This window comes from Natrinema limicola JCM 13563 (assembly GCF_000337475.1).
Lineage (GTDB): Archaea > Halobacteriota > Halobacteria > Halobacteriales > Natrialbaceae > Natrinema > Natrinema limicola.
The window spans coordinates 55,070-111,527 of the sequence record NZ_AOIT01000038.1 but is presented as its reverse complement, the minus strand read 5'-3'; the positions used below and the strand labels follow the sequence as shown (position 1 = coordinate 111,527).

56 protein-coding genes and 5 pseudogenes (2 of these 61 cut by a window edge) are annotated in these 56,458 nt (G+C 63.0%); 31 read left to right on the top strand and 30 right to left on the bottom strand.

Annotated elements, in window-relative coordinates:
- On the bottom strand, positions 1-1,987 hold the 5' portion of the coding sequence (locus C476_RS11060) for a CDC48 family AAA ATPase (RefSeq protein ID WP_008012864.1). Its footprint begins 275 nt before the window's first position; only the first 1,987 of its 2,262 coding nucleotides appear in the window; its start codon is at positions 1,985-1,987; its stop codon lies off the left edge, out of view.
- Positions 1,984-2,232, bottom strand: a complete 249-nt coding sequence (locus tag C476_RS11055; protein WP_008012861.1) for a DUF7127 family protein — start codon at positions 2,230-2,232, stop codon at positions 1,984-1,986. The genes C476_RS11060 and C476_RS11055 overlap by 4 nt, the downstream gene beginning before the upstream one ends.
- Positions 2,233-2,456: 224 nt before the next feature.
- Between C476_RS11055 and C476_RS11050 the strand changes: the two genes are divergently transcribed.
- Positions 2,457-3,245 carry an alpha/beta fold hydrolase gene (locus tag C476_RS11050; RefSeq protein WP_008012860.1) on the top strand — a complete coding sequence of 263 codons (789 nt, stop codon included), beginning with the start codon at positions 2,457-2,459 and terminating at the stop codon, positions 3,243-3,245.
- 205 nt (positions 3,246-3,450) lie between these two features.
- Here the strand turns inward: C476_RS11050 and C476_RS11045 are convergent, their stop codons facing one another.
- Entirely contained in the window at positions 3,451-3,645 is a 195-nt protein-coding gene (locus C476_RS11045; RefSeq protein ID WP_049911755.1) for a DUF7511 domain-containing protein, read from the bottom strand.
- 135 nt (positions 3,646-3,780) lie between these two features.
- Complete coding sequence (gene panB, locus C476_RS11040; protein ID WP_008012856.1) at positions 3,781-4,593, bottom strand: 3-methyl-2-oxobutanoate hydroxymethyltransferase; 813 nt, start codon at positions 4,591-4,593, stop codon at positions 3,781-3,783.
- 103 nt (positions 4,594-4,696) lie between these two features.
- Here panB and C476_RS11035 point away from each other — a divergent pair, with 103 nt between their 5' ends.
- A complete protein-coding gene (locus C476_RS11035) occupies positions 4,697-4,930 on the top strand; it encodes a DUF5822 domain-containing protein (RefSeq protein WP_008012854.1) in 234 nt (77 codons plus the stop codon).
- Between the two features lie 108 nt (positions 4,931-5,038).
- On the opposite strand, the gene C476_RS11030 is transcribed toward C476_RS11035, so the two are convergent.
- From C476_RS11030 to C476_RS11015, 4 genes are all read right to left on the bottom strand, one after another.
- A complete protein-coding gene (locus C476_RS11030) occupies positions 5,039-5,578 on the bottom strand; it encodes an HAD family hydrolase (protein ID WP_008012852.1) in 540 nt (179 codons plus the stop codon).
- Positions 5,579-5,626: 48 nt separating this feature from the next.
- On the bottom strand, positions 5,627-6,547 hold the full coding sequence (locus tag C476_RS11025; RefSeq protein ID WP_008012851.1) for a dihydrodipicolinate synthase family protein: 921 nt from the start codon (positions 6,545-6,547) through the stop codon (positions 5,627-5,629).
- 56 nt (positions 6,548-6,603) lie between these two features.
- The gene (locus tag C476_RS11020; protein ID WP_008012849.1) at positions 6,604-7,284 is read right to left on the bottom strand and encodes a helix-turn-helix domain-containing protein; all 681 of its coding nucleotides are present in this window, start codon (positions 7,282-7,284) and stop codon (positions 6,604-6,606) included.
- A 245-nt stretch (positions 7,285-7,529) separates the two neighbouring features.
- Positions 7,530-8,795, bottom strand: a complete 1,266-nt coding sequence (locus C476_RS11015; protein WP_008012847.1) for an HAD family hydrolase — start codon at positions 8,793-8,795, stop codon at positions 7,530-7,532.
- 162 nt (positions 8,796-8,957) lie between these two features.
- On the opposite strand from C476_RS11015, the gene C476_RS11010 reads away from it, so the two are divergent.
- Positions 8,958-10,082, top strand: coding sequence for a glucose 1-dehydrogenase (locus tag C476_RS11010; protein ID WP_008012846.1), 1,125 nt, complete (start codon positions 8,958-8,960; stop codon positions 10,080-10,082).
- On the top strand, positions 10,079-10,732 hold the full coding sequence (gene gfcR / locus C476_RS11005; protein WP_008012844.1) for a transcriptional regulator GfcR: 654 nt from the start codon (positions 10,079-10,081) through the stop codon (positions 10,730-10,732). Before C476_RS11010 ends, gfcR begins: the two co-directional genes overlap by 4 nt.
- Before the next feature lie 99 nt (positions 10,733-10,831).
- Here the strand turns inward: gfcR and C476_RS11000 are convergent, their stop codons facing one another.
- Positions 10,832-11,794, bottom strand: coding sequence for a transcription initiation factor IIB (locus C476_RS11000; protein ID WP_006184711.1), 963 nt, complete (start codon positions 11,792-11,794; stop codon positions 10,832-10,834).
- A 162-nt stretch (positions 11,795-11,956) separates the two neighbouring features.
- On the opposite strand from C476_RS11000, the gene rnhA reads away from it, so the two are divergent.
- The gene (rnhA, locus tag C476_RS10995; RefSeq protein ID WP_008012831.1) at positions 11,957-12,550 is read left to right on the top strand and encodes a ribonuclease HI; all 594 of its coding nucleotides are present in this window, start codon (positions 11,957-11,959) and stop codon (positions 12,548-12,550) included.
- A gap of 75 nt (positions 12,551-12,625) precedes the next feature.
- A complete protein-coding gene (locus C476_RS10990; RefSeq protein WP_049911751.1) occupies positions 12,626-13,243 on the top strand; it encodes a DUF7108 family protein in 618 nt (205 codons plus the stop codon).
- A 105-nt stretch (positions 13,244-13,348) separates the two neighbouring features.
- Here the strand turns inward: C476_RS10990 and C476_RS10985 are convergent.
- Positions 13,349-13,552, bottom strand: a pseudogene (locus tag C476_RS10985) (PadR family transcriptional regulator); the annotation flags it as partial.
- A gap of 206 nt (positions 13,553-13,758) precedes the next feature.
- Between C476_RS10985 and C476_RS10980 the strand changes: the two are divergent.
- The 6 genes from C476_RS10980 to bluB all read left to right on the top strand — a co-directional run bounded on the left by C476_RS10980 (position 13,759) and on the right by bluB (position 18,308).
- Positions 13,759-14,292, top strand: coding sequence for an inorganic diphosphatase (locus tag C476_RS10980; RefSeq protein ID WP_008012826.1), 534 nt, complete (start codon positions 13,759-13,761; stop codon positions 14,290-14,292).
- Between the two features lie 134 nt (positions 14,293-14,426).
- Positions 14,427-14,561 (top strand): hypothetical protein, encoded by a 135-nt coding sequence (locus C476_RS19670; protein WP_262488506.1) that lies wholly within the window; start codon positions 14,427-14,429, stop codon positions 14,559-14,561.
- Between the two features lie 226 nt (positions 14,562-14,787).
- On the top strand, positions 14,788-16,131 hold the full coding sequence (locus C476_RS10975) for an alkaline phosphatase family protein (protein WP_008012824.1): 1,344 nt from the start codon (positions 14,788-14,790) through the stop codon (positions 16,129-16,131).
- 66 nt (positions 16,132-16,197) lie between these two features.
- Positions 16,198-16,611 (top strand): DUF371 domain-containing protein, encoded by a 414-nt coding sequence (locus C476_RS10970; RefSeq protein ID WP_008012822.1) that lies wholly within the window; start codon positions 16,198-16,200, stop codon positions 16,609-16,611.
- 69 nt (positions 16,612-16,680) lie between these two features.
- Positions 16,681-17,493, top strand: a complete 813-nt coding sequence (locus C476_RS10965) for an endonuclease III domain-containing protein (RefSeq protein WP_008012819.1) — start codon at positions 16,681-16,683, stop codon at positions 17,491-17,493.
- 116 nt (positions 17,494-17,609) lie between these two features.
- Entirely contained in the window at positions 17,610-18,308 is a 699-nt protein-coding gene (bluB, locus tag C476_RS10960) for a 5,6-dimethylbenzimidazole synthase (RefSeq protein ID WP_008012818.1), read from the top strand.
- Positions 18,309-18,632: 324 nt separating this feature from the next.
- Here the strand turns inward: bluB and C476_RS10955 are convergent, their stop codons facing one another.
- Positions 18,633-20,567 (bottom strand): beta-CASP ribonuclease aCPSF1, encoded by a 1,935-nt coding sequence (locus tag C476_RS10955; protein WP_008012815.1) that lies wholly within the window; start codon positions 20,565-20,567, stop codon positions 18,633-18,635.
- A 443-nt stretch (positions 20,568-21,010) separates the two neighbouring features.
- Here C476_RS10955 and C476_RS10950 point away from each other — a divergent pair, with 443 nt between their 5' ends.
- Positions 21,011-21,505, top strand: a complete 495-nt coding sequence (locus C476_RS10950) for a hypothetical protein (RefSeq protein ID WP_008012813.1) — start codon at positions 21,011-21,013, stop codon at positions 21,503-21,505.
- 154 nt (positions 21,506-21,659) lie between these two features.
- Here the strand turns inward: C476_RS10950 and C476_RS10945 are convergent, their stop codons facing one another.
- On the bottom strand, positions 21,660-22,199 hold the full coding sequence (locus C476_RS10945) for a hypothetical protein (protein ID WP_008012811.1): 540 nt from the start codon (positions 22,197-22,199) through the stop codon (positions 21,660-21,662).
- A gap of 160 nt (positions 22,200-22,359) precedes the next feature.
- Here C476_RS10945 and nucS point away from each other — a divergent pair, with 160 nt between their 5' ends.
- Positions 22,360-23,103 (top strand): endonuclease NucS, encoded by a 744-nt coding sequence (nucS, locus tag C476_RS10940; protein ID WP_008012808.1) that lies wholly within the window; start codon positions 22,360-22,362, stop codon positions 23,101-23,103.
- Positions 23,104-23,120: 17 nt separating this feature from the next.
- On the opposite strand, the gene C476_RS10935 is transcribed toward nucS, so the two are convergent.
- The 6 genes from C476_RS10935 to gvpA form a co-directional block, all read right to left on the bottom strand.
- Entirely contained in the window at positions 23,121-23,576 is a 456-nt protein-coding gene (locus C476_RS10935; RefSeq protein ID WP_008012807.1) for a YbhB/YbcL family Raf kinase inhibitor-like protein, read from the bottom strand.
- A gap of 378 nt (positions 23,577-23,954) precedes the next feature.
- Positions 23,955-26,681, bottom strand: coding sequence for a DNA mismatch repair protein MutS (gene mutS / locus C476_RS10930; protein WP_008012803.1), 2,727 nt, complete (start codon positions 26,679-26,681; stop codon positions 23,955-23,957).
- Positions 26,682-26,761: 80 nt separating this feature from the next.
- A complete protein-coding gene (locus C476_RS10925) occupies positions 26,762-27,100 on the bottom strand; it encodes a CHY zinc finger protein (RefSeq protein ID WP_008012800.1) in 339 nt (112 codons plus the stop codon).
- 121 nt (positions 27,101-27,221) lie between these two features.
- The gene (gene gvpO / locus C476_RS19385) at positions 27,222-27,770 is read right to left on the bottom strand and encodes a gas vesicle protein GvpO, halophile-type (RefSeq protein ID WP_008012798.1); all 549 of its coding nucleotides are present in this window, start codon (positions 27,768-27,770) and stop codon (positions 27,222-27,224) included.
- A gap of 36 nt (positions 27,771-27,806) precedes the next feature.
- Positions 27,807-28,829 carry a gas vesicle protein GvpN gene (gvpN, locus tag C476_RS10915; RefSeq protein WP_008012796.1) on the bottom strand — a complete coding sequence of 341 codons (1,023 nt, stop codon included), beginning with the start codon at positions 28,827-28,829 and terminating at the stop codon, positions 27,807-27,809.
- A gap of 6 nt (positions 28,830-28,835) precedes the next feature.
- On the bottom strand, positions 28,836-29,123 hold the full coding sequence (gene gvpA, locus C476_RS10910) for a gas vesicle protein GvpA (protein ID WP_008012794.1): 288 nt from the start codon (positions 29,121-29,123) through the stop codon (positions 28,836-28,838).
- Positions 29,124-29,490: 367 nt separating this feature from the next.
- Between gvpA and C476_RS10905 the strand changes: the two genes are divergently transcribed.
- From C476_RS10905 to gvpM, 8 genes and pseudogenes are all read left to right on the top strand, one after another.
- Positions 29,491-30,111, top strand: coding sequence for a GvpL/GvpF family gas vesicle protein (locus C476_RS10905; RefSeq protein WP_008012791.1), 621 nt, complete (start codon positions 29,491-29,493; stop codon positions 30,109-30,111).
- A gap of 3 nt (positions 30,112-30,114) precedes the next feature.
- Complete coding sequence (gene gvpF / locus C476_RS10900; protein WP_008012790.1) at positions 30,115-30,369, top strand: gas vesicle protein GvpF; 255 nt, start codon at positions 30,115-30,117, stop codon at positions 30,367-30,369.
- Positions 30,369-30,956 (top strand): Hsp20/alpha crystallin family protein, encoded by a 588-nt coding sequence (locus C476_RS10895; RefSeq protein WP_008012788.1) that lies wholly within the window; start codon positions 30,369-30,371, stop codon positions 30,954-30,956. The genes gvpF and C476_RS10895 overlap by 1 nt, the downstream gene beginning before the upstream one ends.
- Positions 30,953-31,867, top strand: a complete 915-nt coding sequence (locus C476_RS10890) for a hypothetical protein (protein WP_008012786.1) — start codon at positions 30,953-30,955, stop codon at positions 31,865-31,867. The genes C476_RS10895 and C476_RS10890 overlap by 4 nt, the downstream gene beginning before the upstream one ends.
- Before the next feature lie 68 nt (positions 31,868-31,935).
- Positions 31,936-32,254: pseudogene (gvpJ, locus tag C476_RS10885) on the top strand (gas vesicle protein GvpJ); the annotation flags it as partial.
- A 100-nt stretch (positions 32,255-32,354) separates the two neighbouring features.
- Positions 32,355-32,699 (top strand): gas vesicle protein K, encoded by a 345-nt coding sequence (locus tag C476_RS10880; RefSeq protein ID WP_008012782.1) that lies wholly within the window; start codon positions 32,355-32,357, stop codon positions 32,697-32,699.
- The gene (gvpL, locus tag C476_RS10875; RefSeq protein WP_008012780.1) at positions 32,696-33,637 is read left to right on the top strand and encodes a gas vesicle protein GvpL; all 942 of its coding nucleotides are present in this window, start codon (positions 32,696-32,698) and stop codon (positions 33,635-33,637) included. Before C476_RS10880 ends, gvpL begins: the two co-directional genes overlap by 4 nt.
- Positions 33,634-33,957, top strand: coding sequence for a gas vesicle protein GvpM (gvpM, locus tag C476_RS10870; protein ID WP_008012779.1), 324 nt, complete (start codon positions 33,634-33,636; stop codon positions 33,955-33,957). Before gvpL ends, gvpM begins: the two co-directional genes overlap by 4 nt.
- A 120-nt stretch (positions 33,958-34,077) precedes the next feature.
- On the opposite strand, the gene C476_RS10865 is transcribed toward gvpM, so the two are convergent.
- From C476_RS10865 to C476_RS10860, 3 genes and pseudogenes are all read right to left on the bottom strand, one after another.
- Positions 34,078-34,293 carry a hypothetical protein gene (locus C476_RS10865; RefSeq protein ID WP_008012777.1) on the bottom strand — a complete coding sequence of 72 codons (216 nt, stop codon included), beginning with the start codon at positions 34,291-34,293 and terminating at the stop codon, positions 34,078-34,080.
- Positions 34,294-34,735: 442 nt separating this feature from the next.
- Positions 34,736-34,866 (bottom strand): annotated as a pseudogene (locus tag C476_RS19380) (Gfo/Idh/MocA family protein); the annotation flags it as partial.
- Positions 34,867-36,034: 1,168 nt separating this feature from the next.
- Positions 36,035-38,290, bottom strand: coding sequence for an NADP-dependent malic enzyme (locus C476_RS10860; RefSeq protein ID WP_008012775.1), 2,256 nt, complete (start codon positions 38,288-38,290; stop codon positions 36,035-36,037).
- A gap of 256 nt (positions 38,291-38,546) precedes the next feature.
- On the opposite strand from C476_RS10860, the gene rdfA reads away from it, so the two are divergent.
- Both rdfA and C476_RS10850 read left to right on the top strand, forming a co-directional pair.
- On the top strand, positions 38,547-39,170 hold the full coding sequence (rdfA, locus tag C476_RS10855) for a rod-determining factor RdfA (protein WP_008012773.1): 624 nt from the start codon (positions 38,547-38,549) through the stop codon (positions 39,168-39,170).
- 64 nt (positions 39,171-39,234) lie between these two features.
- Positions 39,235-41,140, top strand: a pseudogene (locus C476_RS10850) (archaea-specific SMC-related protein).
- A gap of 30 nt (positions 41,141-41,170) precedes the next feature.
- Here the strand turns inward: C476_RS10850 and C476_RS10845 are convergent.
- The 5 genes from C476_RS10845 to C476_RS10825 all read right to left on the bottom strand — a co-directional run bounded on the left by C476_RS10845 (position 41,171) and on the right by C476_RS10825 (position 43,987).
- The gene (locus C476_RS10845; protein WP_008012770.1) at positions 41,171-41,731 is read right to left on the bottom strand and encodes a hypothetical protein; all 561 of its coding nucleotides are present in this window, start codon (positions 41,729-41,731) and stop codon (positions 41,171-41,173) included.
- 86 nt (positions 41,732-41,817) lie between these two features.
- Positions 41,818-42,447, bottom strand: a complete 630-nt coding sequence (locus tag C476_RS10840) for a metal-dependent hydrolase (protein ID WP_008012768.1) — start codon at positions 42,445-42,447, stop codon at positions 41,818-41,820.
- 150 nt (positions 42,448-42,597) lie between these two features.
- Positions 42,598-43,020, bottom strand: coding sequence for a CBS domain-containing protein (locus C476_RS10835; RefSeq protein WP_008012765.1), 423 nt, complete (start codon positions 43,018-43,020; stop codon positions 42,598-42,600).
- Between the two features lie 185 nt (positions 43,021-43,205).
- Positions 43,206-43,625 (bottom strand): hypothetical protein, encoded by a 420-nt coding sequence (locus tag C476_RS10830; RefSeq protein WP_008012763.1) that lies wholly within the window; start codon positions 43,623-43,625, stop codon positions 43,206-43,208.
- A 116-nt stretch (positions 43,626-43,741) separates the two neighbouring features.
- On the bottom strand, positions 43,742-43,987 hold the full coding sequence (locus tag C476_RS10825) for a sulfurtransferase TusA family protein (RefSeq protein WP_008012761.1): 246 nt from the start codon (positions 43,985-43,987) through the stop codon (positions 43,742-43,744).
- Positions 43,988-44,215: 228 nt separating this feature from the next.
- Between C476_RS10825 and C476_RS10820 the strand changes: the two are divergent.
- A pseudogene (locus C476_RS10820) lies at positions 44,216-45,494 on the top strand (MBL fold metallo-hydrolase).
- 132 nt (positions 45,495-45,626) lie between these two features.
- On the opposite strand, the gene C476_RS10815 reads toward C476_RS10820, so the two are convergent.
- A complete protein-coding gene (locus tag C476_RS10815) occupies positions 45,627-46,682 on the bottom strand; it encodes a CNNM domain-containing protein (protein WP_008012759.1) in 1,056 nt (351 codons plus the stop codon).
- 156 nt (positions 46,683-46,838) lie between these two features.
- Here C476_RS10815 and C476_RS10810 point away from each other — a divergent pair, with 156 nt between their 5' ends.
- A complete protein-coding gene (locus C476_RS10810) occupies positions 46,839-49,412 on the top strand; it encodes a calcium-translocating P-type ATPase, PMCA-type (RefSeq protein ID WP_008012756.1) in 2,574 nt (857 codons plus the stop codon).
- Between the two features lie 123 nt (positions 49,413-49,535).
- Positions 49,536-50,975, top strand: a complete 1,440-nt coding sequence (locus C476_RS10805; RefSeq protein ID WP_008012755.1) for a TIGR00341 family protein — start codon at positions 49,536-49,538, stop codon at positions 50,973-50,975.
- Here C476_RS10805 and C476_RS10800 read toward each other — a convergent pair.
- Entirely contained in the window at positions 50,947-51,528 is a 582-nt protein-coding gene (locus C476_RS10800) for an HdeD family acid-resistance protein (RefSeq protein WP_008012753.1), read from the bottom strand. The genes C476_RS10805 and C476_RS10800 overlap by 29 nt on opposite strands.
- 164 nt (positions 51,529-51,692) lie before the next feature.
- On the opposite strand from C476_RS10800, the gene C476_RS10795 reads away from it, so the two are divergent.
- Positions 51,693-51,986: a DUF211 domain-containing protein gene (locus tag C476_RS10795; RefSeq protein ID WP_008012751.1), complete on the top strand. Its 294-nt coding sequence runs from the start codon at positions 51,693-51,695 to the stop codon at positions 51,984-51,986.
- A gap of 12 nt (positions 51,987-51,998) precedes the next feature.
- Positions 51,999-52,568 (top strand): VIT1/CCC1 transporter family protein, encoded by a 570-nt coding sequence (locus C476_RS10790; protein WP_008012749.1) that lies wholly within the window; start codon positions 51,999-52,001, stop codon positions 52,566-52,568.
- Positions 52,569-52,592: 24 nt separating this feature from the next.
- Here C476_RS10790 and C476_RS10785 read toward each other — a convergent pair whose 3' ends face one another.
- On the bottom strand, positions 52,593-53,138 hold the full coding sequence (locus tag C476_RS10785; protein ID WP_049911744.1) for a DUF1684 domain-containing protein: 546 nt from the start codon (positions 53,136-53,138) through the stop codon (positions 52,593-52,595).
- 250 nt (positions 53,139-53,388) lie between these two features.
- Here C476_RS10785 and C476_RS10780 point away from each other — a divergent pair, with 250 nt between their 5' ends.
- Positions 53,389-54,225, top strand: a complete 837-nt coding sequence (locus tag C476_RS10780; protein ID WP_008012745.1) for an alpha/beta fold hydrolase — start codon at positions 53,389-53,391, stop codon at positions 54,223-54,225.
- A 303-nt stretch (positions 54,226-54,528) separates the two neighbouring features.
- A complete protein-coding gene (locus tag C476_RS10775; RefSeq protein WP_008012744.1) occupies positions 54,529-56,196 on the top strand; it encodes an MFS transporter in 1,668 nt (555 codons plus the stop codon).
- A gap of 155 nt (positions 56,197-56,351) precedes the next feature.
- On the opposite strand, the gene C476_RS18375 is transcribed toward C476_RS10775, so the two are convergent.
- A protein-coding gene (locus C476_RS18375; RefSeq protein WP_152418200.1) for a hypothetical protein crosses the window boundary here: on the bottom strand, positions 56,352-56,458 show its final stretch. 397 nt of this gene lie beyond the right edge of the window; only the last 107 of its 504 coding nucleotides appear in the window; the start codon falls outside the window, past its right edge; its stop codon occupies positions 56,352-56,354.

Genomic DNA, 56,458 nt, shown 5'->3' with positions numbered 1-56,458 from the left:
TCGCGAGCCACTCGAGGTCGACCGCGTCGGCCAGCGGTTTGCCGCGGGTGTGGACCTCGAAGATCTTCTTCCGGCCGTCCTCGTCGGGGACCGGCACGTGGACGTGACGGTCGAGTCGGCCGGGCCGGAGCAGGGCACTGTCGATCAGGTCGGGTCGGTTGGTCGTCGCAATGACGACGACGTCCTCGAGTTCCTCGAGCCCATCGAGTTCGGTCAGCAGCTGGGAGACGACGCGTTCGCCGACGCCGGAGTCACCCTGGCGCTGGCCGCGTTCGCCCGCAATCGAGTCGATCTCGTCGAAGAAGATCACGGTCGGTGCGTTCGACCGCGCCTTCTCGAAGACCTCGCGGACGCCCTTTTCGGACTCGCCGACGTACTTGTTGAGCAGTTCGGGGCCCTTGATCGAGATGAAGTTCGACTGGGCCTCGTTGGCGACGGCCTTTGCGAGCAGGGTCTTCCCGGTGCCCGGTGGACCGTACATGAGCACGCCCTTGGCGGCTTGCATGTCCAGCTGCTCGAAGACCTCGGGGTAGTCGAGTGGCCACTGGATCGTCTCGCGCAGGCGCTCTTTGGTATCGCCCAGTCCACCGACGTCGTTCCACGTGACGTCGGGGACCTCGACGAAGACCTCGCGCATCGCGGAGGGCTGGATGCCCTTGAGTGCCTCCTTGAAATCATCCTCGCCGACCTCCAGCGACTCGAGGACGTCGGCGTCGATCTCCTCGCTCTCGAGGTCGAGCTCGGGTCGGATACGCCGGAGCGCGTTCATCGCGCTTTCGCGGGCCAGACTCTCCAAGTCGGCCCCGACGAAGCCGTGGGTGTTCTCGGCGTAGTGCTCGAGATCGATGGACTCGTCTAAGGGCATCCCGCGGGTGTGGACCTGCAGGATCTCCTTGCGGCCCTCCTTGTCCGGGACGCCGATCTCGATCTCGCGGTCGAAGCGCCCGCCACGCCGAAGTGCGGGGTCGAGCGCGTCGACGCGGTTGGTCGCGCCGATGACGGTGACACGGCCCCGTTCCTCGAGGCCGTCCATCAGGCTGAGCAGCTGGGCGACGACGCGGCGTTCGACGTCACCGCCTGCCTCTTCGCGCTTGGCGGCGATCGAGTCGAGTTCGTCGATGAAGATGATCGCGGGGGCGTTCTCTTCTGCCTCCTCGAAGACCTCGCGCAGCTGCTCTTCAGACTCACCGTAGTACTTCGACATGATCTCCGGCCCGGAGATCGTCTCGAAGTGGGCGTCGATCTCGTTGGCGACGGCTTTCGCCATCAGGGTCTTCCCGGTGCCCGGCGGGCCGTGCAGGAGGACGCCCTTCGGCGGCTCGATACCGAGTTGCTGGAACAGCTCGGGATGGCGCATCGGCAGCTCGATCATCTCGCGGACCTGATCGAGTTCCTCGTCTAAGCCGCCGATGTCCTCGTAAGTGACGTTCGGGACGCCTTCGGCCGACGGGCCGCCGCCGGCGCTGACCTGTTCGGCCGGCGTCTCGGAGATCTCGATGCTCGTCGAGTCCGTGATGACGACGGTGCCCGACGGCGAGGAGCTCGCGATCTTCAGCGGCACCGACTGGCCGGAACTGGCCATCGGCCCGAACGACAGCGAGAACGGTACCGTCTGGCCCTCGGTGACGGCCTGGCCGGACAGCTTGTCGCGGACGAGCGGGCCGATGTCCCCTCGAATGCGGAGGTTCTGTGGCAGTGCAACGGTGACCGATTTGGCGGGTTTGACGTCGGCGGGTTCGACGCTGACGGTGTCGTCGATCCCGACGTCGGCCTCCTGTCGGAGACGGCCGTCGATCCGGACGATCCCGCGTCCCTCGTCTTCGGGGTAGCCGGGCCAGACGCGCGCGACGGCCTGCCCGTCACCGTTGCCCGAGATGACGATATAGTCGCCGTTCTCGAGGTCGAGTTCGTTCATCGAGACGCGGTCGATCGCAGCCAGTCCACGGCCCGCGTCTTTCTGTTTGAGTGGTTTGACGGTGAGTTTCATCGTTCGTCCTCCAGTTCGACAGTGAGCACGCCATTTTTGATAAACGTGTGCGCGTCTTCGACGCTGTCGGGAAGATCAATCTCGTACTGGTCGTCAGCGATGACGATGATGACGGTATCATCGACGACGTCGACCGAGGCCTCAGTCGCCTCGGTACCGAAGTCGACGGCCATCACCGTGGCATCGTCGTACTCGTACCGACGGGCTAACTGCCCCTCTTCGCGGGTGAATTGGTCGAGATTCATGCTTTAACTAACCCAAGGTAAGCTCTAGAGACATATAAATATTTCGCCGACAATCGCAAGACGGGAGCGAACCGCCTGAAGAGTACTCTGTTTGTGGTTCACAGCACGACGCGGCGGTTCCAGTCGACTCGACATAGCTGTTGGTGAGACAAAACTTCACTGCTGGCGAACTCCAGTGAGCGGTGGCTCGAGCCTTTATACCCGTTCCGCACGTTTCGTCGCGTATGGAAACGGTATTACACAACGGTCGGGAGACGGCGTACGAGGTCGTCGACCGAGGCGGTGATGGGCCGCCTCTCTGTTTCGTTCACGGGAGTGGGGGGTCACACGCGGTCTGGAACGGCCAGCACGCACTCGCCGATCGCTATCCGATCGTCACGCTCGATCTAAGCGGCCACGGTGACTCGGACGATGTCGATGCGAGCGCCGGCTATACGGCACTGTCGGCATACGCCGACGACGTACTGGCTGTCGTCGACGAGACCGATGCGTCGGTCCTCGTCGGGAACTCGCTCGGCGGTGCGATCGTCTTACAGATCTTGCTCGAGCGAGAGTTCGATCCTGCGGCGACTGTGCTGACCGGAACGGGTGCTCGTCTCGGTGTGCTCGAGGACCTGCTGACGTGGCTGAAATCCGACTTCGAACGGGCCGTCGAATTCCTCCACGGTTCGGATCGGCTCTTTCACGATCCCGACCCGAAACTGCTCGAGCGATCGATGGAGCAGATGTACGACACCGGACAAGAGATTACAAAACGGGACTTCCTAACGAGCCACGAGTTCGACGTTCGCGGGCGACTCGACGAGATCGACACCCCATCGCTTGCCGTGTACGGTGAGTACGACCAGTTGACACCGCCATGGTTCCACGAGTACCTCGCCGACGAAATCGACGAGGGCGAACTCGCCGAGATAGACGACGCGGCACATTTGGCGATGGCCGAACAGCCGGCAGCGTTCAACGAGACCATCGACGAGTTTCTGACCGCACACGTCGACTATAGTAGCCACTGAACGTCACTGCACACCCGAGCGCACGACGGGAGCGCGGTTCGGAGCGCACACCGCGAGCGAGAATCGCGGACTGTGCAATCGGTGTGTAAATCGTTACAGCAGACCGTATCAGTTGTTACTATAGCTGGTGGGAAACGGGACACGGAACGGGGGCACGCGGCGTCCGCTGTGCCACGGACGAAGGTCACCCGTCCCGCTCCGCGAGCTACCGCTGTTCCTCGAGGGAGACGAACGAATCGGCGGTCGCGGTGATCCACTGTGTCGAGGCTGCGTTTGTATCAGGGTTCTGTGGGAACATCGTACAGACTGCGACGTCGTCCCGTTCGATAGTAATGTGCTGGAGCCGCGACGTGTGCTCGGTGGTCGATTCGGGCGTCACCCCCATCGATGAGTCGTTCATGGGTATGATCCTCGCGTTGTAGGTTCGTCTCCACTGTCCGAACATATAACCACTGCCCCTATATCGATACCACTCCTATATGCTATATAATCTCGTATTATTATGTCGGCAATCTCAGGACGGTGGCCGCCGCGTTCAGTAGAGGTCCTCGAGGTCGGCCTCTTCGTGACTGTGTTCTTCGGCAGGGAACTCGCCGGACTCGACGGCCGAGACGTAGTCGTCGACGGCCGATTCCATCTCCGCGCGGACGTTCCCGAACTGTTTCGAAAACGAGGGGGCCCACTCGCTCAGGCCGACGACATCGTCGACGACGAGTACCTGCCCGTCACAGTCCGGCCCGGCACCGATCCCGATCGTCGGAATCTCGAGAGCCTGTGTCACGTCGGCCGCGAGGTTCGCAGGGACGTGTTCTAAAACGAGTGAGAACGCACCGGCGTCCGCGTGGGCCTTGGCTAGCTCGAGAATGCGTTCGGCGGCTTTCTGGTCGGTTCCCTGTCGCGGATAGCCGCCGTACTGGTTGACGTGCTGGGGTGTCAGTCCGAGGTGGGCCATCACGGGAATGCCAACCTGGACCAGTTTCTCGGTCAACTCGACGGTGTGGGGACCACACTCGAGTTTGACTGCCTGGGCGTCGGCCTCTTTCAACATTCGTCCGGCGTTCTCGATGCTGGCTGCCTCGTCGACGCCAATCGAGAGGAAGGGCATGTCGGCGACGACGAGCGCATCGTCGGTCGCACGCGCGACCGCGGCGGTGTGGCGAGCCATGTCGTCGACGGTGACCGGCAGCGTCGTCTCGTAGCCCAGACTCGTGTTGCCGAGGCTGTCGCCGACGAGGATGATATCGGTGCCGGCCTCGTCGATGATCGCCGCCGTCGGCGCGTCGTAGGCCGTCAACATCGTGATCGGCTCGTCGCCCGCCTTCGTTTTGAGATCCCGCACGGTAGGCATACCCATAGGTTCGTGTCCGATGATTAAACGTCGTTGTTCTCGCGTCGGCGTCGCGTGGGCCACACCCGCGGCGCTTAAGAGGACCGGGTTTCCATACTCGAGCGTGCCTGAACGCGTCGAAACGACCACTCCAGACGGCGTCGACTACGGCTGGGTCATGCAGACGACCTTCGTTATCACGATCTTGATTGGCGCGCCGATCGTCGTTGCGATCTCGACGACCGCAACCCTGCCGACGTGGACCGACCGCGCCGAGTTCGCGATCCGGGTCGGGGCCCCCGTCTGGCTTGTCACGTCGCTCATCGTGTTTGCCTACGCGAAACGAAAGCAGACGTAGTCGACCTGAATACTCGACCTGCCCCTCATACGGGCTTCTGTCAGTGGGTGCCGGTGGGATCGCAGGGCGATCGCGATCCCACCGGGGAACTCGTGACAGCAGACCGCCTCACACGCCCGATGGACCCGCACCGACGTATTCGAAGTCGACGCCTGCTCGTTCTGCGGTCCGCTGGTCCCGCGCGGAGTCGCCGACGAAGAGCGCTCGGTCAGGATCGGCGTCGAGTCGGCGGACGGTCGCGAGCAACGGTTCTGGGTCCGGCTTCCACGTCGCGACCGTATCACGGCCGACCACGGCATCGACCGCCGGCGTGAGCGCGTGTTCCTCGAGTGCGATTCGACAGGCCTGCTCGCAGTTGAGCGAACAGACACCCGCCGGCAGCGACCGCTCGAGAAGCTCGTCCGCGTGGGCGAGTCTGGTCGACGTTCGCGCCCCGTCGTGTTCGTGGGCCGCGATGGCGGACTCGACGTCTGTTGCCAGCCCGACGTCGCTGGCCGCCTCGAGCATTCCCCAGAGCCCGTCGCCCGGCGGCTCGACGTCCGCACGGTGATAGGTCTCACGAACGTCGACGGCGACGGCGTCCCAGTCGACATCGAGCTCGACGAGCGTTCCGTCCAGGTCGTAGACGACGGCGTCGTATCCAGTCACGAACGACAGTAGGCACGGGAGGTGAATATACTGTTCGCCGACAGCCGTCTAATTCAGTCCCTCGAGGTCCAGTTCTTGGAGTTGCTCGCGCATCTCTTGTGCGGGCTCGTCATCTTTGAGCCGCAGCGGACTCCGCAACGGGCCGGCGTCGAAGTCGCGCATCCGGAGCGCGGTCTTGACGCCGGACATATACGCGCCGCCGATCTTCAGCGCATCCCGAACCTGGAAGATCGTACTCTGGAGGTCACGCGCGCGATCCTCGTCGCCCGCGTCGTAGGCTTCATAGCAGTCGACGACGAGTTCCGGAAAGACGTTCGCGACGGCGCTGACCGCGCCCGAACAGCCGACTTCGAGTCCAGTAAAGACCAGCGAGTCCGAGCCGGCGAGGAAGGTCAGCTCGGGAGTGGCGTCGACTGCCTGAGCGAGCCACGGCACGTCCTTGCTCGAGTCTTTGACGCCGGCGACGCCGTCGAGGTCCGCGAGGGCGGCGAGCGTCTCGAGAGACAGTTCGTTGCCGGTCTTGCTGGGAATGTGGTAGATGTAGACCGGGACGGAGACGGCCTCGGCGACCCGCCGGTAGTGCTCTATGGTCCCCTCGTGGTCCAGTGGGTAGTAGTACGGCGTGACGACGACGATCCCGTCCGCGCCGACGGAGTCGGCGTGTTCGGCGTGGGCGACGGTCCGGTAGGTACTCGGTGCGCCGACGCCGACGATAACCGGGACTTCGTCGCCGACTTCGTCGACGACGGCCTCGACGACCCGGTCGCGTTCCGGCCCCGAAAGCAGCGGAAACTCGCCGTTCGTTCCGAGCGGAAAGACACCGTGAGCGCCGCGGTCGACGACGAATCGGGCGTGGGCAGCCGTCCCCTCGTAGTCGACGGATTCGTCGGCGTCGAACGCGGTGACAGTCGGTGGCACGACGCCGTGCAGTGACAGCGGATCGGCAGCGCCGGGATCGTGGTGTGACATACCGCCCTCTCCGTCGAGCACGGCCAAAAAACGCCCGCCGGCTATTCCATTCGCCGTTAGTCCGGCGTCGCCATCTCGCTTGCCGACTCGTCTATCTGTTCGCCCGCGAGGACGCGATTCGCTCGTCGCAGCCGCTCGGAGAGCGCCTGATGGGAGATGTCGAGTTCGTTCGCGAGTTCCTCGAGCGAGATCTCACGCGGCACGTCGTAGTAGCCCTGCCGATAGGCTTCGGCGATCGCCTCCTGTTGGGGCTCGGTCAGCGCCGCCGTCGTCTCGAACTGCTCGTCCTGCCCGGCTTCGACCATGCGTCTGACGTCGATACTGACGCCGTGGTCTTCGATCGCTGTGACGGCCGCTGCCAGCTCCTCACGATGGGGAAAGAGCAACCGGAGCGTCCACTGCTCGTCGCGGACGTATGCGTCGAGGACCGTCCCGTCATGGTTGTAGACACGCCGACAGACCGACGCAGCGGTCTCGGCGTACTTGAGCCGGTAGAACAGGTCGCCATCGGCGGTGCGCTCGAGCAACTGCCGATACTCGGCGACGGTTGGGTCCGACTCGAGGGCCGACTCGAGGTCGTCGGGATCGACGTTCGAGAACCAGACGAGCGGGGCGGTCCGGGTCGGCCCCTCCGCGACGACGCTTTCGACGCGAAGCTCGAGGGCCGGTCGGTGGTCGACGGTCTGTGCGAGTGCGAACTCGGCCGTCGAAAGCGAGAGTTCTGCGATCGTCGTCATCAGTCACACACCTCTGAGCGGTGTCGAAGCGGTCGCCGAACGACGCCGTTGTTACGGTCGCGCTGGGACAATAGAGGGCTCGAATCGAATTGATGGACCGGCCTTTGTGTGCCGGCAGTTTAAGAAGCACGTCACGGTTCGTGACAGTCCTCAGGCCGTTATGACTACTTCCACGACTGTTGTCGTGGGCGTTCTCCTCGAATCTGTGTTAAACGGGGATGCGACGATCGCAAGCAGCGTCGTCGCTACCCGAGGCGAGCCAGTCGATTCAGTGCGTACACCGTCCGGAGCACGTCGACGCTTTTCCCGCGGTCGAAGACGAGCTCGTCCGTCTCGAGGACGTGCTGGAGGGTGTCCTGCGAAGCGTGTTCCGGAGCGGCCGCAATGCCGGCGTCGTTCTCCGCCACCCACTTCATTACGCGGAGATCGCTCTTGGAGTCGCCCATTACGAGCGCGAACGGGTCGTCGACCCCGAGGACGTCCAGTGCGCGCTCGACGCCGACGACCTTGTTCAACTCGAGGCTGCCGATTTCGGCCGCGTCGGCCTCGTAGTAGGCGACGTCGATCCGCTCTAAGACGGCCGTGAGCGCGTCGGGCACCGTGTCGGCGTCGAGGTCGGGGTAGGAACCCTCGCTCTCGAGGACCGCCCTGAGCTCGGGGTCCTGTGCGGCGTAGAAGGCGCGGGTCCAGTCGGTGATCGTCTCGTCGTCGAGCGCCGACTCGCCGTCGCCGTTCTCGAGGGTGTCCCCGACGGCGTCGGCGAGCAGATCGATGAGATAGACCAGGGCCTCGTCGATGATCTCGCGGGCGTCCGCCGAGCCGGTCTCGTAGTTGGGCTTCATCGTGACGTTGAACTCGTTGCCCTGCAGGTGACAGCCCCGGCGGAGCTCCTCGGGCGCTTCGGGCAGCACGCGCGATCGGACCTCGTCGAAGACGGTTCGGATCTCCTCCTCTAAGTCCTCGTAAAGCAGCTGTTTCGTGTCCGCACCGTGGCCTGGCGTGAACACGCCCGTCCCCGCCTCGTAGACGATCGAGAGGTCTCCCGAGTGGACGATCTCACTGCCCAGTCCCTGGATCGCAAATCCCTTGACGTTCTCTAAGGTCTGGCCCGTACAGATGACGATCGGGACGCCGGTCTCGTGGAACTCGGTCAGCAGGTGCAGCGTCTCGCGGGGGATTTCGTTGTCGGTCCCGCCCGCAGAGCGCAACGTCTCGTCGACGTCGAGGACGAGGACGTTGACCGCCCGGTCGTACTTCGCCTCGAGATCGAGCGCAGTGAAGGCCTGATCGCGGGTCGCGCGGGCGGCGATCTCCGCGAACGTCTCGCCGGCCGCAAACGACGACCGGATCTCGTCTTTGCGCTCCTCGAGTTCCTCGGTCGCGCCCTGCCAGTGCTCGAGGGCGACTCGAGAGTCGACGGCCGGGAAGACGTCGACGAACTCCTGGAACTCCCGTAAGGTCTTCGTGTCGTACTCGTCGTAGAGCTGGTAGACGAGATCGTATCGCTCCATGGAGGCTACAGGCATGGGCAGTCGGATAATCGTTTCCGCTGGCGGTCGCGTCGGGACGCTGAATCGGCGCTCGTCCATGCCTGACTGTCAGGATCGTCCATACTTCATCAATTAACTCGAGTGGGAATAAATATTTATCCTCACGGTTCCTACTGTGTGTGTATGAAAGCCATCGCAGTCCAGCCCGGAGCGGGCGTCCCCGACGTCGTCGAGCGGCCCGTTCCAGAACCAGCCCCCGGCGAGGCGCTCGTGCGGATCCACCGCGTGGGTGTCGACGGAACCGATTACGAGGTCATCGAGGGGAGCCACGGCGGGGCCCCCGAGGGCGACGACCGGCTCGTCCTCGGCCACGAGGCCGTCGGCGTCGTCGACGACCCGAACGACACCGGACTCGAGGCAGGCCAGTACGTCGTTCCGACGGTTCGCCGGCCACCGCCGGGGACCGAGACCAACGAGTATTTCGAGCGCGGCGAGCCCGACATGGCTCCCGAGGGCGCGTACGTCGAACGCGGGATCGTCGGCGCACACGGGTTCATGGCCGAGTACATCACGAGCCCGGCTGAATTTCTGGTTCCGGTCCCGGCCGACCTCGCTCCGTGGGGTTTTCTCGTCGAACCGCTTAGTATTACAGAAAAGGCGCTCGAGCACGCCCGCGCGAGCCGGTCGGCCTTCGACTGGCAACCTAACGCCGCCCTCGTCCTCGGCACCGGCTCGCTGGGACTGTTGACCGTTGCGATGGTCGCGGCGGCGGACGACTTCGATCGGGTCTACTGTCTCGGCCGGAAAGACCGGCCACATCCGGTGATCGACATCATCGAGCGACTCGGCGCGACCTATATTGACTCTCGGGAGACGCCGGTCGACGAGATCCCAACCGCCTACGAGCCGATGGATCTCGTCTACGAGGCCACCGGCTACGCCAAACATGCATTCGAGTCCATCGACGCACTCGCCCCCAACGGCGTCGCCGCCCTGCTTGGCGTTCCCGGCGACTGGACGTTCGAGGTCGACGGCGGCCACCTGCATCGCGAACTCGTGCTTCACAACAAGGCCGTCGTCGGCACCGTCAACTCCAACCGCAGCCACTTCGAGGCCGCCATCGACACGCTCTCAGACCTTCCTGACTGGGTCCTCGAGGGGATCGTGACCGGTATCTACGGTCTCGAGTCAGTCGATCAGGCGTTCCCACACGCGACGGCACACGCCGCGACTGCCGATGACGAGTCGGCAGGAACCCCGGATGACGACACGACTATAAAAACAGCGGTCGAATTCACGGCTATATGAAAAACGTCGACGACCTCATCGAGAGCGCGGCTGAGCTCGCGGCTCGCGGGCTCTCGAAAGGCGAAATTGCGGACGAACTGAACGTCTCGCGTGAGACCGCAAGCTGGCTCGTCGAACGCAGCGGCACGACACCCCAGCAGACCGAGGAGCCGGCCCAGCCGCCGGCAAACGGCGTAAGTGGCCCACAGGACATCCACGTCGATTGGTCGGCAATCGGCCGGGACAGCAAGCGGATGAACCACATCGCCTCGGCGATGGCCGATATGCTGGCCAAACACGGGGAAGACGTCGACCTGACGATCGGCATCGAAAAGGCCGGCGGCCCCATCGCGACGCTGGTCGCGCGCGAACTCGAGACCGATCTCGGCACCTACACCCCGGCGAAACACCAGTGGGAGGAAGGCGACATCGAGGAACTCGGCGGCACGTTTAGCCGAAATTTCGCCGGCATCCGCGACCGCGAGTGTTACATCGTCGACGACATCGTCACCAGCGGCACCACCATGCGCGAGACCATCGAGGCCATCCGCGCCGAAGGCGGGAAACCGCTCGCCTGTGTCGTCCTCGCCGACAAACAGGGCGTCGAAGAGCTCGAGGGCGTCCCCGTCTACTCGCTGTTGCAGGTCATCAGCGTCGGCAAAGACGACTAGTCCGCCGGGTTCGACAATCGGCCACTGTGACGATGATCGACGGCGCGGCCGCTCCAATCGGAGTGGCGTGATAAAATCGGAAGTGGAGACGACGCTCGGCTAGCCGTGAATACCCATCGCTTCGATCTGTTCTTGATACCGATTCCGGATCGTCACCTCGGTCACCTGTGCGACATCGGCGACCTCACGCTGGGTCTTCTTCTCGTTGCACAGCAGCGATGCAGCGTAGATCGCAGCCGCGGCGTAGCCCGTTGGTGACTTGCCCGACAGCAACCCTTCCTCGGCCGTCTTCTCGATGATCTCGTTGGCCTTGGTCTGGACCTCTTCGGACAGTTCGAGTTCAGAACAGAAGCGAGGGACGTATTTTTTCGGGTCGACGGGACGCATCTCGAGGCCGAGTTCCTGCGAGATGTATCGATACGTGCGACCGATCTCTTTGCGTTCGACGCGGGAGACTTCCGAGATTTCCTCTAAGCTTCGCGGGATTCCTTCTTTGCGACAGGCAGCATACAGCGCCGACGTCGCGACGCCTTCGATCGAGCGCCCGCGGATGAGGTCTTCTTTGAGCGCGCGTCGATAGATGACCGACGCGACCTCGCGGACCGAGCGTGGCACCCCCAGTGCGGAGGCCATCCGGTCGATTTCACTGAGCGCGAACTGGAGATTGCGCTCGCCGGCGTCTTTGGTTCGAATCCGTTCCTGCCATTTGCGCAGCCGGTGCATCTGGCTGCGCTTTTTCGAGGAGATCGAGCGGCCGTAGGCGTCCTTGTCTTTCCAGTCGATGGTCGTCGTCAGCCCCTTGTCGTGCATCGTCTGGGTCGTCGGCGCGCCGACGCGGGACTTTTCCTGCCGTTCCTGGTGATTGAACGCCCGCCACTCCGGGCCGGGGTCGATCTGTTCCTCCTCCACGACGAGCCCACAGTCTTCACAGATGAGCTCTCCCCGGTCGGAGTCCTTGACGAGATTGTCCGATTCACACTCGGGGCAGGCACGTACCCCTTCCTGATCCTCGGTCTCGTCCGTCTCGCGCGTTCGCTCCCGCTGGCGGGTGGACCGTGTCATCGCACTTTTATAGTAGTATCACCACAGTATATAAATGTTTGGTAGGGATTTTCTTAGTCTGACCCGTACTGCCCGAAAACAGACAGTACAAGCGTTTATGGGCAGGGTTTACGATTCGGAACCGGAAAACCTTTATCCCATTCTGGCCGATTCCGGACACGAATGCCGGTTATCGAATGTGACGTCGAGACGGCCCGCGAGCGACTCGAGGACGCAGGTGTTTCTGTCGAGTCTGGTAACACGGACCACGAGCGCTGGCGAGCCAGCCGGGGTGGAGCGACGGCCGTCGCCTACGACGACAAGATCGTGATTCAGGGATCGGATCCGCGAGACCTCGAGGCCCTGATCCGCGAGGGCGGTGGGCGCGCTCACGTCTATTTCGACGGCGGCTCACGAGGCAATCCTGGTCCGGCCGCGATCGGCTGGGTGATCGTCACGGGCGATGGCATCGTCGCTGAAGGCGGCGAGACGATCGGGACGGCGACGAACAACCAAGCCGAGTACGAGGCCCTGATCGCCGGGCTCGAGGCCGCCCGCGACTACGGCTACGACGAGGTCCACGTTCGCGGCGACTCCGAGCTCATCGTCAAGCAGGTCCGCGGCGAGTACGACACCAACAACCCCGACCTCCGGGAAAAGCGCGTGACCGTCCACGAACTGCTGGCCGCGTTCGATGAGTGGACCCTCGAGTACGTCCCGCGAGACGTCAACGAGCGCGCGGACGGGCTCGTCAACGAGGCACTGGATCAGGCCTAACGCCGACCGCTCAGACTGACGGACGACACGGCTGGACCGGCAAGCGGAAAACCGCTCGCGTTCGTACGTGCACCTATGAGCGATCCGAACGCGATAGATGTCGATGGAGAGAGTGACACGGGCACGACCGACGACGCTGAACTCCCTCGCGGCGTCGTCGACGAAGCCGAACGACTGACTCGGCTGACGCGCAACGCGGTCGACGACAACGAGGCCGCGGCCTACGAACAGCGGCGCGACGACCTCCTCGAGGAACACGATTTCACCTCGCGCATCCGCGACGATGACGGCGATGACGTCCTCGTCCTCCACCCCGAGGAGTGGCACGAGGACGGTGTCATCCGGACCGACCGCATCGAAGACATCGACCGCGCGGTCGAAATCCCGCTCGAGGGGACGGGCGATCCGGACGAGTGGGACGACGTCGACGCCCATAACCGCGACCTCGCCGCGACGGTCAGGGACACCCACGGTGACGTTCACGGCGATAACGCGGCAATCCTGGCCGATTTCGCGGGCAACCACTACGCGAAGGCGATCGAATCACTGACGGGTGACGAGCTCGCGGAGTTTCGCACGGACTACTTCGTCAGGAACGCCTGGCCATCGGACGACCAACAGGAAGTGATCGAGGAATCGATCGAACTGATCTTCGAGACTGCTGACGAGCGAGTCCCGAACTACCAGTTCTAGTAGCTGTTTTCGACGATGTCGCGGATCTCGTCGGCGCGGTCGTCGCCCGTGACGACCTTCGAGCTGTCTCTTATACACATCTCTNAGAGATGTGTATAAGAGACAGACCAGTCCCAGGTCGACGAGTTCGTCGAGGTTAGGGTAGAGCCGTCCGTGGTTTACTTCCGTCCCGTAGTAGTCCTCGAGTTCGCGCTTGATCGCGAGGCCGTACATCGGCTCCTTCGCGAGGATGACGAGGATGTTGTTCTGGAAGGCGGTGAGTTCGCGTGCAATACTCTGTTCGCCGGTGATTGATTGTGCCTCTGACATACTTGTGCAATTGTCACCAGACTATTTAAGACTTGTCAACTATCACTTCGTATCAGCCGATCCGACACCCGATGACCGACCGATACGAGGCCGAAGACGGGTGTAACGGGCCTTCGTGGTGTCTGTCGAGTATCTGGCAACCGTCACTCGAATACTGACAGTCGATTACGAAAGTACTTTTTGATCGACTACAGATGTTCCGATACATGGTCAACCTCTGGGAAGACCTCGAGACTGGACCGAACGCACCCGAAGAGATCTACGCCGTCGTGGAATGTCTCAAAGGCGAGCGAAACAAATACGAGTACGACAAGGACGTGCCGGGCGTCGTCCTCGACCGCGTGCTCCACAGCAACGTCCACTATCCGAGCGACTACGGCTTCATCCCGCAGTCCTATTACGACGACGAGGACCCCTTCGACGTGCTCGTTCTCGTCGAGGACCAGACGTTCCCCGGCTGTGTCATCGAAGCCCGTCCCGTCGCGCTGATGAAGATGGACGACGACGGCGAGCAGGACGACAAGGTCATCGCCGTCCCGAGTGAGGACCCACGTTACGATCACATTCAGGATCTCGACGACATCCCACAGCAGCAACTCGACGAGATCGACGAGTTCTTCGAGACCTACAAGAACTTAGAGGAAGGCAAGGAAGTCGAGACGCAGGGCTGGGAGGACAAGCAGGCTGCCTACGACGCGATCGAACACGCCCAGGACCTCTACGAAGAGAACTTCCAGTAACGACCGCGACCGGTCGTTTTTCGTTTCTGTCGTCGGCTCCACCGGCTGATTCCCCAGAGTTATCGCCGGCCGGTTGCCGGATGCGTTATGAGCATGGGTAATTTTATGCCCGTCTCGCCCGTACATCTCACTGTATGGCAGCATCCAACCCCGCCCCACGTTCGGGATCGTCAGCCGACGACGCAGCCACGTCTGGCGTCGGTATGGCTCACCTCACGGTCGTCCCGACCAACTTCGAGCCAGCAGACTCGAGCGACCGCGACGAGTAACCTGCCGCGCCACGTCCGAGGCCGCAGACGCCCCATCGTCCCCGCTCCGCTTTCGTTACCGCCGGTGGGGTCTCGTCGGTCTGTCCGGCAGTATGAGCATCCCCGTACGGACGGTCCCATCCGGCCTGCAGTCGGCGACCGTCGAACCGACGGCTTCCGTCGCAGGTATTCGCAAAACACTGTTCCGAAACGAACCTTCTTGTACCCGGTCGAACTACGTCCGGCCATGGGTCTGTTCGACCGATTACGGGGCGACGGTGACCCCCGAGTCGCGTTTATTGGGGTCGACGGCGTACCGTATAGTCTCCTCTCGGAGCACGAGGAACTGTTTCCCAACTTTGCAGCGCTCGCTGACGACGGCACGGCGGCAGAAATCTCGAGCATCGTCCCGCCGGAATCCAGCGCCTGCTGGCCGTCGCTGACGACCGGAAAAAACCCCGGCGAGACCGGCGTCTACGGCTTCCAGGACCGAGAAGTCGGCACCTACGACACCTATGTCCCGATGGGGCGTGACGTCCAGGCCGACCGCGTCTGGGACCGCGTTCAAGCGGCCGGTCGCGAGGCGACCGTCATGAACGTCCCCGTCACCTTCCCGCCACAGCGTGACGTCCAGCGGATGGTCTCGGGCTTTCTCTCGCCCGACCTCGAGAAGGCTGCCTACCCCGACGATGTCGGGAGCTACCTCGAGACACTGGACTACCGGATCGACGTCAACCCGAAACTCGGCCATCAGGACGACAAAGCCGAGTTCATCGAGGACGCCCACGCGACGGTCGACGCGCGCTTCGAGGCGTTCAAACACTACATCGAGGAAGACGACTGGGACCTCTTTTTCGGCGTCTTCATGACGACCGACCGGGTCAACCACTTCCTCTTCAAAGACTACGAACGCGACGGCGAGTACAAAGACGACTTCCTCGAGTTCTACCAGAAGGTCGACGACTACATCGGCCGGCTGCGCGAGGCACTCCCCGACGACGCCACCATGATCGTCGCCTCCGATCACGGCTTTACCAGCCTCGACTACGAGGTCCACTTCAACGAGTGGCTTCGTGAGGAGGGCTGGCTCTCCTTCCAGACCGACGAGCCCGAGGAACTGGGCGACATCTCGACCGATACGAAAGCCTACTCGTTCATCCCCGGTCGCTTCTACATCAACCTCGAGGGACGTGAACCCCGCGGCTCCGTCCCCGAGGACGAGTACGACGAGGTTCGTGATCAGCTCAAAGCCGACCTCGAGGCCCTCGAGGGCCCCGACGGCAACAAGGTCGTCGACCGCGTCGTCGAGAAGGAAGCGGCCTTCCGTGGCGACCACGACGATATCGCGCCCGACCTGGTCGCGATCCCGAACAAGGGCTTCGACCTCAAGTCCGGCTTCAAGGGCGACGCCGAGGTCTTCGATACGGGCCCGCGCAACGGAATGCACAGCTTCGACAACACGTCGCTCTATATCGACGATCCGGAGGCGACGATCGACGATGCCGACTTATTCGACATCACGCCGACGATCCTCGAGCTGATGGAGATCGACTACAGCCGCGGCGACTTCGACGGCGCAAGTCTCGTCTGAGCGACACACGGGCTCGAGACGGGCCCGATTCGATCCCGTTTTCCGACCGGCACCGAACTCCGTTGCATGGAAGAGGTTATTCAGGCTCGCGGTCACGAGCACGTCAGTGCCGACCACGCGAGCACCTTCGAGGTGACGACCGATGACTATCTCACGCCTGCGGGCGACTGCATCCTTGCGATCGAGGCCGACCGTTCCCCGGCTGATTTCGACCCCGGGTTCGTCGCGGCATGTCAGAATGCCGACGCAACGATCACGGTTACTATCGAAGCTGACGGCTACACGGAGTCGGTCTCGGGTCATGGCCATCCCGACCTCGAGCTGACCAACGAGCGAAGCGCAGTGGGGCGAACGAGCGACTACGTCGACGACCGGACGATCATGGTCGGTGCCGAGTTCGCAGCCGAAGGATTCGACCGCGACCTCGTCGACGCACTGGCTGACGGTGCCGAGGCGACGGTGACGATTCGCGTCGAGTGACCGGTCGTCAGCGTCGCTCGAGCCACCGCTTCCGTCGCGGTTTTGTCCTATCCGTCCTATCGTCCCGATATGAGCGATGATCCGGAGCCAGCTGTCAACATCAGCGGTGGCACGGCAGGTGGCGGTGTGGCCGCCGAGTTCGATCCCGCGACAGCCGACACCCGCGCAGAGGCGGTCGTTGACCGACTGGGTGAGCTGTACTGGCAGAAGACCTACGGCGGTCAAGACGCCTTTACCTGTCTCGTCCGGACGATCCTGAGCCAGAACACGAGCGACAAGGCGAGCCAGCCGGCTCATGACGCACTGCTCGAGCGATACGATGGCGACGACCTCGATCTGGCCGAATCGCTCGCTCATGCCGAGCAGTCGACGCTCGCCGAGACGATCAGCTCGGCGGGACTGTACAACCAAAAGTCAGAAACCATCATCGACACCGCCGAGTGGGTACTCGAGGAATTCGGCTCCGCCGCCGCGTTCGATACGTTCGTCAAAGACGAGGCACCGGCAGCGGTTCGCGAGACACTGCTCGAGGTTCGCGGCGTCGGCCCGAAGACTGCCGATTGTGTCCTGCTCTTTGCGGGCGGTCGCGGTGGCGTCTTCCCTGTCGACACGCATGTCCACCGGATCTACCGGCGGCTGGGAATCGCGCCGCCGGATGCCGATCACGAAACCGTTCGTGAGATCCTCGAGCGCGACGTACCCGCGGCCAAGTGCGGGTTCGGACACACAGCGACGATTCAGTTCGGCCGCGAGTACTGCACTGCGCGCAAGCCAGCCTGCCTAGATGATCCCGAGGCGTGCCCGATGGCCGATCTCTGCGATCAGGTCGGCGTCTATTCCGAGACAGGCGAGGTCGTCGATCCGGCCGACGCTCCCGAGTGACCGGGCTGGCGACTCCTCTCGCCACTGTTGGCAGCTGGTCTCGACTGCCCTCGCTCGAGTCCCCTGCCAGCGGCTAGTCACTGGATTTATACAATATTGATTGCAGTTGTGAAACAATGGTTGCATTCACGGATGCGGAACGGGAGGCAGTGTACAAGACGATTTACGCCCGGCGCGATATCCGGCGGTTTCGTGACGATCCGATTCCCGAGGAGGTGCTCGAGCGACTGCTGCAGGCTGCCCATCACGCGCCAAGCGTCGGCTTCTCGCAACCGTGGGATCTCGTCGTCGTCAGCGACGATGAGACCAAAACGGAAATCGCGTCGATCGCAGAACGCGCCATCGCGGCCGCCCGCGAGGGCTACGAGGAACCACGCCGAAGCGAGTTCGCGGAGCTGAAACTCGAGGGGATTCGCGAATCACCGATCAACATCTGTGTGACCTGCGATCCGACCCGCGGCGCGCCACACGTACTGGGTCGCAATTCGATGAAGCGCACCGACGTCTACTCGACGTGTCTTGCAGTACAGAACCTCTGGCTAGCGGCTCGCGCGGAAGGTGTCGGCGTCGGCTGGGTGAGCGTCCTCTATCCTTACGAGGTTCAGGAAGTCCTCGACATCCCGCCACACGTTAAGCCGATCGCGTATCTCTGTCTGGGGTATCCGGAAGACGGCTTCCCCGAGGAACCGGTCCTCCAGCAGGAGGGGTGGCGCGAGCGACTCGATATGGAGACGCTCGTCCACGAGGAACGCTGGGAAGGAGACGAGTCGATAGCGGCCGACGACGAAGTGGCTGCCCAATCGAACGACCGATAAGCAACTCGGTATTCGGTTCTCTCGTCACCGCACGCTGCTCTGGTTCTCCATTCGTTTCCGAGCCGCCTGCGTCTGGGCAGCCGCGATTTCGACAGGTCACGACCATCCACAGTGGCCGTCTCGAGCGCTCGCCTCGATCAAGTGGCGAGCGCTCGAGTCACGGGGGAGGGCAGGCCGACCGCGCGGCGCGCGAATCTGCGCGCCGCGCAAGTGCGGCCCTGGTGGCCTGCGGAAATCGAAGATTTCCGGGCGACCGGAGCGCCGCAGGCGCTCCGGTAGAAATGAAAAGGGCGAGTGAGGCCTGCCAAGGCCGAACGAGGGCTTTCAGAGGAAGCGGAAGGTCTCGAGGTTCTTCGGCGCGAAGGTTCGCATGTCGTAGTTGTGATAGAGTGCGCTCGAGAGGTCCTGCGTGGAGCGTTCGTCGCCGTGGACACAGAGGACTTTCTCGGGGCGTGGGTTCATCGTTTTGACGAAGTTCTCGAGGCCGGCGCGGTCGGAGTGACCGGAGAAGCCGTCGACGGTTTCGACGTCCATGTTCAGTGAGAGGGTGCCTCGGCCGCCGCCGTTGCCCATGGCACCGACTTCGCTGGTCGGAATCTCGTCCCAACCGTTCTGGATGCGCCGGCCGAGGGTTCCCTGGGCCTGATAGCCGACGAAGACGAGCGTCGAGTCCGGATCGGGGCCGATATGCGAGAGCCAGGACATGATCGGGCCGCCGGTGACCATCCCCGACGTCGAGAGGATGATACAGGAGTCGCCGTCGGCGACGTCCTGGCGTTCTTCTTCGCCGCCGTCGATGTGGTTGAACTCCTCGGCGAGGAAGGGGTTTTCGTCCTCGTGGAAGATGCGGTCGCGCAGGTCGTCACGCAGGTACTCGGGGTAGGTGGTGTGGATCGCCGTTGCCTCCCAGATCATGCCATCGAGGTGGACCGGCATCGAGGGAATGTCGCCGTTGCGCATCGCCTCCTCTAAGACGAGCATGATTTCCTGGGAGCGGCCGACCGCGAACGCCGGAATGACGACTTTGCCGCCTTTTTCGTAGGTCTCGTTGATGACTTTCTTGAGGTTCTTCTCGGAGTCTTCTTGGTCGGTCTGATAGTCGTTGCGACCGCCGTAGGTCGACTCCATCACGAGCGTCTCGACCCGCGGGAAGTCGTTGGTCGCGCCGTTGAACAGGCGCGTGTCCTCGTAGTGGATGTCGCCGGAGAAGGCGACGTTGTAGAGGCCGTCACCGATGTGGAAGTGCGAGACGGCCGAGCCGAGGATGTGGCCGGCGTTGTGGAGGGTGAGTTTGACGTCCGGTGCGATGTCGGTGACGTCGCCATACTCGAGCGGGATAGTGTGTTTGATCGCTTCGCGGACTTGTTCGCTTTCGTAGGGCGGGGTTCGGCCTTCCTTGGCCGCGACATCGAGATAGTCGAGGGTCAGCAGTCCCATCAGGTCTCGCGTGGGTTCGGTACAGTAGATCGGGCCGTCGTAGCCGTACTTGAACAGGAGCGGAATGAGCGCGGAGTGGTCGAGGTGGGCGTGGGTGAGGACGACAGCGTCGATGGTCTGGGGGCCAGCGCCGAGTGCCTCGGGGGCGTGGAGATAGGGCACTTCGCCTTCCGCGCCGGGTTTGTCACCGCAGTCGATGAGGATCCGCGTTTCGGGCGTCGAGAGAATAAACGACGCGCGACCGACCTCGCGACAGCAGCCGAGTGTGGTGATCCGGACGTACTCGTCGTCGGACATCTCTTCGCGGTGGATCTGGCGGCCGACCTTCTCTAAGATGTCCCGTCGCTCGTCGCGTTCCTGTTTGAGGAAGCTCCGGACGTTCGAGACGGTCGAGGATTCGATCGGCGGGGTACGGACGACTTCGGGCGTCCAGCCGACGTTTTTCGTGATTTCGCGGAGCGTCGAGCCGTGACGGCCGATCACCATGCCGGGCTTTTCGGCCTCGATGACGACTTCGCCGGTATCGGCGTGGAAATCGAGGTCGGTCACCCCGGCTTCGTCGGGAATAACGCCCATGATCTCCTCGCGGGCCTGCTCGGGGCGGGAGAGAACGCTTGGATCGGGCCGGACAGTGATCCGCTTGCGAAGCTTGCTCGCGAGCTGTCGAATGAGATCGCCCTGCTGGGCGAATTTTTTCGGGTCGCGAGTGTAGACCACCAGTTCGGGGCCTTCGTATTTCACCGAGGAGACCGAGATATCGCTCGGTAACTCGCTCGTGATCTGTGCTTTGAGATCGTCGAGTTGCTGCTCTACAGTGCTCATAGGTCGCCAATGTGGCTTGCGTGAACTCGCCGTCCGGGATCGGGGACGCTGCCGGGCCGGGCGGAGGCGATCGGAGACAACTGACGGAACTCGGTGTCGTGACGACCGCCGACCGGCGGCCGCCGTGTCAACATCGGTGGTGAGTGTCGTCCGGACGGGACAACGTAGCTCACACTCCGTCTCGTCTCGTGGATCATCGTATCCTACTCCATGCCTGACGAAGACGCTCCCGGATCGGTTATCCTGGTTCGTGCGGGAAGATTCCAGGGAGAACCCGCTTACTCGAGGCTATTCTTTGCGGAGTATAAAAGCCTTCGCAAAACTGGGGCTGGAGAGGCGTTTCTGTTGGTCAACAGGAGCGTTATCCCCGTTCTCTCGACGGTGTGAGTGTGGCGAATGCTACAGAGCTTTGACGGATGCGCTCCTCGTCGATACCTATACCCATGCATATCACGCCCGCTCGTGTCCGCGAGGAACGAGACTGGATCGCAGCCCGTGCCGACCGGATCGTCCCGATTATCAACGATGTCCGCGACGACCTCGGCGACATCTTCGAGACCGACGTCGACGCCGTGACGACGGCACAGTACCACGCGGCGGTCGACGACGTCTTTGCCGATGGCGATCTGGCTGTCAACGTCGCCGCGCTGGTCGCGCTTCTTAGAGGGCTCGACGTTGACGGAGACTACCCGGGATTCATCGTCGACGAAGTCCTCGGTCGCGAACTGGCCGGAACGATCGCTGGCCACCAACCGCTCCGGATGCTCGGCGAGGCGACATACCACTATGCAGACGTCCACGTCCACGGTGAAGAAGGTGAAAATGCCGGCGTCGACGACTGCGAGGCTGCACTCGCTGCCGGCTTTCAGGAACGCCTTCCCGGCTGGGACTGGACCGAGCACGAGAGCCCGTTTGCGCTCGAGCGACGAGAGCGATGAGTATACTGTCAGACAGCAGTCAGTGAGAAGTCGCTCGCGAAAACCGGCTGTTGCCGGCGGTGACGGCCGAGTCTGAGCGAGTGATCTTCAAATAGTTCTGTCCGACAGTATCTAAAGTAGTAACGCGGGATCGAAGACAGCGATCTGGCTCGAGTTAGCTGTCCGTCTCGTTCCCCGTCGAGTCGTTCGTCTCGTTGTTTGCGGTTTGTTGTTGTTCCTCGAGCATCGTCCGCTGTTGGGCTTGTTGTTGCTGTTGCTGGACGAGTGGCTCGTACTGCTCACCGGGATAGATCGCGCCGGCGGTCCCATCGCGGAGCGTATCCAAAATCGCCTCGTCGGAGCCAGCGACGAGAAAAATACCGTACGCCGTTTCGGAGCTCTCGATCGTGATGTCGCTGTCCGCAGCCGACTCCTCGAAATCGGTCGCGGCCGCTTCGACCAACTCGAGCTGTCGTTCTTGGTACTCGAGTTGTGCCTCCTGCCGGCTGATGGTCCCGTTCTCGAGCTCCGCCTGGATTTCCTCTCCTAGACTCGAAACTTCGTCTTCGTCCGGTCTGATCTGGAGTGTGACGGCGTCCGTCGTTTCGCCGGCCGATCCGCTCATCGAGTCGAGTTGGGAGCAGCCGGCAAGCGACGCGGCGAGACCGGTCCCGGCAAGTGCAAGGAGGCCACGACGGCTCGAAAGGTTCGACATTGTGAATCGAGCGCGGCAGCGGACAGACATATATCTTCTGTGTTCTTTCGACTCGGGACGGAATCTACAGGCTGAGTAGGGCGAGTGCCTCGGGGCTTGTCCCCGAGGTACTTCACCCGACAGCGGGGGGCTTTTATCCGCCCCGACACTACGGCTGTCAGTGACGGAGTCAGAGCACGGCCAGCGGACGGAAACGCTTCAGGGACCGACGCCGACGGCCGCCCGCGACGTGATCGCTCGCGGATTCGATCGCGGCGCCATCGTGACCGTCTTCGGGCGCTGTACCGTCGATTACGACGGCCGGGCGACGAGCTATCTCGAGGCGGGCGACCGCCACGTCATGTTCAAGCCCGACGGCGCGGCACTGGTCCATACCGACGAAGGCCAGCAGCCGGTCAACTGGCAGCCGCCGGGCTGTGACCACGACGTCTCCTGTGAGGACGGCGCGCTCGTTCTCGAGAGCCGTCGATCGACGCCGGACGAACGACTCACCGTCCGGTTTCAGGACCTCTTTCAGGTCTCCGCGCTGTCGGGGTCCGACGAGAACGACCTCGCGCTCGTCGGTACCGAGGAGGATCTCCGTCAGCGGATCTTGGAGGAGCCGGCCCTCCTCGAGCCCGGCTTTACGCCGCTGGCAACCGAGCGCGACACGCCGGCGGGTGCGGTCGACATCTACGGCGAGGACGACGCTGGGCGGGCTGTTGTCGTCGAACTGAAGCGTCGACGGGTCGGTCCCGACGCGGTGAGCCAGCTCCGGCGGTACGTCGACGCCCTCGAGCGGGATCTGCACGCCGAGGCGACGGTCCGCGGGATTCTGGTCGCGCCGTCGGTGACCGATCGCGCGGCGCGGCTACTCGACGATCACGGCCTCGAGTTCGTCTCGCTCGAGCCGCCGGCGGAGTAAGTGGTCTATTCGGCGCGTCAGGCCGGATACGTCCCTTCGAGGCGTGTTTGCTCGAGGACGTGGCCGTCCATCGCCGAGCGAAGCTCGTCCGCGCCGGCATCGGTGGCGAGGTCGAGCGACGCGTCCAACGCGTACAGTTCGAACCGGTAGGTGTGTTCTCTCTCTGGCGGGTTCGGGCCGCCGTAGCCGTGTTCGCCGTAGTCGTTCGTTCCCTCAGTCGCCTCGGTTGGGTGCCAGTCCTCGGGAATCGTCGTCGTTGTCGGCGGAACGTTCCAGACGACCCAGTGGTCCCAGATCTTCCCAGCGGGCGCTCTCGCGTCGGGATCGTCGACGATCAGCGCGAGCGCTTCGGCGTCGTCCGGAACGCCGCCGATCTCGAGCGGCGGGTTGACATCGTCTGCCGTGTAGCCGTACTTCTGGGGGATCCGGTCCCCGTCGTCGAACGCTGGACTTGCGAGTGTCAACTCTCCCATATCGTGTATCGCCTCCCGTGTCAGCCGTTCATCGGCGTGACAGAAGAAGGTTACAGCCGACTTGAGGGCGGGTTGACGTCGACTGGAAGGCGAGTGATCCAGGTCCTGGTCGAGCGGCCGGCTACCGGCGAACTGTGAAGACCACAATCCCCAGTACTAATAGCCCGATTCCCCACCACAACGAGTCGCCCGGAAGTGCCTTCAGTAACAGCGTGACGATGCCCGACGTGATGAGCGACCAGCCGATGGTCGTTCGATACGTCATGGAGTAACATCGTCGCTGGCACGGTTGTGTGTTGTGCCGGATGGTGCCGTCTGCGGTCTGCTCGGCGTTTCACGTCGGCGGCTTGGATCGGTGCGACCGACGGAGCGATCGGCTTACTCCTCGAGCAACTGTTTGAGCCGATCGAGTTCCGTCAGCGCCTCGACGGGCGTGAGGTGGGCGAGATCGAGCGCACGGAGTTCGGCCGCCACGTCCGTTGGGATGTCGCCACCGTCTGCCGTCGCTGGCGCAGGCGACTCGCCGTCGGCGTCGGCCATCGGGTGATCGCTCGAGTCGGTGTCGTCAGTCCCCTCGTCAGCGCTGTCGTCCGCTCCGACTTCCCCGGCTGCTGCGTCGGCGACCAGTTCCCGTGCCCGATCGACCACGTTTACGGGTACGCCGGCCGCGGTCGCGACCTCGACGCCGTACGAGCCCGTGGCCGCACCGGGCGCGATTTCGTGGTAGAAGACGACCTCGCCGTCGTCCTGGTCGACCTCGAAGTGAAGCGTGAAGGCGGCAGCGAGGTCGTCGGCGAGTTCGGTCAGCGGATGGTGGTGGGTCGCAAAGAGCGTCGTCGCGCCGACTGCGTCGTGGAGGTGTTCAGTGATCGCCCGTGCGATTGCCATGCCGTCGGCAGTCGAGGTTCCCCGTCCGACCTCGTCGAGGAGGACGAGTGAGCCTTCGTCGGCGTCCCGGAGGATCGTCGCGAGTTCGTCCATCTCGACCATGAACGTCGAGCGCCCGCCGGCGATGTCGTCGCTGGCCCCGACGCGGGTGAAGATCCGGTCGACGGGCGTGAGTTTTGCGGCTCGAGCGGGGACGAAACTCCCGATCTGGGCCAGCAGAACGATCTGGGCCACCTGGCGCATGTACGTCGACTTCCCGGACATGTTGGGGCCGGTGATCACTGCCAGCCGCCGCTCGGGCCTCAGGTGGGCATCGTTGGGGACGAACGACTCCTGGGTGCGCTCGACGACCGGGTGGCGGCCGCCCTCGATGTCGATCACGAGCCCGTCCCGTCCCTCGCGCTCGAGGAGGTCGGGCCGGCAGTAGTCGTACTGGGCGGCGACGGTCGCAAGGGAGACGAGCGCGTCCAAATTCGCCAGTGCGTCGGCAAGCGCCTGGACGCGTTCGACTTCGGCAGCGATCTCGCTACGAACCTCACAAAACAGTTCGTACTCGCGATCGTCGGCCCGTTGCTCGGCCCCAACGATCTCGTCTTCGCGGGCTTTCAGTTCCGGCGTGACGAACCGCTCGGAGTTTTTCAGGGTCTGACGGCGCTGGTAGTCGTCGGGGACGGCCTCGAGATTCGGGTTCGTCACCTCGATGTAGTAGCCGTGTACCGAGTTGTGGCCGACCTTCAGCGAGTCGATGCCAGTGCGCTCGCGTTCGCGTGCCTCTAAGTCGTCGATCCACTGTTTGCCGTCGCGGGCGGTCGCGCGCACCTCGTCGAGGTCGTCGTCGTAGCCCTCCGCGATGATCCCGCCTTCGGTGATCTCGATCGGTGGCTCGGCGACGACCGCGTCCTCGATCAATTCGCGAACGTCCGACAGCGGGTCGAGCGCCTCGTGGAGTTCCCGCAGCCGCTCGCAGTCGGCGTCCGCGAGCTGGTCACGGATCTCGGGGACGACCGCGAGCGTATCCCGCAGCGAGCGCAGATCCCGCGCATTGGCCCGCTCGCGGGAGATCCGTCCGATCAGTCGCTCGAGGTCGTAGACCTCCCGAAGCCGTTCGTGAAGCTCTTCGCGCCGTTGGACCGCCGCTTTTAGTTCTGCGACTGCGTCGTGGCGTGCCTCGATTCGTGCAGGCTCGAGCAGCGGCCGGCGGAGCCAGTCGCGCAACCGGCGGCCGCCGAGTGCGCTCGCGGTCTCGTCTATCACGCCGATCAGCGTCGCGTCGTCGCGGCCGTGGACCGTCCGGGGTTCAAATAGCTCGAGGCTACGCAAGGCGACGGCGTCGAGTAAGAGATATTCGCGAGGATCGTAGCGGGTGAGTTGCGTGATGTACTCGAGGCGCTGCTCCCCCTCGCTCTCGAAGACGGCCGCGACGCGCTCGTCGTCGGCCTCGCCGCGTTCACCTTCGTGTTCGCCGCCACGGACGTACTCGGCGTAGGAAAGCAACGCGCCGCAGGCACGGATTTCGGCGTCGGTGGCGAGCAAGGCGTCGGGATTCCGGAAATACGCCGCGAGCTTCTCGCCGGCCCGCTCGCGGTCGAATGCTCGCGCGTCGAACGGCGTCACCATACAGTCGTCGGGGACGGGGTCGGCCGGCGCGTCGGGGCCGACGACCGCCTCGGAGGGGTTGAATCGGCTTAATTCGTCGGCGATTGACTCGCGTGCGGTCGCACTTGTCGCGTAGAAGTCGCCGGTCGAGACGTCGAGGAAGGCCAGTCCAAGGCGCTCGTCGTCGCGGGCGAGCGCCGCGACGAAGTTGTTGTCGTCGCTTGCGAGCAGTTCGTCCTCGGTGAGCGTTCCGGGCGTGATTACGCGTGTGACCGCCCGCTCGACGACACCCGAGGTCTCGCCGGGCTCTTCGACCTGATCGGCGACCGCGACCCGGTAGCCGGCCTCGAGTAAGTCCTCGATGTACGACTCGGCGTTGTCGATCGGAATGCCGGCCATCGGGTACTCGCCGGTGGAGTCCTCGCGGCTGGTCAGGGCGATCTCGAGTAAACGCGCGGTGCGTTCGGCCGCGCCACAGAAGGTCTCGTAGAAGTCGCCCACCTGAAAGAGGACGATCGCGTCGTCGTAGCGCGCACAGAGATCGTGATACTGACGCATCATCGGCGTCAGCTCGTCGCGTTTCTCGGCCATCGCGTCGGGCGGGCCAAGCGCCGGATCCATACCCGGAGTCGACCGTCCGACGCGGAAATAGCTTGCTGGATCAGTGTGCCGACTTGGGTGTCGTGTCGGTCGACGACTGGTCACTGGTCCGACGCTCCTGTCTCGAAGTACAGCGCCGCGTGGGCTCCACAGCCGGGATTGAACGCCGCATCGCAAGCCGGACAGCGATAGTCGGCCTCGAGATAGTTCGGGACGGAAAGCGTGGTGTCGCAGACGCCACAGAGCACGGACGGCTCGTCGAACCGGTCACGCGGCCACGGCACCGCCTCGTGATCCGTCCGTTCCTCGTGGCAGCGAAAACAGGGATAGTAACACTCGCAGCACGCGAATTTGAACGCGACGATGTCGCGGTCGGTGCGGTAGTGAGCACACCGGGTTTCCGGGCCGACCGCGACGCCGTGGACGGGCGGGCTCGACATGGCGTGTTCGGTCGGGTCGACGGGATGGGACGTCTTCGAGGTTGCGGTCGGGCAGACCGCCGGGGACAGCGACAGCGTCGTGACTCGAGTGCCCGCGAGCGGGACTGCTTGCGTCGATCCGCTACTCGAACGCGGCGGTGTCGCCGCGCCGGTAGCGGTCGACGCGGCGGTAGCCGTGGACGGTCGCGCTGGGGTCGAGTTCGATCTCGTAGCGGCCGATGATGTCCTGGGTGTCGGGGACGGCCCGGCGTTCGACGACTTCGACGACGGCCCGCCAGCCCTCGTCGGTCGGCGAAATCTCGCTGACGCCGTCGAACTCGTGGCCGATGAGTTGGCCGGCGGTCGACTGGACGGTCTCGCGAACGGCGAGGACCCCCGCGATCTCCTCGTGTTCGACATCGACGTCTTTCTTGACCTCGTCGGGGTCGGTCACCTCGTCGGCGGTCATCGTCGTCGTGCCGCGGGAGCGGGGCTGCTCGCTCTCGTCATCGGCCTGTTCGTCGGGCTGTTCTTGCGTTTCGGCTGCTTGACTGTCGCTCACTGTTGGATCACTTTCGTCGTGCTGATAGCAGAAGCCGTCGTCCTGGGCCGGCCGTGAGCACCGCTCGCCGTCTTCGGTGCGGGCCTTACATCGCTCCTGTGAGTCGGTATCGGTGTCGGCTTCGGCCATCGGTCTGTGGTCGCTTGCTGTGCCGTTCGGAGTCGGTTAGATCGCCTCGGTGATCTGCGATCGCAGGTCATCGATAGCGCCGCCGTCCTCGCCCGCGACTTTCGGCGCGAGCACGTCGGTGAAGATGGTCGCCAACGTCTCGTCGGCGAACTCGCCGGCGTCGTCGTGCCCGTCGAAGACCGCGAGCCCCTTCGCGGCCGTGATCGCCGCACGCGTGCCGACGACGATCTCGAGGTCGTCGCGAAGCGCTCGCGTCGTCTCGACGACGGTCGCGATGTCGTCGTCCGGCAGGTCGACGTGTGCGCGGACGATCTCGCGTTCGGTCTCGGCGTCGTAGTAGTCGACGTGGACACCAACGAATCGATCGAGCAGCGCGTCCTGCTGTTCGTGGACGCCAGCGTATTCGGTGTCGTTGGACGTGAGGATCGCCCGGAACTCGGGATGGACGTCGATCGTCCGGTCCTCGCCGCGCTTGCTGGGGCGCTCTAAGACACCCTCCTCGAAGACCGAGAGCAGGACGTTGTGTGCGTCGGGATCGCTGCGCGAGAACTCGTTGTAGACGAGCGTCGCGCCCTCCCGAACGGCGACCGAGAGGGGGTTGTCGACCCAGCGTTCGCGGACGATCTCGGTCTGTTTGCTGACGCCGCCGATGAACTGGTCGTCCTCCATGTAGCGTTCGCCCCCGGCGTGGTCGCCGACGAGCGCTGCAGTGTCGACGGCGTCGTCGCCGTTGATCCAGACAACCGGGCGGCCGCGTTCGGCGGCGACCGACAGCGCGAGGGCCGTCTTCCCACAGCCAGTCGGCCCGAGCAGGTGGACCGGCTGGTCGGCCTCGAGCCAGCCCGTGATGCGCTCTTGCAGGGTTTCGACGGCGTCGGTCTCGACGAACGTCTCGGGTCGGGCCCCCTCGGGATCAGAGAGGGGACTGTCGCCGGTTCGTTCGCCGGCGTTCGATGCCTTGCGCGCGAGTTCCTTCTTCGCTCGCCGGCCTGCCTTCTGTTCGCGACTGGCCCTGATTTTCCGGCCGCGGACCTTTCGCTTGCGCGAGGCGTCGCCCACGAGTAATTACTCCGTTGTGGACTTCGGCGATGATTCGGGACGGGGCTCGACCTCGAGCTCCTCGAGTTCTTCGAGATCGCCCTCCGCCGTGGCCTGCTCAATTTTTGCGATCTCCTCCGCGTAGTGCAGGAAGGTGTCGACGGAGGCAACCACGACGCGGGCTTCGATCGTCAGCAGTTCGATCCCGACGACCGAGATGCGCGCCCAGACGTCGATGACGACGCCCTTATCCAGGACGCGGTCGAGTACCTCCGCGAGACTCGAGGAGTCGGGTCTTCGTTGTGGTTGTGCCATACTCCCTGATGTTGACCGGCCCTCCGTAACACGACTCGGACTGCGGTTGCAAGCACGCTGGCTCGAGCCCGTCTGCTTTCCGGAGAGCGCCCACCTTCGTATTGGACAGGCCTCGAGACGGTGAGGGATGCAACTGCAAGCACTACCGTAACCCACCGGAACAACGAATCGTTCATGACGATACTCGAGTGCTCGTTGCGGTGTCCGCACGGAGCACAGCTACCAAGCCTATGTCAGTTAGTTATCCGACCACCGACGGAGGCGGCGTGTTCCGATCGCATGTCTCTCCCTGTGACGTTCGACGCGGGCGACCAGACACCAGACCGAACGGAGAGTCCGTCGCGTCCGTTCAGCGAGTGATCCACCGATGACCAACCGGTACGTCTACGGTATCGTCGACGGCGACACGGTCGAGTTCGAGACCGAGGCCGTCGCCGGTGCCGAGCGCGTCTACACGATCTCTCACCGGCGACTCGGTGCCGTCGTCTCCGACATCGACACGACCGATCCCGAAGAGACCGACGAGGATGCTCAGCGCCATGACGACGTCCTCCGGGAGATAATGAACTACGACAGCGGGACAACAGTCGTTCCCATGCAGTTTGGCATGGCGTTCGAGAGCGATCGGGAACTGAAGAACGTCCTGCGCGGGGCGCGACCGGCGTTCCGACGCGCGATGACCGATATCGAGGGTCGGTTCGAACTCGGCCTCAAGCTCGTCCGCGAGGACGACGCCGACGTCGACCGTGAGGCGATCGAAGGGGACGTTGCGGACCGCCTCGAGCCAGTCGCCGCACAGTCGGTCGAAAACGACCTGTTCAGCGATCGGCTCGTCCTCAATCGCTCGTATCTCGTCGACCGCGACGAGCGAGAGGCGTTCGATGACGCTGTCGCCGATTTCGAGGACGACCGCGACGACCTCATGGTCCGATATACGGGTCCGTTCGCGCCGTACAGCTTCGTCGACGTGAAAATCGGTGCTCAGTAACCGATGTTCGTCCTCGACGATCTTCTGTTCCGGCCGTTCGTCGGTATCATCGACGCGCTCCACTCGATTGCGCTCGACGAACTCTACGACGTCGAGGCCATAGAGGACGACCTCAAGGAAAACCAGTTGCTGTACGAACTCGGCGAGCGCTCCGAGGCGGAATACCAGCGCCGCAAGGCGGAACTCGAGGCGGAACTCGAGATTGCCCGCGACGTCCACGAGCGGCTCACAAGCGGCCGCGTGGAGGTGAAACGATAATGAGCGACCAGCCACCGACCGACGACTGCGACGAATCGGACGACCACCGCACCACCGACGATCACCTCGCTGATGAGAGCGACCACTGGCTCTCGAGCCTGCTCTCGGCGCTCGAGTCGCTCGAGAGCGGCGTGATGTCGGCTTCGGGGCGACGACGGAGCGATCGGGCCGTCTTCGATTACGACATCTCGATCCGGCCAGTCGACGACCTCTCGGCCGACGACTCGCCGCTTGGACGACGTCCAGGCGGCGACAGGGATCGATCACGGATGCGACGGATTGGACCGGCGGGCCCCTCGAGCGACCACAATGTGGCGACACGGACCGACGACGACGAACTGCTGGTCACGGCGGACGTTGCTGGTGCTGATCCAGACGGTATTACGGTCGGCTTCGACGACGCGACGCTCGTCATCGCCGTCGACGGGCACGAACTCGATCGCATCGAGGTTCCTTGGCGGGAGACGAACTCTCAGGCGACGATCAAGAACGGGGTGCTTACCGTCAAGATCAGGCCGGGAACGAGGGACGAGGAGCCGGAACCGACGGAGACCGAGAGACCGAACGAAACGGAGGACGACGAATGAGCGACGCTGACGCCGCTGACGAGCCGTTCGACGCCCTCCTCGAGGAAGCGGACGCGAGCCTCGAGCGGCTCGAGGACACCCTCGGAGATGTCGACGCGCTCGACGAACTCGAGGGCGAGACCGTCGAGACGGTGATCGGTGACATCGACACCCTCGTCCGGGTCGCCGAGGAGGTCGTCGAGCTGATAAACGAGCTGGATCTCAGTGAGTTACCGGATGCGGTCGACGAGGAGGCACTTCTGGACGCGATCGATGTCGGCGAGATTCCCGACGCGATTGCGAACGACGACGACGGTGTGTCTGACGTCGTCGAATTCACGAAACTGTTCGACGCGATCGACCTGCTGAACGCCTGGAACGCAACGGATCTGGCCGATATCTGGCAGGAGAAACGCGAACTCGACGACACTGTCGACGACCTCGCAGACGGCGACGACGCCGGAATGATCGAAGACGCGGTGTCGAATCTCGCCGACGACGATGACGGGGTGTTAGTCGGTGACAACGACGAGGCTCTCATCGGGACGGACATGGACGCGGCGTCCGCGACGAAGGCAGCGCTCGGCGATATCGACATCGCCGAGGACCCGGAAGCCTATCAAGTCGCTATCCAGCAGCAGGCGATAGCCGGCATCGACGCCTTCCGGACGGCGCTCCTCGAGACGCACGAGCGATTCGAGCGACTCTACGAGTGCAACCGCGAGAAGATGCGCCGGCAGGATACGAGCACGGACTCGCGGAATCCGACGGCGTCGTCGACGATCCCGACCGACCGACGCGATCTCGGCGGCGGGGCCCGCTACTCGACGGTGCCACAGGACGTGAAGCTCTCGACGGCACCCTCACGCAAGCGAATCTACGGCCGTCGGTTCGAACTCGAGCGAGAACGCCGAAGACACACCCATGACTGACCCACCAACCCGACGATTGAACGGCTGTGAGGCGAGTCCGACCAACGTGCGGCCCCGGCTCACCGGCGGTGATCGCGATGGTCGATGACTTCCAGCCCAGCCGCCAGAAGGCCGATCTCGCGGAGGTCGTCGAGATGCTGCTCGACAAGGGGATCGTCATCAATGCCGATATTGCGGTCTCGATCGGCGACACCCAACTGCTCGGCGTCCAAGTGCGGGCCGCAATCGCCTCCTTCGAGACCGCGGCGAAGTACGGCCTCGAGTTCCCCGACGGAACGGACATGCGCCGCGTCGCCGAGGCGGCCGGTGATCCCGAACTCGCCGAGATGGACCGGCCGAATCCGGTGATCGACCCGACTCGAAGCGTCAACGTCACTGCCACAGAACAGTCGGATGAGACCCCGAGCGAGGCGGAAACGGAATCGGCCACCACGGAATCCGAGGCGGACGAGGCTGCCCCGGAGGCTGAATCGGAAGGTGAGGACACATGACGGCGATCGACGTCGGCGACGGTGAGGACGCCCGAGACGGACTGATGACGCTGGTCGTTACCGTCGTCGAGATTCTGATCGACGCACTCGAGCGCGAGGCGGTCCGCCGCATGGAGTCGGGAACCCTCTCGGACGCTGAGATCGAACGGCTCGGCTCCCAACTCGCGACGATCGAGGCCGAGATCGACCAACTCAAAGCCGACGAGGGGATCGAAGACGGCGTCGACGACCTTCGGGGCGATCTGGACGGGCTGGTCTCTGACGCGATCGAACAGCTGCACGGCGAGCCGACGGCCGTCCAGCAACCCGGCTACTCCGTGTTCGGAGGTGAGAACGAGTGAGCCGCGATCGCACTGATGAGCCCGGCTCCGACGAGCACCTCGAGGCACTCGACGAGCAGCTGACCGACGAGCATACCGAGCTGCCGGCTCTCGAGACGGGGCGGTACCTGTACTGTCTCGTCCAGACCGACGCAGACGCTGCCCTCGAGACGACCGGTGTCGACGGCGACCCCGTCTCGCTCATTGTCGAGGATGGTATCGGAGCCGTCGTCCACGCCTGTGACGACATCTACGACTCGGCGAACCTCGCCCAGGTCCGGCGGTGGCTGGTTCGCCACCAGACAGTCGTCGACGAGGCGGGACAGGTCTTCGGAACGCCGATCCCGTTCCAGTTCGACACGATTCTTCGAGGTGGCGACGCCGCCGTCCGCGAGTGGCTCCGCGAGGAGTCCGCGACCCTCGAGCGCGCCCTCGCCGAGCTGGCCGACCACTGGGAATACCGCGTCGAGGTCGTCGAAGTGGATCCGATCGATGACGAGACGCTGGTCGAACGCGACGAGCGACTCCAGGATCTCGACGAACGGATCGGCGACTCCGAGGAGGGGACGGCCTTCCTGCTCGAGAAGCAGTTCGACCAGCGGCTGGCGGACCTGCGGGCCGCTCGACGGGAGTCGCTGACTGCCGACCTCGAGGAGGAATTGGCTGCCGAGGCGCGGGAAGTCCACGCCCTCGAGCGCTCGCCGAGCGCGTCACTGGCTGACGATGTCGTCGGCGACGATTCGGACTCGAATGGCGGAGAACCCCTCTGTCGGCTCACGCTGTTGGCCCACGAAGACGACGAGGGCGCGATCGGTTCGATCCTCGACGACGTGGCCGCAAACGACGGTCTCGAGGTCAGGTTCACGGGGCCATGGCCGCCGTACACGTTCGCGCCGGAACTGGGCGGTGACGATGACGGAGCCACAGCCGCCACTGACCGCCCGAACTCACAGCCATGAGGCCGCGAAAGGACGACGAGGCGTTCGTCGACGTGCTTGATGTGCTCCTCAGAGACGGTGCGATCCTCCGTGCCGACGTGATCGTCTCGGTCGCAGAGGTCCCACTGGTCGGGATCAAACTCACGGCGGCGATCGCCGGCATGGAGACGATGACCGACTACGGCCTCTTCGAGGAGTGGGATGCCAGTCGCCGGAACGCGGCCGTCAGCCGCCGCCAGGACGCCCGATCCAAACCTGATCGGGACCGTCCCACGTTTGACGAACTCGATGTCGGTCGCTCGTACACGGGTGCCGACGATAGGGCTGACGCGACGAAGTAACCACAACTCGAGAAGGCAGACGAGAGCCGAACGGGCGAGAGACGAGGGACGTCGCTGCACTGATGGCCCGCCGACCCCTCCCCATGGACTCTTCCTGTGCCCCCGGACGGGGGCCACCAGTCAGGCGTACTTCGGCCGTTCCGTCGTGTGCTCGACGTCGCCGGTGATGCTCTCCTCGTCGCTGTCCTCGTCGTAGACGTACTGACCGGTCGCACCACAGAGGGTACACTCGTAGGTCTCAGAGATTTCGTTGATCATCTCGCCGTCCTCGAAGTAGACCCGGCTCTGGGTGATCTGCAGAAACTGGGCGGTCTCGCAGTTAGTGCAGGTGATCATATCCGTTCGATGGCCACTACTGGTTGTAGTTATCCGGCTTGTAACCGAACGGGACACGAGACTATAGGGATCTTACCCGGGTCGCAGTTGTCGACGCGGATTCGGACAGTCCCCTCCGGCATTGGGGGTCGCTCGAGCCGGATCAAACGCGAGTAATACCAGCATAATCGCAAGCCAGAAGCGGGTTTCGTGTCGACGATTCGCGAACGGATTACGCTCTCGAAAAACTGTCTTTCGAGACGAAACGAGAGCGTTACACTCCCGATGAGTCATACGGTCTGCTGTCCCGATGTCCCGGTGGGGATCCAGGGCGGATCGCGGTCCCACCGGTACTGACGTCCAGTAGTCCGTAGCAGGATTTCGGGACGAACCATCATCGACAAGGGCTGGTCGATCGCCACTCCTGTAGCTGAAATCAACAGTTGCAATCCTCGAGCAACCGTCACCGTTCGACGGGACGCCGATCGCCGGTTCTCGCCGCCTCGTACGCCGCTTCGGTCAGCGCCGTCACCCGAACGCGTCCCGGACCGTCGCCGGCGGCTCGACTCCCTCCCTGCTGCTCTCGAGGAACGCTGTTCGTTCGAGATCGTCTTGTGACTACGTGGGTGACTCGAGTTGTTCGGGTCGAGTCCACCGTCGGGCAGTAGCACGACGCTATACGCCGTTATACGCTGCCTGCGTGTAGTTTGGGGTCGCTACGCCGTACCAAGCGGCTGCATAACTATTGGTGAATCACCCATCGACAGACGTGCGGGGTTGCAAACCCCCGCCGGGTACACGCTCGGCTTACCGACGCGCTGACAGCCGATTGCGTGCGTTCGTGCCCGGATCGCTCGGACGTGGACTCGCCCCCGCTTCGAGTACGCTCATGTCTCTCACGCCCAGGGCGGCTCCCCCCGCTCCGCCCGGGGTTCCCCGATACACGAATCGGAAAGTGCCAACTCACAACCGAACGGGCGACAGGTTGGGGCAAAGACGACGGTGGCTGTGTCCTGTGCTACCTGATATTCTAGATTCGACACTGCTGTCCGGTACTTACGATCGGCTCCCGTCCTCGAGACGTGTCGGCCAGTCCCCACTCTGAAATAGATAATAGCTGATGTATATACTAAACTACCAGACAGTAAAGATGTTCTATCGTCGAAATCATGCGGGACTGGTACTTAGCCTCCTTCACGCCGAAATCATCACAGATGCAACTGTCTAGTTTCGCGTAAATCAACGAATGAACGCTTGAAAGCCACTTCAGAACCGGAACGTATCACGCTGCTAGACGAGTTACGATTGCTATATAGGCATGACGTAATACGCTGGGAGTAGAAAAGAGTGCTTCCAGTGAAAACAGCGATTGAGCCGTCTTTGGACCGCTTAAACCTCGGTTTCCGTACTGCTGGACTCGGAAGCGTAGTCACGATGCTCCGAACACTATGGCGTTCCTTCTTCTCAGCATTTCGTTTATTATTGAAATCAAATAGCTATCGTGTCTCGCGTCGCAGCGGACGCCCACATCGCGGTTCGGCTCCGTCGTTTCCATCACCACAACTGTCGGGTTCCTGCTGGTGTGCTGTTCGGATATCCCCGCTAGAATTACATTCCTATCCGTGTAATTGACCGCTGCCTTCCGAATCGACGACACGACTCTGGAACGAGATGTCGGGCGACACCGACGATGGGGTCGTCGACGGTGGCTGGTCGCGTCGACGAGCGAGTGGCTTTTGACCTGCCAGAGCGCGATCGTCGGTCAGGAACTGTCGCTCTGGGCGTCGACCGTCGCGACAGCCGCGAGGTTTACGATGTCTTTGACCTCGTCACCACGCTGGAGCACGTGAACCGGCTTGTCCATGCCAACGAGCATCGGGCCGGTCGCGTCGGCCCCACCCAGCCGCTGGAGCAGCTTGTAGCCGATGTTCCCTGCCTCGAGGTTCGGGAAGACCAGTACGTTCGCGGGCTGCTCCAACTCGGAGAACTCGTAGGTTCCGGTCAGCATCTCCTCGAGGACGGCGGTGTCGGCCTGCATCTCACCGTCAACGGGAAACTCGATCGACGGGTCCTCGCGCAGCCGGCGGGCCGCCTCGCGGGGTTTACGGGTTCCCTCGTTGTCGACGCTGCCGAAATCCGAATACGAGAGCAACGCTGCGCGTGGCTCGATATCGAACCGCCGAGCCAACTCGGCCGTATGGCGGGTGACTTCCTCGAGGACGTCTTCGTCGGGGGCCTGATTGACCGTCGCGTCGGCGACGAAGACCACACGGTTCGTGAACGTCAGCATGTAGACGCCGGCCGCGTAGTCGGCGTCGGCGGCCGTGCCGATCACCTGCAGCGGCGGGCGCAGCGCCGATGGGTAGTGGTTCGTCAGCCCTGTCAACATCGCGTCGACGTCGCCGCGGTCGACCATGACGCTCCCGAAGTAGTTGGTATCGTCGCGGATCAGCGACGTGGCCTCGTGGCGGGTGATGCCGTTTCGCTTCCGGCGCTCGTAGAGGTGGTCGGCGTAGGCCTCGTAGTCGCCGCTTGCGGGGTCGACGACGCTGGGCTCGAACTCGAGACCGAGGTCTGCGACCGTCTCGCGGATTTTGCGCTCGTCACCGATCAGAACCGGGGTTGCGATTCCGCGGTCGACCATCTGTGAGGCTGCACGGATGATCGTCTCGTCGGTTCCCTCCGCCAGCGCGATCCGTTTCGGATCGGATTTGGCCTTGTTGAGGACGACGCGCATCATCTCGCGGGATTTCCCGAGTCGGGCCTCGAGTCGCTCGACGTACCGGTCGATATCGAGATCGACGCGGGCCGCGTCTGACTCGATCGCCGCGCGGGCGACCGCAGGAGCGACTTCAAAGAGGACACGCGCGTCGAGTGGCTTCGGAATGATGTAGTCGGGGCCGAACTGCAGCGGTTCGTCGCCGTAGGCTTTGACGACCGCGTCGGGTACGTCCTGTTTCGCGAGGTCGGCCAGCGCCCTCGCCGCTGCGACCTTCATCGCCTCGTTGATTTCGGTCGCGCGGACGTCGAGCGCACCGCGGAAGATGAAGGGGAAGCCCAGCACGTTGTTGACCTGATTGGGGTAGTCAGAGCGCCCGGTGGCCATGATGATGGTGTCGTCGCGGGCCGCTTTGGCTGCCTCGTAGCCGATTTCCGGGTCGGGATTGGCCATCGCGAAGATGATCGGGTCGTCGGCCATCGATCGGACCATTTCCTGACTGACGATGCCGCCAGCCGAGAGGCCGACGAACGCGTCCGCGTCGACCATCGCGTCCGCGAGATCGCCGTCAGGCCGGTCCTGTGCGAACGCTCGGTTGTACGGGTTGAGATCGCCGGCTTCGGCCCGCTCGGTCGTCAAGATTCCATCGATGTCGCACATCGTGATGTTCTCCTGTTTGACACCCAGCGAGACGTAGAACCGCGCCGTCGCGACTGCAGCCGCGCCCGCACCCGCGAACGTTACCTCGAGGTCGGCGAGGTCTTTCCCCGAGATCTCGACGGCGTTGAGCAGCGCAGCTCCGCTAATGATGGCGGTGCCGTGTTGGTCGTCGTGGAAGACGGGGATGGAAAGGCGCTCGCGGAGTCGTTCCTCGATGGCGAAACACTCGGGCGCTGCGATATCCTCGAGATTGATCCCGCCGAAGGTCGGTTCCATCGCGGCGACAGACTCGACGAACGCGTCGGTGTCGTCGTGGGCGAGTTCGATGTCGAAGACGTCGATGTCCGCGAAGCGCTTGAATAGGACACCCTTGCCCTCCATGACGGGTTTCGACGCCTGTGCGCCGATGTCGCCGAGCCCGAGGACGGCCGAGCCGTTCGAGATGACACCGACGAGGTTCCCTTTCGTCGTGTACTGGTAGGCGGCGGTCTCGTCGTCGTCGATCTCGAGACACGGAGCAGCGACGCCCGGCGAGTACGCAAGCGAGAGATCACGCTGCGTGTTCGTCGGCTTCGTCGTCGCGATTTCGATCTTGCCCGGTGGGTCGCCCCGATGGTACTCGAGCGCGTCTTCGTCCATTGGTCTGTCCGTGTGTCTCCGCTGCACCAGCAAAAGTGTACGGTTGTAGTCGAATATCCTGTTGATCGAAAACATACGCCGGCAAACCCGACGGATCACGTCTGACGGTATCCTGGCCGAAAATACACCCATCGTGTGTGTCACAACGTGATCGGCTCGGCAGCCACCCGTCGCTCGTTCGGCATCTCGATTCGAGACGCCGGCAATCGATATTCTAACCACAACATTTGTACGACAGGCATCACTGGCATTCGGTATGACTGACGGCTCGAGTCGCCGCCAAACCAAAGTCGAGCGCGTGATAGACGAGTACGACCTCGAGTCGTGGGGTGACCGTCTCGAGGCGAAATGGGTCGGCGACGGGACGGAGCGAACGAGTCTTCGCGATCTTGCAGCCGAGTTCAACAGGGCGGTCCTTCGGGCAGCCGTCCGCGATGCTGGCGGCTCGATGGTCGAGTCCGATATCGAAACCCTCTACCGGACGCTGACTGACGACGACGTCTCCCGCTCCGAGACGGTCAGAAAGCGCCGTGAACTGGAACGAACGGGCGTCGATATCGATGCGGTCAGGTCGGACTTCGTCACGCATCAAACGATCTATACGTACCTGACGAACGTCCGCGATGCATCGCTTCCCGAAGCGGACACCGACGACCGACTCGAGCGAAAGACCGAGACCGTCCAGCGACTCGCCGGTCGAACGCAAGTCGTCACCGAATCCACGCTCGAGGAGTTAGGCAATGCAGGCGAGATCGCGGATCGAGACTACGAGGTGTTCGTCGACGTCCGGACGATCTGTGGCAACTGTGGGGCTGATTACCCGATCGCGACACTGCTCGATCAGGGTGGCTGTGACTGTGAGCTCGCCGACAGTTCGTAGCGTGAGGCGGCCGGGGTTCCTGTAACCAAATAACATTTATATTGGGCGGCGAGAACCATCGATCGTGTCATCTCCAGCGTCAGTCTCCTCCTCGATCACCGTTCTGGCGGAGAATATCGGCGGTATCGACAGTACCGAGGTCACACTCACACCCGGTGTAAACGTGTTGACTGGCCGGAACGCGACGAACCGAACGTCGTTTCTCCAGACGATCATGGCGGCGCTGGGGAGCCGTCAGACCTCGCTCAAAGGTGATGCAGACACCGGTCGCGTCGAACTGACACTCGACGGCCGGCAGTACACGCGCACACTCGAGCGATGCAACGGCGAGGTCGTCTTCGACGGCGAGCCCTATCTCGACGATCCCGAGCTTGCTGATCTCTTTGCCTTCCAACTCGAGTCCAACGAAGCACGCCGTGCCGTCAGAAGCGGTGACGACCTTCGCGAACTCATCATGCGCCCGATCGATACGGACGAGATCGAGGCCGAAATCGACTCCCTCGAGGCTGAAAAACGCGACCTCGATGACCGGCTCGAACACCTCGCCCAGCTCGAAACCGACCTTCCCGGGCTCGAAGAAGAACGGACCGCCCTCGACGACGAGATCGAGTCTGTAACCGACCGGATCTCCGCTCTCGAAACCGAACTCGACGAGTTCGAGGTCGACATCGAGGCGAGCCGCGCCCGGAAAGACGCGATCGAGTCGGCGTTTGCCGACCTGCAGGCGGCGCGAACCGAACTCGAGTCCATCGAGTACGATCTCGAGACCGAACGAGAGAGTTACGCCGAACTCGAAGCCGAACGCGACGACCTACAGGCAGAACTGGCTGCCCTCGACGACGAGCAGACGTCGCCGGACCGACTCGAGGGGCGGATTCAGGAGCTTCGCGCTCGGAAGCGGTCGCTCGATACGACCGTCAGCGAACTGCAGAGCGTGATCCGGTTCAACGCTGTCTCTTATACACATCTCTGATGGCGCGAGGGAGGNGTGTATAAGAGACAGCGACGATGTCGTCTGCTGGACGTGTGGCTCACACGTCGATCGCGGCCGGATCGAGTCGACGCTCGAGCGGCTTCGCTCACTCCGCCACCACAAACTCGAGGAACGGAGCGAGTTGCAGGCACAGATCGACGACCTCACGAGCCGCCGGAAAGCGCTTCGCGAGCGATCACAACGACGGGGCGAGATCGAAACGCGGCTCTCGGCGATCGAGGACGACCTCGAGCGTCGACAGCACCGTATCGAGGAACTCGAGGCCGAACGCGACGAACAGCGAGCCCGCATCGACGACCTCGAATCGGACGCCGAAACGTTCGAGAACGCCGAGTATAGCGACATCATCGAGACCCACCGCGAACTGAACCGCCTCGAACTCGAACGCGAGAATCTCGAGACCGAACGCGACGAGGTGCAGGCCCGAATCGACGAGATCGAGGCCATACTCGCAGACCGGCACGACCTCGAGGATCGGCGCGAGACCGTCGAGGAAGCCCTCACCGAGTGTCGGACCCGCGTCGACCGGCTCGAAGAAACCGCCGTCGATGCGTTCAACGAGCACATGGACTCGATTCTCTCGCTGCTCGAGTACGAGAACCTCGACCGTATCTGGATCGACCGCCGCGAGAAGACGGTTCGTGAGGGTCGTCAGACGGTCACGAAAACGGCGTTCGATCTACACATCATCCGATCGACCGCGGATGGGACGAGTTACGAGGACACGATCGATCACCTCTCGGAGAGCGAGCGCGAGGTCACGGGCCTGGTCGTTGCACTCGCCGGCTATCTGGTTCACGATGTCTACGACGTCGTTCCGTTCATGCTGCTCGATTCGCTCGAGGCGATCGACTCGGATCGGATCGCCGCCCTCGTCGAATACCTCGAGGAATACGCAGACTGTCTCGTCGTTGCCTTGCTCCGCGAGGACGCCGAAGCGCTCCCGAACTCGTATTCGTACGTACAGGAGATATAGATCACATCACGCCGCCGACGGGTGTTCGTGCTACTCGTCGGTCTCCGTCAGATTCTCGAGGAATGCATCGCCGAGGAGAACGACCAACAGCGCGCCGACGAGGTCGAATACGAGATCGAGGGCCGTGTCGACTTTTCCATAGGAGACGAGAACCGGTTCCCAGCCGAGGTGGTTCGCCGTCGCGTGGATGACGTATTCGCCGATCTCCCACAGGATGCCGGCGCAGGCGACGACACCGAGGACTCGAGGCCCGGGGTCGTGATCGTTTCGCCGGGCGGCAGCGAATGTCAGGCCACCGAGCAGCGTCGCCGAGTGGGTGTGTGTCATGTGGTCCCACCACCAGACATCATCGTACGGGCCGAGCATGCCGATGGCGTGGGTGAGCATCGCGCTGGTGAGATATACGCGTTGCCACGGTCGGAAGGTCACGTCGTATCGGCGCTCGAGGCGGCCGGGAAGGTACGTCGCCACAAGCGCGATGAGTGCGTTGACGATCGCTCCCGGGTCCCGCCGACGGTAGCCGACAGCGACCACGGCGAGAAGCGAATATCGGATCCCACGTTCGGCCTCTTTCGCTACCGAGGTCTGCATGCGTTTGCTCACAGGTTACAGCCATAACTGATAATACTTCCGACAGAAACGCGCCGACGCCGCCGTTCAATCGATTCCTCCGACGATCAGTCGATGTGGTCGGGGATGTACCGAGCGGGGAGCCGCGCCAGGATGTGGTCCGGAATCGTCTGCAGTAGATAGCCCGCGATCAGCACTTCCGCGATCGCCGGGAGCAGCCGTCGCACGGCGGTATAAACGACCCCGATCAGCACGGCCGTGCCGACGGTCATGCGGAGCGTGCCATCGAGCGCGAACAGGAGCGGGACGGCGACGAGCACCGAGAGGACCAGATCCTCGGGTGCGCCGTCGTACCGGATCCACCGTCGCGGCGCGAGCCAGCGGTCGTGGTAATGGTTGTAGACGGCCCGGCTCGAGGTGGCTTCCCACGGCCGGAGCTCGAGTCCGCCGCCGAAGACGTCCATCACGCTGTGGGCTGCCGCGCCGAGGAGCCCCATCGCTGCGGCGATCGTCACCGTCGTCGGGACGAGCGCGGCGACCGGTGCTGCCACGGCGGCGAGTGCCGAGTAGTAGACGGGATAGTGCAGCGTCTTTCGGTGGCCGATGTACATATCCAGATCCGGAATGAGGCCACCGAGCAACCCTGCAGTGAGCGCGATATCGGCGTGCTCGGGGACGGCGACTGCAACGGGGAGTGCAAGCGCAAGTCCGACGAGCACGTGCGTTGGCAGCATCATTGTGTTACATTACAGGCGACACAACCCTTTGAGTATGTCGGTTACAATGCTATGTCAACACTACCCATAAGGGTTCCAACATCGCTGTCGACGTGTCGGCATACAGGAGTCGTTGGGCTGGTGGATCGGTCAACTGGACCCGCTGTACACTCAGTATGGCGGTCGCTGTTGCCGGATGACGCCCGCGAGCTCCTGTTGTTCGTCCGCGAGGAGTTCGTTGAGGTCGTCGATCGTGATGATGCCCGTCAGCGTGCCGTCCGAGTCCGTCACGGGAAGCCGTCGAACGCCGTGTTCGCTCATCAGTTCAGTGGCATGGTAGAAGCCAGCGCGATCTTCGATCGTACACAGGTCCTTCGACATCACGTCTTCGGCGACAACCGTGCCCGGATCGGTCCCGGACGCGAGGATTTCCATCACCAGATCGCGGTCGGTCACGATTCCGACCGGCGCGTCGTCGTCGGTAATCACGACACAGCCGACGCCCTCGTCTTGCATCGTCGCTGCGAGTTCCTGAATCGATTCGTCGGGCGCGGCGGTGACAATATCGCTCCGGGCGAGATTCTGGACTGGCATGGGTGACTCACTCGCCGGTCCCACGACCAGTAGCATAATCCCTCGCAGCTATCAATGTGCCAACCTGATCGACAGTCCCCTCTTCCGGTCGCACGCACCTCCTCAGACGGACTCCTGTCAGTCAGTTCCGGTGCACCCGCAACCCGCACTGCGGTCCCACCGGGAAATCATTACAACAGACCGTCTCAGTCGTCGATCTCACGTGTGGTCGCCTGCGAGAGGTACGCCGCCAGGATCGCGGTATGGATCGTCCGCAGATCCGCATCTTGAATCGTTGCCGCCGCCTGAAAGCGTTCGCGGGCGTTCGCGACCGTCTGTGGCTCGGCAGCGAGATACGCGAGGTCGAACGCGTCGGCGTCGACCTCGCGGGCAGTTTCGAAGGCCGCCTCGTCGTAGAGGTCGGCAAATTCGGTGACGAGGTCTGAAACGAGCCTATCGGTCGCGTCAGCACCCGGATCACCCACTGGGATCGTCGACTCCGACGGGTCGAAGTAACTCTCGTAGTCGACGACGCCGGCTGCTTCGTACAGGTAGTCGGCGAGCGCGTCAAACACGTCCTGAGAGACGTAGACACCGAACAGCTTGTACCGATCGTCGGCGGTCATCACATCGGGGTTCTGTGCCGAGACCCATCAAACGTCGCCTTCGAGCCGAATATCCGTCCCGCGCAAGCGCACGCAGAATCACCAATAAACTGAAGAAAAATGTCCCGTCGCGCCGCTTAGGCCGTCTTCTTGACGTAGTGTTTGTAGACGTCGCCGTCCTCGACTTGCTCGAGCAACTCAACGCCGTCCGTGCCAGTCGCCCAGCCGTCGAGGTCGCTCATGCTCCCCGAATCCGTGGCGACTACCTCGAGAATCTCGCCGTCGGCGAGGTCGTCGATGGCAGACTTCGTTTGGACAACCGGCATGGGACACGATGCACCTTTCACGTCGAGCGTCTCCGCGATCTGGTATTCCGAACTCATAGTTTTGTGTGCTCTATTGGAGCTGTTTCACAATATTGGCTATGGATTCAAAAGGCCATCGATTCTTGCAGAGTCTACAAACAACTGTCTGCCCCATATACGCGATATACTGTGCATTCGGGCGCAGCATGCACGTTAGCCCATTATTTGGCGAGATAGTATTGTGCAATAGTAGAACGACCATGCAAAGTTTTATGTGGAACGGGCCGGTACTCGTTGGTGTACACAATGGACGACATGGACTTCCCAACCCCAGATGTCGAGGTCGAATCGATCACCCCCAGCGAACTCAAAGCGAGCATCGATGCGGGCGAGGACGTGACGCTCCTCGACGTGCGCGCCCACTCGGAGTACGAGGAGTGGCACATCGACGGCGACAGCGTCGAGTCGATCAACATCCCCTACTTCGAGTTCCTCGAGGACGAGATNCTCGGAGTACGAGGAGTGGCACATCGACGGCGACAGCGTCGAGTCGATCAACATCCCCTACTTCGAGTTCCTCGAGGACGAGATCGACGAGGGCGTTCTTGCACAGATTCCCGACGACCGTGAAGTGACGGTCCTCTGTGCCAAGGGTGGCTCGAGCGAGTTCGTCGCAGCCACGCTCAAAGACCGTGGCTACGATGCGAACCAACTCGAGGACGGGATGAACGGCTGGGCGCGCATCTACGAACGCGTCGAGGTCTCGGAGTACGACGGTGCGGGCACGCTCTACCAGTACCAGCGCCCCTCCTCGGGCTGTCTGGGCTACCTCGTCGTCGACGGCGACGAGGCGGCGATCATCGATCCGCTACGCGCGTTCACGGATCGGTACCTCACCGACGCTGACGAACTCGGTGTCGACCTGAAATACGCGATCGATACGCACATCCACGCCGACCACATCTCCGGCGTGCGTGCCCTCGACGCCGTCGGTGTCGAGGGTGTCATCCCTAACGCATCGGTCCAGCGTGGGGTCACCTACGCAGACGACGTAACCCTGGCCGAGGACGGCGACGAGTTCGAAGTCGGCGACGCGACGATCGAGACGGTTTACACGCCCGGGCACACCTCCGGCATGACCTCGTACCTGGTCGACGACTCGCTGCTGGCGACCGGCGACGGCCTCTTCATCGAAAGCGTCGCCCGACCCGACTTAGAAGAGGGCGACGACGGCGCACCCGAAGCCGCGGCCCAGCTCTACGAGAGCCTGCAGGAGCGTGTCCTCACGCTGCCCGATGACACCCTCATCGGTGGCGCACACTTCAGCGACGCTGCCGAACCTGCCGCCGACGGCACCTACACGGCACCGATCGGCCAGCTCACCGACGAGATGGACGCGCTCACGATGGACGAAGACGAGTTCGTCGAGCTCATCCTCTCGGATATGCCCCCGCGACCGGCCAACTACGAGGACATCATTCCCACCAATCTCGGCCAGCAGGAGGCTGACGACGACGAAGCCTTCGAACTCGAGCTCGGTCCGAACAACTGCGCTGCCAGCCAGGAATCGCTCGCTGGCGACTGATCGAGGTCGGTAACTCGATCGCTGGTCGATTCGCAGTGTCGCTCGCTGGTGTGACTCGTCTCGCCTCGAGCGTTCGGTGACTGATCGACGAGACGCGGTCGGTTCGTGGTCGATCCGTTCTCACGACCTGTTTTAAATATCGTTGACGTCGAGAGGATCCTCGAACGCGCCGACCAGCGCCTCGAGAGCGTCCGTCGCCGTCAGTAACCCGACGATGTCGCCGTCGGCTTCGACGAGTGCGAGTTCCTGATTCGCAGCCTGGAGGTCGTCGATCGCGTCGCTGACGTGTGTCTCGGCGGGAAGCGTCATCGGCGGCGTCGCGATGTCCTCGAACGTCACGTCGCCGGCCCGAAGTTCGTCGATCCGGTCGACGACCGTCGGCGCGTAGACGATTCCGACGAACGCCTCGAGCGTGCCGTCGATCAGCGGAAACCGTGTGTGCGGGCTCGAGCCGATCCGATCGATGTTTTCCTCGACCGATGCGTCCGTCGAGAGGAATACCACGTCCTCGACGGGGGTCATCTCGTCTTCGACCGGGCGGTCACCGACGGTAAACGCGTTGAGGATCTCCTCTCGACGGTCCTCGGGAAGGTCGCCTCGCTCGAGGACCGACGTGAGTCGGTTGCGGAGATCCGCACGCGTTTCGATGATCTCGGTTTCGGTCTCGAGCCAGGCACCGGTCATTTCGATCCCGAACCGGCGGAGCGTCCACTTCGCGACGGCGTCGCCGAACCAGATCACGGGCGAGAGCAGCCACGCGAACCAGTACAGCGGCGTCGCCCCGTATCTGGCGACGAACTTCGTTCGCTCGACGCCGAGGTAGGTCGGCGTCTGTTCGCCGTGCGTGAGATGGAGGAGGTTGATGATGACGAACGCAAGAACCGCACCGGCACCCGCAGAGGCAAGTGCGGTGTTCGCAAAGACGGATCCGATAATCGCCGCGAGCGCCGGTTCGGCGACGATCCCGACGGCGATGCTCGTCGCGCTGATCCCGACCTGACAGCTCGTGAGATAGATCTCGAGGTCATCGGTCATCTCCCATGCACGGCGAAGGCCCGGCTCGTCGAACGTTGATTCGGGGTACTGTCGGACGCGCGTAAGTGCGAATTCGATCGCGACGAAGAAGGCGTTCGCGAGGATGAGCCCGATGCCGGCAACCAGACGGAGACTGATCTCGAGGACGTCCATTCGTTCGTGGCTCGTCAGTGATGGGACACCCGCTTGTCACTATCGGTTTTGCCATCGGACATCGAATCGAGTCGCGGGTGCCCGCTCCGACCGTCTCAACCGGTGCCCCGGGGAGCCGGGGTATGCCTATAGGGATCGGTCTGGAAGACCGTGGCGATGGCTGACCCGCCACACGAGCAGCCGTGGTCGCGCGTTCTCGAGGACCTCGAGTCGAACCCCAACGGACTGACGAGCGACGAGGTGCGCCGGCGACGGGGGGAGTACGGTGCGAACGATATCATCGAAGGCGGCGGGCGGACGCCCGTCGACATTTTCATCGCTCAGTTCGACAGCGTCCTGATCTGGGTGCTGATCGTGGCGGCCGTGCTCTCGGTCTGGGCGGGCCACACCGTCGACGCAGTTTTGATCAGCATTATCGTCGTCGCGAACGGAATCTTCGGCTTCGTCCAGGATTACCGGGCCGAGCAGAGCCTCGAGTCACTGCGTGAACTGGCTGCGCCGACGGCCACTGTCCGCCGAGATGGCGAGGTCGTCGAGATCGATGCCCAGGAGATCGTTCCCGGCGATATCGTCGTCTTGCGTGGCGGCGACGTCGTCCCCGCCGACGGTCGGTTGCTCGAGGAGACCGACCTTCAGGTCGACGAGGCGGCGCTGACCGGCGAGAGCGTGCCGGTCTCGAAGTCGACCGCGCCGGTCGAGTCGGAGACGCCGATCGCGGAGCGAACGAGTATGGTCTACAAGGGGACGAACGTCACCCGCGGCAAGGGTGTGGCCGTCATTACCGAGACTGGGATGGAGACGGCGGTCGGTGCGATTGCTCGTGAACTCGCCATGACTGAGGAGACGCAGACGCCGTTACAGACCGAACTCGATCAGTTGGGTCGCATGCTCGGCGGTGGCGTTCTCGTCCTTTCTGCACTGGTTGCCCCGCTGTTGCTCCTGCGCGGGACTGATCCGGTTCAGGCTTCGCTCACAGCCGTCTCGCTGGCTGTCGCCGCCATTCCAGAGGGGTTGCCGGCGGTGGTCACGCTTGCACTCGCACTCGGCGTCCGGCGGATGTCCGACGAGAGCGCGCTCGTCCGTCGACTCCCGGCAGTGGAGGCGCTGGGTGCCGTCGACGTCGTCTGTACGGACAAGACCGGGACGCTCACGAAGGGACAGATGACTGTCAGCAGACTCTGGGTCAACGACGTGGTCCTCGACCTCGATCTCGACGGCAAGACAGGGGACACGCAACGCGCTGACCGTAAAGATCTGCTCTTGCAAATTGGCGCACTCTGTAACGACGCGACGCTCGAGAGTGGTGATCCGACCGAACAGGCCTTGCTCGAGGCGGCCGACCGTCACGGGTTCGATCTCGAGGACCTGCGGGACGAGTATCCGCGGACTGGCGAGGTGCCGTTCTCCTCGGATCGAAAGTGGATGGGAACGGTCCACGACGATGTCGGCTACGTCAAAGGTGCGCCGGAGGTCGTCGTCGACCACTGCGACCGAATTCTGACCGCCGATGGGCCGGTGGCGCTGACCGACGCACGTCGCGACCGGATCGAGACGACGGTTCGCGAGTTCGGCGACGACGCGCTGCGCGTGCTGGCGATGGCCTACCGTGAGGAGGTGACCGGTCCCGACGACCTCGCGGACGGGCTGACGTTCGTCGGACTAGCTGGGATGATCGATCCACCTCGAGAGGAAGTCGCCGATGCGATCGCAGCGACGGAACACGCCGGCATCGACGTGAAGATGGTGACTGGTGATAATGTCCGGACGGCTGGTGCGATCGCCAGCAGACTCGGGATCGGCTCTGAAGGACTCACGGGACGGGAGATCGAACGGATGGACGACGAAGGGTTACGCGAGCGCGTCGAGGCCGTCGACGTCTTCGCGCGCACGTCGCCGGAACACAAGGTACGCATCCTGCAGGCGCTGCAAGACCGAGGTCACAACGTGGCGATGACCGGCGACGGCGTCAACGACGCGCCGGCGCTGAAAAACGCCGACATCGGCGTCGCGATGGGAATCCGCGGGACGGACGTCGCCAGACAGGCCTCGGACATGGTTCTGCTTGACGACAACTACGCGACGATCGAGCGTGCGATCGAGCGCGGGCGAACGATCTTCGATAACATCTGGAAGTTCGTCGCCTACCTCCTCAGTGCGAACATCGGCGAGGTGGCGCTCGTCTTCATCGCATCGCTGTACGGCTATCTCATTCTGCCTGCAGTGCAGTTGCTGTGGATCAACCTGGTGACCGACGGGTTGCCGGCGCTGGCGCTCGGGTCAGATCCGAAAGGTGAGGACGTGATGGACCGATCGCCACGCGACCGCGAGCAGGGGATCATCGGTCGCGCGATGCTCGTCATGATCGGCGGAATGGGTGCCGTGACCACGATCGTCCTCCTCGCACTCATGTTCTACACCCTCGAGGGGGAACCCGCCGTCACTCCGCGCACGATGACGCTCGTGTTCACCAGCTTCGTCTTTCTCGAACTCGTCGGGCTCTACGTCATCCGATGGTTGCGCGAGACGCCGATACTGTCGAACGGGTGGCTCACGGCGTCCGTCGCGGTCTCGATCCTGCTGCACCTCTCGGTGTTGTATACCCCGCTCTCCCAGTATTTCGGGACGGTGCCACTCGACGTGGCCGACTGGGGCCTCATCGCCGTCGTCCTCGCTGTCTGTCTGCCGGGGTATCTCGGGGTTGCCGTTCTCGTCAGGCGCATGCAGGACTGAGCCATGAGTTTCTTGTACTGAAAGCGGCCACGGAACGATTTCTACGCGTCGCTCTGCTCGCTCGCGGTCGGGGGTTGTGTTATCGCGCTTCTGTTTTATACGTGCGTTCGGCGTATCGTCCCTATGCGGCTCGTGCAGGTGTTGATTCCGGAGGGAAACCGCGAGTCGGTCGTGGCAGCATTGGACGAACAGGAACTCGACTACGCTATCTTCGAGGAGACGGGCCGCGGCGAGTTCGAAGCGATGGTGCAGTTCCCGGTGCCGCCGACTGGCGTCGAGCCCGTGCTCGACGACCTGCGTGCCGCTGGCGTCAGCGAGAGCGCGTACACTATCGTGTTGCCGACCGAGACCGTCGTCTCGACGCGAATACGGGCGCTGCAGGCGCTCTATCCCGGCGATCGTCTCTCTCGAGAGGAGTTGAAGGCGAACGCAGAGAGTCTCGCACCGGAGCTCTCGACGTATTTCGCGTTCATCGTGCTCAGTACCGTCATCGCCACAGGGGGGTTGTTGCTCGACTCCGCGGCGACGATCATCGGTGCGATGGTCGTCGCACCGCTGATGGGACCGGCGATCACCGCGAGCGCCGGCAGCGTCTTGGCGGATCGCGAGCTGACGATACGGGGCATCACGCTGCAGGCCACCGGTCTCCTGCTTGCGATCGGCGTCGCCGCCGCGCTCGGGGCACTCCTCAAGGGAACGGTGATCGTCCCACCCGGAACCGACATCCGGACGATCCCGCAGGTCGCAGAGCGGACGAGTCCCGACTTCCTTTCGCTGTTCATCGCGTTCGGCTCGGGAATCGCCGGCGCGATCAGCGTCTCGCGTGGCTCCGGGTCGACGCTTGTGGGCGTCGCAATCGCGGTCGCGCTCATCCCACCTGCGGCGACGGCAGGGCTCGGCATCGCGTGGGAATACGCCGGCGTGGCCGCGAGCGCCTCGGTGCTGGTGTTGGTCAACCTTCTGGCAATCAACCTCTCTGCGCTGGCAATCTTCTGGCTCAGTGGGTATCGGCCCGAGCTGACCGACCAGCATGGAACTGTGCGTGCGTCGGTGCTCAGGCGCGGTGCGGTGCTCGTCATCGCGCTCGTCGGGCTGTCGGTCGTGCTTGGGCTGGTCACGCTCGCCGCTTACCAGACGACGACGTTCGAGCAGCAGGCGACCGCTGAAACGGAACAGTTCTTCGACGAGCCCGAACTCTCGGAATACGAACTCGAGAGCGTGGAAGTCGACTACAACACCCAGGACCTCCTCCTCGGAAACGATCCAACCGTCACGGTCATCGCCGGACGGCCGACTGTCGAATCCGTTCCGCCGGATCTCGCGGATCGTCTCGATCGCCGTCTCGAGGAGCGGTCCGGAGAAGACGTCGCCGTTCGGATCGGATTCATTATCGGTCAGGAGTCCGACCCGATTCCGCCGACGACAGACACCTCGATGAGTGCGATGGCGATGAGTGCACCTCATACGGAGTGGCCGTTCGTATCGGTCGATCTGGACGGTTCAGGCGAAGTCATAAAAGCAGTTGACGATCGGTTCACGCAGCAGTTGCCGTTTCGTCGCTGATGACGCGCCGCTCGGCTGAGCCGACAGACAGCAACGCGACGCCGCTTATGACCAGGTTGACGCCGAGTAACACACCGATCGCCCACAGTGCGGTCGATGGCCAACCGGCCCAGAGCAAGCCGGCCAGCAGGACCCCGATCACGCCGCTGACGGCGATCCACAGCCCGTTGGCTTCACGTGGCATGCTCAGCCCGGCGACGATCTCGAAAACCCCTGCTACGAACAGGTACGCGATCACGAGCAGTGTCAGCGTCGTCAACCCGACTACCGGATTCGCAAGCAGACTGATTCCTGCGATGACGTAAATCACTGCAAGAATCAACTGGACTACGCTGCCAGTCCAGCCGGGCACCGAGAACGCGTGAGCCAGGTGGGCAAAGCCGCCGATCACGAGCAATGCACCAAGGAGCAACGACACCGACACGCCGGTGACGAACGGAAACAGGATCGCGAGCACGCCCAGGACGACCAGCAAGACGCCACCGCCGGCTGGGACGCGCCAATCGTGATCGGAATCGATACCAGTCGAATGGTCTGCTACAGTGTCTGTCATTGTCTCTCTCGTTATAAGATACGACGCTGACGTCCGTAAACACCAGTTCTCTCCGACTAATAGCTCTCTCGAGGCGACCTGTCACGCGATTTTCCGTCGTTGGGACAGTCCATCCGGCTCCATCGGCCATCGCCACTAAGAGCATCGAGCGAGACTGCTACAGCATGGCAGCCCCGATACGACGGCTCGTTCTCGATGTGATGAAGCCACACGAACCCGACATTCTCGAGTTCGCCCAGGTCGTCGCCGACCAGGAGGGAATCGCCGGCGTCAACGTCGCGCTGATCGAAACCGATCGCGTCGTTCAGAATCTCAAAGTAACGCTCGAAGGTGAAGACATCGACGCAGTCGCTGTCGAGGACGCTATCGCCGACCTCGGCGGCACTGTCCACTCGATCGACGCCGTCGTCTGTGGGACACGCATGGTCGACGACCACGAAACGCCACAGGACTCCTGATATTCTCGAGCCGTGACTGCTATTCGCACGCTGCTCGAGGACGAAGACGTCAGGTCGATCTCGCGACGGTACTTCATCTCCAACGGCTTCGACGGCACGCTGACGGCCATCGGGGTCGTCGTCGGCGCGTACCTGTCAGGGATCGACGACGGACTGACCGTCGTAACGATCGGGCTCGGCGCGGCCGTCGGGCTGGGAACCTCCGGCGTCTGGAGCGTCTGGGAGATCGAACGCGCGGAAAAACAGGCCGAACTGCTGCGGATCGAACAGGCCATGCTGACCGATCTCGCGGATACGGAACTGCAGCAACGGCGAGCGGGTGCCAGAAAGGTCAACGCGATCGCAAGCGGCATCGGCCCGTTGATCGGCAGTATCCTGCCGCTGTTACCGTTTCTCGCACACAACGTCTTTTTCTCGCTGCTCGAGGCGACGCTGGTGTCGGTCGGCATCGGCGTGACCGTCCTGTTTACGTTCGGGGCGTATCTCGGCTCGATCTCGAAGCAAAACTGGATCGTCGCCGGCGTCCGGATGGGGCTTGCGGGGATCGTGGTCGCGTTTCTCAATCTGTTCCTGCCTGGCTGACCGCAACGCGGCCGCGACAGCCGGTCAGTGATCTCCGTAGTCCTTCTCGCCGGCCTCGATCGGCACCTCGAGCCAGTTGTCCATCGGCGGCAGCGGACACTCGTATTGGTCGGAGTAGGCACACGTCGGGTTGTACGCCTCGTTGAAATCGAGAATCCAGTCGCCGTCGCTCGTCCGGTGGCTGTCGACCTCGAGGTCGAGATACCGACCGGCCCCGTAGGTCTCGTCGCCGCTGGTCGCGTCTCGGAAGGGCACCCACAGCCGGTCGTCGTCGGGTTCGGACTTGTATGCCTGTAGCGTCACGTCCTCGCCGTCGACGGTAAACTGGAACTCTCCCCACTCGAGGTACTCCTGTTCGCCGTCCGTACTCGTTCCGACGGTGATCTGTTCTGGGTCGTCGTACTCCTCGAGGGGAAGTTCGAACCGGTAATCCTCGTCGATGGGATAGTACTCGAGGCCGTCGAACGACTCGCGTTCGTCCGGTGAGAGTGGCGAGTGTGGATGCTCGCCGAAGTACTGATCCTTCTGTTCGCGCTGGGTCTCGATCGCATTGCGCCAGTCGGATGCCATCTGTAGTATCCGATACGGATTCGACACATATGGTTCATCGGGCGACGTGAGTTGGTCGCTCTCGACTGAGCTCTGCAGGTGTGACCGACAGAGAACGCGGTCGGTCGCCACTCCCCGCTCGCCACTGTTTCATATAAATACCCGCAGTGATCCGGCAGTATTCACTCACGATAGCAGTAAGTATCGACGGGTAATGTCACAGTGGGCCGCCGATCCGTCTTACTGGGTACCAGCCCGTCGCAGTCGTCAGGTGACGACTACGTCGCTGGACGAGGGTCGCCAGCTCGCCGATACCGAATACGGCTGTTCGGATGGCGTCCCGGTCGTCTTTCTCCACGGGATACCCGGCTCCTGCCGGCTGGGAGCGCTCTTCGAGACGGTCGCACGGGAACAGGGGATTCGATTACTTGCGTTCGAGCGGCCCGGCTATGGCTACTCGACACCGTGGCCGTCACGCTCGTTGCGTGACGCCGGCACGGTCGTCAATGCCGTCCTCAACGACGCAAACGTCGAGCGCGCGGGTCTCGTCGCCTTTTCAGGTGGTGGACCACACGCGCTCGCGACTGCTGTGACGCAACCGGATCGTGTCACCCGCGTCGATGTCGTTTCGGGGGCTGTGCCACCCGACGTCAGCGAGGAGCAACCCGCGACGCAACGGCTACTCTCAGGCCTGGCGACGAGGACGCCTACCCTACTTCGCGGCCTCTTCCGGGGCCAGGCGTGGCTCGCCGCTCGGCTCGATCCATCACTCGTCGTCTCCCAGTACACGGCAGCTGGGGGCGCAGAGTCGGTGCCCGATGACACTGCGGCGATCGTGCAGGCGGATTTCGTTACCGCGTTCGCTCGGCACCGGAGCGGTGCCGTCACCGACTTCCGCAATACGGCGTCCGATTGGGGGATTAATCTTGATGACCTCGAGACCGACCTCTGCTTCTGGCACGGCGAGAACGACACGAACGTCCCGATCGACGGCGTTCGCCGCCTTGCAGCACAACTCCCGACCGCGCAGTTACGGGTGCTCGACGATGCTGATCACCTGCAGACCCTCCTTCGAGCCGTTCCCGAGGTGTTCTCTGCACACCGATGACGTGCTCGAGATCCTACCCCGTTCCGGTCGACCGGCCTGCACCCAGGGTGGCAACCCACCGTGATTGAGATATCGCTCGAGCGAAATTGGGTGCCGGTGGGAACTGCTGTGTACGGCGGAGGTGGCTGTGGTTACGGCGTTTCTCGAGCGGCGGTAACGGGCGAAGGACCGGACATGATCTTTGACGCTCGGTCTACCCAGGTCCACGCTATTTGGGGATGAACAGTGTGAGACTACTGTATGCCCTTTGATGGGTCTTCTTCCAACGGGCGTTCTCGCCCCGCTACGGACTTCAAGGCGAGAGTGAAATACTGGGCCCCAGCGATCGCCGTGAGTCTGACGACGTTCATCATCGTGATCAATGCCTCCCTGATGAACGTGGCGATCCCCACGATGGTGGACGAGTTTGATACCACGGTCACCGTGATTCAGGGGGCGGTTGCACTCTACTCGCTGGTGATCGCTGCGCTGATTCTCCCGGCCGGGACGCTGCCGTCTCGGCATAGTCGGAGACGTGTCATGGCAGTCGCACTGATCGTCTACGCCGGTGGGACGCTGGTGGCGGCGATTAGCTGGAGTACGACGATCCTCTATCTCGGCTGGGCATTCATCGAGGGGGCCGCGGCCGCTGTATTATATCCCCTGACATACACTGAGTTGAGAGTCAGTTACGACGGCACTGACCGGGCGACGGCGTTCGGACTGATGGCCGGCGTAAGCGGGGTTGGAGGGACGCTCGGACCGATTATCGGTGGCGCACTAACCACGTACGCAAGTTGGCGGTGGGGATTTGCGATCCAACTCATCGGTGTGGGGGTTATTCTCATTTTCGTTCAGTACATGAGTCCGAACCCACTGTCAGAAACACGCAGTTCGCTGGATAAAGGTGGAACAGCGCTGTCTATCGTCGGTGCGACGTCGCTCGTCACTGGCTTTCTTCTGAGTGGAAAGTATGGATGGTTCCTCGAACGGCGGCCGTTCGCCGTCGGCGGCGTGCAGTTCAATCCGTTCGGGACATCGCCAGCGATCTGGTTTCTCGGGCTCGGATTCCTTGCGTTTGCTGCGTTCATTCAATACGAGCGCCGACTGCAACGTGCTGGGAAGTCACCGCTCGTTCCGCTGCACGTCCTGACGAACCGCCCGTTTGTATCCGGCGTTATTACATACAATATTCGAGCGATCGTCTCGGCTGGCTTCTTTTTTATTTTCCCGGTCTATCTCCAGGCCGTACTGGGATACACCGCCTTTGAGACTGGGGTCGCGTTGGTACCGTATTCGCTCGCGTCGATTCTTTTTGCGACGGTTACGCCCAACTGGCGGAAATACGTCTCACCAAAGACGCTGATCCAGGTCGGTATCGTGTGTCTGGGCGTTGGACTGGTGCTATTGTACGAGCAGACAGGCCCCGGTCAGACCATCAGCAGCATGGCGATCCCAATGACGCTTTATGGAGCCGGTGTCGGGCTCATACTCGCACAGATTGCCAATATGACAATGTCGGCTGTTCCGACCGCGGACTCCCCCGAAGCATCCGGCATCCTGAACGTAAGCAGTTCGATCGGCTATTCCCTGGGGACAGCAGTCGTTGGCTCGTACTTTCTCGGACAGTTCTATGGGAGTGTCGTCGATGGCGTCCTCCGAGCAGAGCACGTGACCGTTTCAACGGACCGACGAAATGAGCTGGTGATCGCGCTCGAGGATGCCGTCGAGACAGCGACCGAAGCCACCCAGCAACAGTTCCTGACCCAACTCACGCCGACTCAACGACAATTGCTCGAGGGGATCTTCGAGGCTGCGATGTTCGACGCGCAACGGGCGGCGCTGCTCCTCTTGGTACTGTTCGTGCTACTCTTGCTCGTCGCATCCACGTTCCTGCCACGCCAGATACCGGACGACGACAACCGACCCGACCACTCTGAATCACCGCCGGATGCAACACGTGAGGGTTCTGAAAGAGCTGCGGAGGACTAACCGAAACCACCAAACTAGATCTTTGGATGCGAGCTGTCATTATTTCGGTCGGCTCAGTGGCTGAAATACGTCTTCGTAAGAGACTCCGTAGACTCAAGCCGATTCAATCCGTGTGACTTAATTCACAGAGCAGATTTATATCTAAATTATATAACCTAATTATTTCCTTCTCCTGTTCTTATTTCTAAATCTCTTTTCTGGATTTCTTCCATGATTTCTTCTACAACTCTACGGCATTTAACGGGATTGACGGACTTTATTG

Coding starts and splice junctions, on each gene's coding strand:
- C476_RS11055 (WP_008012861.1), bottom strand. CDS start 2,232: ATGAATCTCGACCAATTCACCCGCGAAGAGGGGCAGTTAGCCCGTCGG.
- C476_RS11050 (WP_008012860.1), top strand. CDS start 2,457: ATGGAAACGGTATTACACAACGGTCGGGAGACGGCGTACGAGGTCGTC.
- C476_RS11045 (WP_049911755.1), bottom strand. CDS start 3,645: ATGAACGACTCATCGATGGGGGTGACGCCCGAATCGACCACCGAGCAC.
- panB (WP_008012856.1), bottom strand. CDS start 4,593: ATGCCTACCGTGCGGGATCTCAAAACGAAGGCGGGCGACGAGCCGATC.
- C476_RS11025 (WP_008012851.1), bottom strand. CDS start 6,547: ATGTCACACCACGATCCCGGCGCTGCCGATCCGCTGTCACTGCACGGC.
- C476_RS11020 (WP_008012849.1), bottom strand. CDS start 7,284: ATGACGACGATCGCAGAACTCTCGCTTTCGACGGCCGAGTTCGCACTC.
- C476_RS11015 (WP_008012847.1), bottom strand. CDS start 8,795: ATGGAGCGATACGATCTCGTCTACCAGCTCTACGACGAGTACGACACG.
- C476_RS11010 (WP_008012846.1), top strand. CDS start 8,958: ATGAAAGCCATCGCAGTCCAGCCCGGAGCGGGCGTCCCCGACGTCGTC.
- gfcR (WP_008012844.1), top strand. CDS start 10,079: ATGAAAAACGTCGACGACCTCATCGAGAGCGCGGCTGAGCTCGCGGCT.
- C476_RS11000 (WP_006184711.1), bottom strand. CDS start 11,794: ATGACACGGTCCACCCGCCAGCGGGAGCGAACGCGCGAGACGGACGAG.
- rnhA (WP_008012831.1), top strand. CDS start 11,957: ATGCCGGTTATCGAATGTGACGTCGAGACGGCCCGCGAGCGACTCGAG.
- C476_RS10990 (WP_049911751.1), top strand. CDS start 12,626: ATGAGCGATCCGAACGCGATAGATGTCGATGGAGAGAGTGACACGGGC.
- C476_RS10980 (WP_008012826.1), top strand. CDS start 13,759: ATGGTCAACCTCTGGGAAGACCTCGAGACTGGACCGAACGCACCCGAA.
- C476_RS19670 (WP_262488506.1), top strand. CDS start 14,427: ATGGCAGCATCCAACCCCGCCCCACGTTCGGGATCGTCAGCCGACGAC.
- C476_RS10975 (WP_008012824.1), top strand. CDS start 14,788: ATGGGTCTGTTCGACCGATTACGGGGCGACGGTGACCCCCGAGTCGCG.
- C476_RS10970 (WP_008012822.1), top strand. CDS start 16,198: ATGGAAGAGGTTATTCAGGCTCGCGGTCACGAGCACGTCAGTGCCGAC.
- C476_RS10965 (WP_008012819.1), top strand. CDS start 16,681: ATGAGCGATGATCCGGAGCCAGCTGTCAACATCAGCGGTGGCACGGCA.
- bluB (WP_008012818.1), top strand. CDS start 17,610: ATGGTTGCATTCACGGATGCGGAACGGGAGGCAGTGTACAAGACGATT.
- C476_RS10955 (WP_008012815.1), bottom strand. CDS start 20,567: ATGAGCACTGTAGAGCAGCAACTCGACGATCTCAAAGCACAGATCACG.
- C476_RS10950 (WP_008012813.1), top strand. CDS start 21,011: ATGCATATCACGCCCGCTCGTGTCCGCGAGGAACGAGACTGGATCGCA.
- C476_RS10945 (WP_008012811.1), bottom strand. CDS start 22,199: ATGTCGAACCTTTCGAGCCGTCGTGGCCTCCTTGCACTTGCCGGGACC.
- C476_RS10935 (WP_008012807.1), bottom strand. CDS start 23,576: ATGGGAGAGTTGACACTCGCAAGTCCAGCGTTCGACGACGGGGACCGG.
- mutS (WP_008012803.1), bottom strand. CDS start 26,681: ATGGATCCGGCGCTTGGCCCGCCCGACGCGATGGCCGAGAAACGCGAC.
- C476_RS10925 (WP_008012800.1), bottom strand. CDS start 27,100: ATGTCGAGCCCGCCCGTCCACGGCGTCGCGGTCGGCCCGGAAACCCGG.
- gvpO (WP_008012798.1), bottom strand. CDS start 27,770: ATGGCCGAAGCCGACACCGATACCGACTCACAGGAGCGATGTAAGGCC.
- gvpA (WP_008012794.1), bottom strand. CDS start 29,123: ATGGCACAACCACAACGAAGACCCGACTCCTCGAGTCTCGCGGAGGTA.
- C476_RS10905 (WP_008012791.1), top strand. CDS start 29,491: ATGACCAACCGGTACGTCTACGGTATCGTCGACGGCGACACGGTCGAG.
- gvpF (WP_008012790.1), top strand. CDS start 30,115: ATGTTCGTCCTCGACGATCTTCTGTTCCGGCCGTTCGTCGGTATCATC.
- C476_RS10895 (WP_008012788.1), top strand. CDS start 30,369: ATGAGCGACCAGCCACCGACCGACGACTGCGACGAATCGGACGACCAC.
- C476_RS10890 (WP_008012786.1), top strand. CDS start 30,953: ATGAGCGACGCTGACGCCGCTGACGAGCCGTTCGACGCCCTCCTCGAG.
- C476_RS10880 (WP_008012782.1), top strand. CDS start 32,355: ATGACGGCGATCGACGTCGGCGACGGTGAGGACGCCCGAGACGGACTG.
- gvpM (WP_008012779.1), top strand. CDS start 33,634: ATGAGGCCGCGAAAGGACGACGAGGCGTTCGTCGACGTGCTTGATGTG.
- C476_RS10865 (WP_008012777.1), bottom strand. CDS start 34,293: ATGATCACCTGCACTAACTGCGAGACCGCCCAGTTTCTGCAGATCACC.
- C476_RS10860 (WP_008012775.1), bottom strand. CDS start 38,290: ATGGACGAAGACGCGCTCGAGTACCATCGGGGCGACCCACCGGGCAAG.
- rdfA (WP_008012773.1), top strand. CDS start 38,547: ATGACTGACGGCTCGAGTCGCCGCCAAACCAAAGTCGAGCGCGTGATA.
- C476_RS10845 (WP_008012770.1), bottom strand. CDS start 41,731: ATGCAGACCTCGGTAGCGAAAGAGGCCGAACGTGGGATCCGATATTCG.
- C476_RS10840 (WP_008012768.1), bottom strand. CDS start 42,447: ATGATGCTGCCAACGCACGTGCTCGTCGGACTTGCGCTTGCACTCCCC.
- C476_RS10835 (WP_008012765.1), bottom strand. CDS start 43,020: ATGCCAGTCCAGAATCTCGCCCGGAGCGATATTGTCACCGCCGCGCCC.
- C476_RS10830 (WP_008012763.1), bottom strand. CDS start 43,625: ATGACCGCCGACGATCGGTACAAGCTGTTCGGTGTCTACGTCTCTCAG.
- C476_RS10825 (WP_008012761.1), bottom strand. CDS start 43,987: ATGAGTTCGGAATACCAGATCGCGGAGACGCTCGACGTGAAAGGTGCA.
- C476_RS10815 (WP_008012759.1), bottom strand. CDS start 46,682: ATGGACGTCCTCGAGATCAGTCTCCGTCTGGTTGCCGGCATCGGGCTC.
- C476_RS10810 (WP_008012756.1), top strand. CDS start 46,839: ATGGCTGACCCGCCACACGAGCAGCCGTGGTCGCGCGTTCTCGAGGAC.
- C476_RS10805 (WP_008012755.1), top strand. CDS start 49,536: ATGCGGCTCGTGCAGGTGTTGATTCCGGAGGGAAACCGCGAGTCGGTC.
- C476_RS10800 (WP_008012753.1), bottom strand. CDS start 51,528: ATGACAGACACTGTAGCAGACCATTCGACTGGTATCGATTCCGATCAC.
- C476_RS10795 (WP_008012751.1), top strand. CDS start 51,693: ATGGCAGCCCCGATACGACGGCTCGTTCTCGATGTGATGAAGCCACAC.
- C476_RS10785 (WP_049911744.1), bottom strand. CDS start 53,138: ATGGCATCCGACTGGCGCAATGCGATCGAGACCCAGCGCGAACAGAAG.